General features: G+C 48.2%; 56 protein-coding genes and 5 pseudogenes (2 of these 61 cut by a window edge). 33 read left to right on the plus strand and 28 right to left on the minus strand.

All coding sequences use genetic code 11. The features are described 5' to 3' along the window. Positions 1 to 1,059, plus strand: the 3' portion of a protein-coding gene (pssA, locus tag AR383_RS12965; protein ID WP_055733512.1) for a CDP-diacylglycerol--serine O-phosphatidyltransferase. It extends 291 nt beyond the left edge of the window; 1,059 of the gene's 1,350 nt are visible here — the last part of the coding sequence; its start codon lies beyond the left edge, outside the window; the stop codon is at positions 1,057 to 1,059. Positions 1,060 to 1,121: 62 nt separating this feature from the next. Here the strand turns inward: pssA and AR383_RS12970 are convergent, their stop codons facing one another. Continuing rightward, positions 1,122 to 2,612, minus strand: coding sequence for a CoA-acylating methylmalonate-semialdehyde dehydrogenase (locus AR383_RS12970; protein WP_055733513.1), 1,491 nt, complete (start codon positions 2,610 to 2,612; stop codon positions 1,122 to 1,124). A gap of 16 nt (positions 2,613 to 2,628) precedes the next feature. Further along, positions 2,629 to 3,972, minus strand: a complete 1,344-nt coding sequence (aptA, locus tag AR383_RS12975) for an omega-aminotransferase AptA (RefSeq protein WP_055733514.1) — start codon at positions 3,970 to 3,972, stop codon at positions 2,629 to 2,631. Positions 3,973 to 4,076: 104 nt separating this feature from the next. Between aptA and AR383_RS12980 the strand changes: the two genes are divergently transcribed. Continuing rightward, positions 4,077 to 4,994 (plus strand): LysR family transcriptional regulator, encoded by a 918-nt coding sequence (locus AR383_RS12980; RefSeq protein ID WP_083481597.1) that lies wholly within the window; start codon positions 4,077 to 4,079, stop codon positions 4,992 to 4,994. Here AR383_RS12980 and AR383_RS12985 read toward each other — a convergent pair. Then, positions 4,987 to 5,643, minus strand: a complete 657-nt coding sequence (locus AR383_RS12985) for an alpha/beta hydrolase (protein ID WP_055733515.1) — start codon at positions 5,641 to 5,643, stop codon at positions 4,987 to 4,989. The two genes, AR383_RS12980 and AR383_RS12985, sit on opposite strands and share 8 nt — an antisense overlap. A gap of 91 nt (positions 5,644 to 5,734) precedes the next feature. On the opposite strand from AR383_RS12985, the gene AR383_RS12990 reads away from it, so the two are divergent. After that, complete coding sequence (locus AR383_RS12990) at positions 5,735 to 6,136, plus strand: SMI1/KNR4 family protein (protein WP_055733516.1); 402 nt, start codon at positions 5,735 to 5,737, stop codon at positions 6,134 to 6,136. Between the two features lie 4 nt (positions 6,137 to 6,140). Further along, positions 6,141 to 6,452 (plus strand): MGMT family protein, encoded by a 312-nt coding sequence (locus tag AR383_RS12995; RefSeq protein ID WP_055733517.1) that lies wholly within the window; start codon positions 6,141 to 6,143, stop codon positions 6,450 to 6,452. A gap of 3 nt (positions 6,453 to 6,455) precedes the next feature. On the opposite strand, the gene AR383_RS13000 is transcribed toward AR383_RS12995, so the two are convergent. Together AR383_RS13000 and AR383_RS13005 are read right to left on the minus strand one after the other, a co-directional pair. Next, complete coding sequence (locus AR383_RS13000) at positions 6,456 to 6,782, minus strand: hypothetical protein (protein WP_055733518.1); 327 nt, start codon at positions 6,780 to 6,782, stop codon at positions 6,456 to 6,458. Continuing rightward, positions 6,742 to 7,439 (minus strand): annotated as a pseudogene (locus AR383_RS13005) (AAA family ATPase). The gene AR383_RS13000 and the pseudogene AR383_RS13005 overlap by 41 nt, the downstream one beginning before the upstream one ends. A 337-nt stretch (positions 7,440 to 7,776) precedes the next feature. Here AR383_RS13005 and AR383_RS13010 point away from each other — a divergent pair. From AR383_RS13010 to AR383_RS22470, 3 genes are all read left to right on the plus strand, one after another. Beyond that, positions 7,777 to 8,634, plus strand: a complete 858-nt coding sequence (locus AR383_RS13010; RefSeq protein WP_055733519.1) for a Tim44 domain-containing protein — start codon at positions 7,777 to 7,779, stop codon at positions 8,632 to 8,634. After that, positions 8,635 to 8,940, plus strand: a complete 306-nt coding sequence (locus AR383_RS13015) for a GIY-YIG nuclease family protein (RefSeq protein WP_055733520.1) — start codon at positions 8,635 to 8,637, stop codon at positions 8,938 to 8,940. A gap of 65 nt (positions 8,941 to 9,005) precedes the next feature. Beyond that, entirely contained in the window at positions 9,006 to 9,137 is a 132-nt protein-coding gene (locus tag AR383_RS22470) for a GIY-YIG nuclease family protein (RefSeq protein ID WP_257720923.1), read from the plus strand. Positions 9,138 to 9,141: 4 nt separating this feature from the next. On the opposite strand, the gene AR383_RS13020 is transcribed toward AR383_RS22470, so the two are convergent. Next, entirely contained in the window at positions 9,142 to 9,954 is an 813-nt protein-coding gene (locus tag AR383_RS13020; protein ID WP_055733521.1) for a substrate-binding periplasmic protein, read from the minus strand. A gap of 92 nt (positions 9,955 to 10,046) precedes the next feature. Then, a complete protein-coding gene (locus AR383_RS13025) occupies positions 10,047 to 10,919 on the minus strand; it encodes a DMT family transporter (protein ID WP_055733522.1) in 873 nt (290 codons plus the stop codon). 112 nt (positions 10,920 to 11,031) lie between these two features. Between AR383_RS13025 and AR383_RS13030 the strand changes: the two genes are divergently transcribed. Then, on the plus strand, positions 11,032 to 11,934 hold the full coding sequence (locus AR383_RS13030) for a LysR substrate-binding domain-containing protein (RefSeq protein WP_055733523.1): 903 nt from the start codon (positions 11,032 to 11,034) through the stop codon (positions 11,932 to 11,934). Here the strand turns inward: AR383_RS13030 and AR383_RS13035 are convergent. Both AR383_RS13035 and AR383_RS22690 read right to left on the minus strand, forming a co-directional pair. Continuing rightward, entirely contained in the window at positions 11,921 to 12,349 is a 429-nt protein-coding gene (locus AR383_RS13035; protein WP_055733524.1) for a hypothetical protein, read from the minus strand. The genes AR383_RS13030 and AR383_RS13035 overlap by 14 nt on opposite strands. Before the next feature lie 6 nt (positions 12,350 to 12,355). After that, positions 12,356 to 12,481, minus strand: a pseudogene (locus AR383_RS22690) (helix-turn-helix domain-containing protein); the annotation flags it as partial. A 333-nt stretch (positions 12,482 to 12,814) separates the two neighbouring features. Between AR383_RS22690 and AR383_RS13040 the strand changes: the two are divergent. The 4 genes and pseudogenes from AR383_RS13040 to AR383_RS22695 form a co-directional block, all read left to right on the plus strand. Then, complete coding sequence (locus AR383_RS13040) at positions 12,815 to 13,273, plus strand: TAT leader-containing periplasmic protein (RefSeq protein ID WP_157051735.1); 459 nt, start codon at positions 12,815 to 12,817, stop codon at positions 13,271 to 13,273. Further along, a complete protein-coding gene (locus AR383_RS13045; protein ID WP_055733526.1) occupies positions 13,260 to 14,846 on the plus strand; it encodes a GMC family oxidoreductase in 1,587 nt (528 codons plus the stop codon). Before AR383_RS13040 ends, AR383_RS13045 begins: the two co-directional genes overlap by 14 nt. Before the next feature lie 61 nt (positions 14,847 to 14,907). After that, entirely contained in the window at positions 14,908 to 15,327 is a 420-nt protein-coding gene (locus AR383_RS13050; RefSeq protein WP_055733527.1) for a secondary thiamine-phosphate synthase enzyme YjbQ, read from the plus strand. 62 nt (positions 15,328 to 15,389) lie between these two features. After that, positions 15,390 to 15,620, plus strand: a pseudogene (locus tag AR383_RS22695) (DUF3301 domain-containing protein); the annotation flags it as partial. Between the two features lie 87 nt (positions 15,621 to 15,707). On the opposite strand, the gene AR383_RS13055 reads toward AR383_RS22695, so the two are convergent. The 8 genes from AR383_RS13055 to AR383_RS13090 form a co-directional block, all read right to left on the minus strand. After that, positions 15,708 to 16,421, minus strand: coding sequence for a sulfite exporter TauE/SafE family protein (locus tag AR383_RS13055; protein WP_157051737.1), 714 nt, complete (start codon positions 16,419 to 16,421; stop codon positions 15,708 to 15,710). A 34-nt stretch (positions 16,422 to 16,455) separates the two neighbouring features. Next, positions 16,456 to 17,475 (minus strand): oxidoreductase, encoded by a 1,020-nt coding sequence (locus AR383_RS13060; RefSeq protein WP_055733529.1) that lies wholly within the window; start codon positions 17,473 to 17,475, stop codon positions 16,456 to 16,458. Positions 17,476 to 17,494: 19 nt separating this feature from the next. Further along, complete coding sequence (locus AR383_RS13065) at positions 17,495 to 18,325, minus strand: hypothetical protein (RefSeq protein ID WP_055733530.1); 831 nt, start codon at positions 18,323 to 18,325, stop codon at positions 17,495 to 17,497. Between the two features lie 173 nt (positions 18,326 to 18,498). Then, complete coding sequence (locus tag AR383_RS13070; RefSeq protein ID WP_055733531.1) at positions 18,499 to 20,595, minus strand: substrate-binding domain-containing protein; 2,097 nt, start codon at positions 20,593 to 20,595, stop codon at positions 18,499 to 18,501. A gap of 143 nt (positions 20,596 to 20,738) precedes the next feature. After that, on the minus strand, positions 20,739 to 21,764 hold the full coding sequence (locus AR383_RS13075; protein WP_055733532.1) for a GGDEF domain-containing protein: 1,026 nt from the start codon (positions 21,762 to 21,764) through the stop codon (positions 20,739 to 20,741). Between the two features lie 121 nt (positions 21,765 to 21,885). Then, a complete protein-coding gene (locus AR383_RS13080; RefSeq protein ID WP_055733533.1) occupies positions 21,886 to 22,176 on the minus strand; it encodes a hypothetical protein in 291 nt (96 codons plus the stop codon). Between the two features lie 187 nt (positions 22,177 to 22,363). After that, positions 22,364 to 23,473, minus strand: a complete 1,110-nt coding sequence (asd, locus tag AR383_RS13085; RefSeq protein WP_055733534.1) for an aspartate-semialdehyde dehydrogenase — start codon at positions 23,471 to 23,473, stop codon at positions 22,364 to 22,366. Positions 23,474 to 23,634: 161 nt separating this feature from the next. After that, positions 23,635 to 23,982 (minus strand): hypothetical protein, encoded by a 348-nt coding sequence (locus tag AR383_RS13090; protein WP_055733535.1) that lies wholly within the window; start codon positions 23,980 to 23,982, stop codon positions 23,635 to 23,637. A gap of 357 nt (positions 23,983 to 24,339) precedes the next feature. Between AR383_RS13090 and AR383_RS13095 the strand changes: the two genes are divergently transcribed. From AR383_RS13095 to AR383_RS13110, 4 genes and pseudogenes are all read left to right on the plus strand, one after another. After that, complete coding sequence (locus AR383_RS13095) at positions 24,340 to 25,191, plus strand: HAMP domain-containing protein (protein WP_055733536.1); 852 nt, start codon at positions 24,340 to 24,342, stop codon at positions 25,189 to 25,191. Beyond that, the gene (locus AR383_RS13100; RefSeq protein WP_055733537.1) at positions 25,134 to 25,775 is read left to right on the plus strand and encodes a sensor histidine kinase; all 642 of its coding nucleotides are present in this window, start codon (positions 25,134 to 25,136) and stop codon (positions 25,773 to 25,775) included. Before AR383_RS13095 ends, AR383_RS13100 begins: the two co-directional genes overlap by 58 nt. Continuing rightward, positions 25,765 to 26,286, plus strand: a complete 522-nt coding sequence (locus AR383_RS13105) for a DUF5320 domain-containing protein (protein WP_055733538.1) — start codon at positions 25,765 to 25,767, stop codon at positions 26,284 to 26,286. The genes AR383_RS13100 and AR383_RS13105 overlap by 11 nt, the downstream gene beginning before the upstream one ends. Next, positions 26,273 to 27,633, plus strand: a pseudogene (locus tag AR383_RS13110) (sigma 54-interacting transcriptional regulator). The gene AR383_RS13105 and the pseudogene AR383_RS13110 overlap by 14 nt, the downstream one beginning before the upstream one ends. On the opposite strand, the pseudogene AR383_RS13115 reads toward AR383_RS13110, so the two are convergent. The 3 genes and pseudogenes from AR383_RS13115 to AR383_RS13125 all read right to left on the minus strand — a co-directional run bounded on the left by AR383_RS13115 (position 27,630) and on the right by AR383_RS13125 (position 30,068). Further along, positions 27,630 to 28,845, minus strand: a pseudogene (locus AR383_RS13115) (dicarboxylate/amino acid:cation symporter). The pseudogenes AR383_RS13110 and AR383_RS13115 sit on opposite strands and share 4 nt — an antisense overlap. 349 nt (positions 28,846 to 29,194) lie before the next feature. Next, positions 29,195 to 29,701 carry a hypothetical protein gene (locus tag AR383_RS13120; protein WP_055733539.1) on the minus strand — a complete coding sequence of 169 codons (507 nt, stop codon included), beginning with the start codon at positions 29,699 to 29,701 and terminating at the stop codon, positions 29,195 to 29,197. A gap of 70 nt (positions 29,702 to 29,771) precedes the next feature. Continuing rightward, positions 29,772 to 30,068, minus strand: a complete 297-nt coding sequence (locus tag AR383_RS13125; protein ID WP_055733540.1) for a hypothetical protein — start codon at positions 30,066 to 30,068, stop codon at positions 29,772 to 29,774. Positions 30,069 to 30,530: 462 nt separating this feature from the next. Here AR383_RS13125 and efpL point away from each other — a divergent pair, with 462 nt between their 5' ends. The 3 genes from efpL to AR383_RS13140 all read left to right on the plus strand — a co-directional run bounded on the left by efpL (position 30,531) and on the right by AR383_RS13140 (position 33,492). After that, entirely contained in the window at positions 30,531 to 31,103 is a 573-nt protein-coding gene (efpL, locus tag AR383_RS13130; RefSeq protein WP_055733541.1) for an elongation factor P-like protein EfpL, read from the plus strand. Positions 31,104 to 31,348: 245 nt separating this feature from the next. After that, positions 31,349 to 32,011: a hypothetical protein gene (locus AR383_RS13135; RefSeq protein WP_055733542.1), complete on the plus strand. Its 663-nt coding sequence runs from the start codon at positions 31,349 to 31,351 to the stop codon at positions 32,009 to 32,011. A 185-nt stretch (positions 32,012 to 32,196) separates the two neighbouring features. Beyond that, positions 32,197 to 33,492, plus strand: a complete 1,296-nt coding sequence (locus AR383_RS13140; RefSeq protein WP_055733543.1) for an HD-GYP domain-containing protein — start codon at positions 32,197 to 32,199, stop codon at positions 33,490 to 33,492. A 70-nt stretch (positions 33,493 to 33,562) separates the two neighbouring features. Here AR383_RS13140 and AR383_RS13145 read toward each other — a convergent pair whose 3' ends face one another. The 7 genes from AR383_RS13145 to AR383_RS13175 all read right to left on the minus strand — a co-directional run bounded on the left by AR383_RS13145 (position 33,563) and on the right by AR383_RS13175 (position 42,868). Continuing rightward, positions 33,563 to 35,449 carry a propionyl-CoA synthetase gene (locus tag AR383_RS13145; protein ID WP_157051738.1) on the minus strand — a complete coding sequence of 629 codons (1,887 nt, stop codon included), beginning with the start codon at positions 35,447 to 35,449 and terminating at the stop codon, positions 33,563 to 33,565. Positions 35,450 to 35,529: 80 nt separating this feature from the next. Further along, entirely contained in the window at positions 35,530 to 36,708 is a 1,179-nt protein-coding gene (gene prpF / locus AR383_RS13150; RefSeq protein ID WP_055733545.1) for a 2-methylaconitate cis-trans isomerase PrpF, read from the minus strand. A gap of 10 nt (positions 36,709 to 36,718) precedes the next feature. Next, entirely contained in the window at positions 36,719 to 39,313 is a 2,595-nt protein-coding gene (acnD, locus tag AR383_RS13155; protein WP_055733546.1) for a Fe/S-dependent 2-methylisocitrate dehydratase AcnD, read from the minus strand. Between the two features lie 59 nt (positions 39,314 to 39,372). Further along, complete coding sequence (gene prpC / locus AR383_RS13160; RefSeq protein ID WP_055733547.1) at positions 39,373 to 40,500, minus strand: bifunctional 2-methylcitrate synthase/citrate synthase; 1,128 nt, start codon at positions 40,498 to 40,500, stop codon at positions 39,373 to 39,375. A gap of 130 nt (positions 40,501 to 40,630) precedes the next feature. Beyond that, complete coding sequence (gene prpB, locus AR383_RS13165; protein ID WP_055733548.1) at positions 40,631 to 41,512, minus strand: methylisocitrate lyase; 882 nt, start codon at positions 41,510 to 41,512, stop codon at positions 40,631 to 40,633. Then, entirely contained in the window at positions 41,509 to 42,255 is a 747-nt protein-coding gene (locus AR383_RS13170; RefSeq protein WP_055735046.1) for a GntR family transcriptional regulator, read from the minus strand. The genes prpB and AR383_RS13170 overlap by 4 nt, the downstream gene beginning before the upstream one ends. Before the next feature lie 178 nt (positions 42,256 to 42,433). Further along, positions 42,434 to 42,868 carry a hypothetical protein gene (locus AR383_RS13175; protein ID WP_055733549.1) on the minus strand — a complete coding sequence of 145 codons (435 nt, stop codon included), beginning with the start codon at positions 42,866 to 42,868 and terminating at the stop codon, positions 42,434 to 42,436. A 420-nt stretch (positions 42,869 to 43,288) separates the two neighbouring features. Here AR383_RS13175 and AR383_RS13180 point away from each other — a divergent pair, with 420 nt between their 5' ends. The 12 genes from AR383_RS13180 to AR383_RS13235 all read left to right on the plus strand — a co-directional run bounded on the left by AR383_RS13180 (position 43,289) and on the right by AR383_RS13235 (position 54,979). Next, positions 43,289 to 43,561, plus strand: a complete 273-nt coding sequence (locus AR383_RS13180) for a hypothetical protein (RefSeq protein ID WP_055733550.1) — start codon at positions 43,289 to 43,291, stop codon at positions 43,559 to 43,561. Positions 43,562 to 43,698: 137 nt separating this feature from the next. Beyond that, positions 43,699 to 44,451 (plus strand): bifunctional demethylmenaquinone methyltransferase/2-methoxy-6-polyprenyl-1,4-benzoquinol methylase UbiE, encoded by a 753-nt coding sequence (ubiE, locus tag AR383_RS13185; RefSeq protein WP_055733551.1) that lies wholly within the window; start codon positions 43,699 to 43,701, stop codon positions 44,449 to 44,451. A 9-nt stretch (positions 44,452 to 44,460) separates the two neighbouring features. Next, positions 44,461 to 45,060, plus strand: coding sequence for a ubiquinone biosynthesis accessory factor UbiJ (locus AR383_RS13190; protein ID WP_055733552.1), 600 nt, complete (start codon positions 44,461 to 44,463; stop codon positions 45,058 to 45,060). Then, a complete protein-coding gene (gene ubiB, locus AR383_RS13195) occupies positions 45,057 to 46,685 on the plus strand; it encodes a ubiquinone biosynthesis regulatory protein kinase UbiB (protein WP_055733553.1) in 1,629 nt (542 codons plus the stop codon). Before AR383_RS13190 ends, ubiB begins: the two co-directional genes overlap by 4 nt. 44 nt (positions 46,686 to 46,729) lie before the next feature. Further along, the gene (tatA, locus tag AR383_RS13200; protein ID WP_055733554.1) at positions 46,730 to 46,972 is read left to right on the plus strand and encodes a Sec-independent protein translocase subunit TatA; all 243 of its coding nucleotides are present in this window, start codon (positions 46,730 to 46,732) and stop codon (positions 46,970 to 46,972) included. A gap of 2 nt (positions 46,973 to 46,974) precedes the next feature. Then, on the plus strand, positions 46,975 to 47,352 hold the full coding sequence (tatB, locus tag AR383_RS13205) for a Sec-independent protein translocase protein TatB (RefSeq protein WP_055733555.1): 378 nt from the start codon (positions 46,975 to 46,977) through the stop codon (positions 47,350 to 47,352). Continuing rightward, complete coding sequence (gene tatC / locus AR383_RS13210; protein WP_055733556.1) at positions 47,349 to 48,101, plus strand: twin-arginine translocase subunit TatC; 753 nt, start codon at positions 47,349 to 47,351, stop codon at positions 48,099 to 48,101. Before tatB ends, tatC begins: the two co-directional genes overlap by 4 nt. Positions 48,102 to 48,108: 7 nt before the next feature. Then, a complete protein-coding gene (locus AR383_RS13215) occupies positions 48,109 to 48,897 on the plus strand; it encodes a TatD family hydrolase (protein ID WP_055733557.1) in 789 nt (262 codons plus the stop codon). Positions 48,898 to 49,059: 162 nt separating this feature from the next. Beyond that, positions 49,060 to 49,977, plus strand: a complete 918-nt coding sequence (locus tag AR383_RS13220; protein ID WP_055733558.1) for a hypothetical protein — start codon at positions 49,060 to 49,062, stop codon at positions 49,975 to 49,977. Next, positions 49,974 to 51,917, plus strand: a complete 1,944-nt coding sequence (locus tag AR383_RS13225) for a methyl-accepting chemotaxis protein (RefSeq protein ID WP_055733559.1) — start codon at positions 49,974 to 49,976, stop codon at positions 51,915 to 51,917. The genes AR383_RS13220 and AR383_RS13225 overlap by 4 nt, the downstream gene beginning before the upstream one ends. A gap of 314 nt (positions 51,918 to 52,231) precedes the next feature. After that, the gene (locus AR383_RS13230; RefSeq protein WP_055733560.1) at positions 52,232 to 54,469 is read left to right on the plus strand and encodes an alkaline phosphatase; all 2,238 of its coding nucleotides are present in this window, start codon (positions 52,232 to 52,234) and stop codon (positions 54,467 to 54,469) included. Positions 54,470 to 54,505: 36 nt separating this feature from the next. Next, positions 54,506 to 54,979 carry a DUF3299 domain-containing protein gene (locus tag AR383_RS13235; RefSeq protein WP_055733561.1) on the plus strand — a complete coding sequence of 158 codons (474 nt, stop codon included), beginning with the start codon at positions 54,506 to 54,508 and terminating at the stop codon, positions 54,977 to 54,979. A 53-nt stretch (positions 54,980 to 55,032) separates the two neighbouring features. Here AR383_RS13235 and AR383_RS13240 read toward each other — a convergent pair whose 3' ends face one another. Next, a complete protein-coding gene (locus AR383_RS13240) occupies positions 55,033 to 55,254 on the minus strand; it encodes a hypothetical protein (protein WP_055733562.1) in 222 nt (73 codons plus the stop codon). A 232-nt stretch (positions 55,255 to 55,486) separates the two neighbouring features. Between AR383_RS13240 and AR383_RS13245 the strand changes: the two genes are divergently transcribed. Both AR383_RS13245 and AR383_RS13250 read left to right on the plus strand, forming a co-directional pair. Continuing rightward, positions 55,487 to 55,975 carry a hypothetical protein gene (locus tag AR383_RS13245; RefSeq protein ID WP_055733563.1) on the plus strand — a complete coding sequence of 163 codons (489 nt, stop codon included), beginning with the start codon at positions 55,487 to 55,489 and terminating at the stop codon, positions 55,973 to 55,975. A gap of 180 nt (positions 55,976 to 56,155) precedes the next feature. Next, positions 56,156 to 56,560: the 5' portion of a DUF4823 domain-containing protein gene (locus AR383_RS13250; protein ID WP_055733564.1), read on the plus strand. 120 nt of this gene lie beyond the right edge of the window; 405 of the gene's 525 nt are visible here — the first part of the coding sequence; the start codon lies at positions 56,156 to 56,158; the stop codon falls past the right edge of the window.

Raw genomic sequence — 56,560 nt, forward strand, 5'->3', positions numbered from 1 at the left:
TCTGCTAAGGGTAATGCTGCAATGTATCAACACTACCAGCGGTTGTTTCCTGATTTGATAACGATATCGGGTGTGCCAGTAAGCAACCGCGAGTTATTTGGTGTGCTGCATTTAAAGGGCAGCATTATTGATGACACCGTAGTTTACAGCGGTGCCAGCCTTAACGATGTGTACCTTGCACAAGGCCAACGTTATCGCTTTGACCGTTACCTACTACTAAGCCACTCTCGCCTTGCCGATACGCTGGTGAATTATTTGGATCAGCAATTATTGGCAAGCAATGCTGTAAGCAGCCTTTCTTCGGACAGACCTGCTAACACCAAAGCACTGAAAGCCGCGATACGTGGTTTACGCGCGGGTTTACAGCGAGAGCAATATCGTTATCATCCACAATCCTTAGGACCGCAACAGTTAGCGGTTACACCTATGCTCGGCTTAGGGTCTCGACGCAATTTATTAAATAACACGATTCGCCGCCTAATTGCTCATGCTCAGCAACATATCATTCTTTGTACCCCTTATTTCAATCCTCCTCGCTCTTTGAAAAGAGAGTTAAGCAAGGCTTTGAGGCGAGGGGTAAAGGTCAATTTAATCGTTGGCGATAAAACTGCGAGTGATTTTTATCGACAACCGCAGCAAGCGTTTAAGGCCATCCATGCCTTGCCCTATTTATACGAGATGAATTTGCGTCAGTTTATTCAGCGTAAACAGCGCTATATCGACCGAGGTTTACTAACGATAGAGCTATGGTCTGATGTGGACAATAGCTTCCACGTTAAGGGCTTATGGGTGGACCAGCGCTACAATCTATTAACCGGTAATAACTTTAATCCGCGGGCTTGGCGCCTAGATTTAGAGAACGGCTTGTTATTGGATGACCCAGCAGGTTTGATGGCGCAGCAGAACCAGCAAGAACTGGAAAATATACTGTCTCATACTACAAGGATTACTAGTGCGCAGGATTTAGAGAGCTTGAGTGCTTATCCGCAACCGGTGCAGCGCCTACTGAAGCGGATTTCACGGTTGCGAGCCGACCGCTTATTAAAACAACTTCTTTAAGTTAAGAGTGAATCTAGCCGTAACTCAGCTTTACCGAGTTACGGCTTGTTCGTTGTGTTGCTTTAGCTAGGGAAGGAGAAGTTCACCCCTTCACGAACTGAAGATGAAGGCCAACGTTGAGTAATGGTTTTACGTTTGGTGTAAAAGCGTACCGCATCTGGTCCATAAGCATGTAAATCACCAAACAGTGAGCGTTTCCAACCACCAAAGCTGTGATAAGCCACGGGTACTGGTAGTGGAACGTTAATTCCTACCATGCCCACTAAGATATGGTCTGAGAAATAGCGAGCTGCTTCGCCGTCACGAGTATAAATACAAGTACCATTGCCGTATTCATGATCGTTAATCAACTGCATGGCTTGTTCCATGGTTTCGACTCTCACCACACATAATACAGGGCCAAAAATCTCTTCTTGGTAGGCCTTCATTGCTGGTGTTACTTGGTCGATCAAGGTTCCACCCACATAGAAGCCATTGGGATAACCCGCTACATCGGGTTGGCGTCCATCAACGACAACCGTGGCGCCATCTTGCTCGGCGCTGCCGATATACATTTCTACTTTGTCGCGTTGCTCTGCGGTAATTAGTGGGCCAAAGTCGTTGGCTGGATCGTTATAGGCTCCTACTTTTAAGCTTTGCATGGCCGAACTAAGACCGGCGACGAGTTTGTTTGCGACTTCGTCACCCACTGCAACTGCCACAGAAAGCGCCATACAGCGTTCGCCAGAAGAACCAAAGGCTGCACCGAGTAAAGAGTTAACAGCATTATCTAAGTCAGCATCGGGCATAACGATGGCGTGGTTTTTGGCGCCGCCAAGTGCTTGGCAACGTTTGCCGTTGGCGGTGGCGGTGCTGTAAATGTATTCGGCTATGGGCGTTGAGCCCACAAAACTGACTGCGGCGACTCGAGGATCGGTTAGTAGGGTGTCTACGGCTTCCTTATCACCGTTAACCACGTTAAATACACCAGCAGGAAGGCCGGCTTGATGTAACAACTCGGCGATGAACATAGTAACCGAGGGATCACGTTCCGAAGGCTTAAGCACGAAGGTATCGCCGCAAACTAGCGCCATTGGGAACATCCACATCGGAACCATCATCGGAAAGTTAAATGGGGTAATTCCAGCTACCACGCCGAGGGCTTGAAATTCACTCCATGAGTCAATCCCTGGACCTACATTACGTGAATGTTCGCCTTTAAGAAGTTCTGGCGCGCCGCAAGCATACTCAACACACTCAATGCCACGGGTTAATTCGCCTTTAGCATCGGCAGCGGTTTTACCGTGCTCCATACCTACTAGTTCGCAAATTTTGTCGGCATGTTCTTCTAGTAGGGTTTTATAGCGGTACATCACTTGAGCGCGTTTGGCGACAGGAGTATTACGCCATGCGGGAAACGCTGCCTGCGCACAAGCGATGGCTTGCTCTACGGTTGCCTTGGGTGCCAGTGCCACTTGTCTGGCGACTTCACCGGTAGAAGGGTTGTATACATCTTGCAGTCGTGTGTGTTCGGTAGTGGTTTCGCCGTTAATTAGGTGACCAATGATAGACATGAATAATTCCTCGTAATTAAGCTTGCTGAGTTAAGTTTTGAATGGTGTCGCCTAGGGCGTTGAATAAACTGTCAATTTCTTCTTTTGTTACGGTAAAGGGCGGAGCGATTTGAATGGTATCGCCGCCATAACGAACATAAAAACCTTGTTGCCACATGGCTTGGGCAATTTGATAGGGGCGTAGGCCCGGTTCATTTGGTGCATGGGCAATGCTTAAGCCTACCGCCAGCCCCATGTTGCGTACATCATTTACCAGTTCCAAAGAACCCAGCTGATGGGCGGCATGCTCAAGTACTGGTGCCATCTCACGAACTCGTTCGAAGCTATTCTCTTGGCTGAGCAAGTCTAGAGAAGCAAGACCTGCGGCACAGGCAATGGGGTGAGCCGAATAAGTATAGCCATGAGGGATTTCCAACATGTAGTCGGGACCGCCTTGCTCCATAAACAGATCGTAAATTTCTTGCTTACAAGCTACCGCACCCATGGGAACCACCCCGTTGGTTAATTGCTTGGCCATGTTGAGCATGTCGGGAGTCACGCCCAGCGCTTCTGCACCAGTTTTGTAACCTAGGCGGCCGAAGGCACAAATCACTTCATCAAAAATCAGTAGAATGTCATGTTGGTCGCAAATCTCGCGTAGCCGCTGTAGGTAGCCCACTGGTGGCGGAATTACCCCAGCGCTACCAGACATCGGTTCAACAATCACTGCGGCGATGGTGGATGCGTCATGAATAGCGATTTGATCGAGTAGGTCGTTGGCCAGTTCGGCGCCGCTTTGTGGCTGCCCTTTGCAGTATTGATTCTCTGGCAACATGGTGTGGCGTAGGTGGCCAACATCCACACTACTACCAAATAGCGCGCGGTTGGGGGCGATGCCACCTACGGCTAGGCCGCCGTAGTTCACGCCGTGGTAGCCTTTGCCACGGCCAATCAGTTTGGTTTTTCCTGCTTGACCCTTTTTACGCCAGTAGGCGCGGGCAATTTTTAATGAGGTATCTGCTGATTCCGAACCTGAACCAGTGAAGAAAATGCGGTTTAAGCCTTCTGGCATAAACTCGGTGATTTTTTCTGCTAGTTTAAAAGAACCTGGGTGGCCAAACTGAAATGCTGGAGAGTAATCAAGCTGGCTAGCCTGCTTGCTAATGGCGTCTACTATTTCTTGGCGGCCATGGCCGAGACCACAAGTCCATAAGCCGGATAAGCCATCAAATATTTTTCGGCCATCGGCATCGAAATAATAATTACCCTGAGCATGGGTGATGATGCGCGGGTCGCGTTTAAATTGTCTATTTCCTGTATAAGCCATCCAGTGGCTGTCTAGTTGCCGTTGGGTAAGCCCCATTTGCTGCAATGTTGCCATTTGCTTCTCCTAGCAAAGCGATTCCAAAGGCCTAGATTAGCGCTGGTTTTAAAGTGCATAAATGTGTATCTTTGAATTCAAAGTTTCATAAAGGTGAAACATTAATGAAAAAGATCCTCGGCCAATTAAGTGATGTCGACCTGCGTTTGCTTAAGGTGTTTCGGGTGGTGGCTGAATGTGGTGGGATTTCTGCAGCAGAGGTAGAGCTTAATATTGGTCGCTCAACGATTAGCCGCCATATTAAAGATTTAGAAATTCGTTTGGGAGTGACGCTGTGTCAGCGAGGCCGTGCCGGTTTTGTTTTAAGCTCGGAAGGCCAACATGTCTATCAGTCGAGTTTGCGACTGATGGGTGCTTTGGATGAGTTTCGTGCTGACGTACAAAGTTTGCACCGTGAAATGAGTGGTAACTTAGCGATTGCCTTGTTCGATAAAACGGTAACCAACCAACAAGCTAAAATTTCTCAGGCCTTACAGCTGTTTGATCAGCGCGCCCCCAAGGTCAGCTTAGATTTATATGTTGAGACCTTATCGGTCATAGAAAGTGGGGTAATTGAAGGTCGCTTTCATTTAGGCGTGGTTCCAGGACAAAGGCAATCGGCGAGTTTGCTCTATCAGCCTCTATTTAATGAAAAAATGGCTCTGTATTGCGGCTACCATCATCCATTATTTAAGCGCGCCGACATTACCATTAGCGCCGAAGAGATTGTGGCCCAAAAGTATGCCGGTTTAGGTCACCATTCGCCCAATATGGATACGTCGCAGCAAAAAGGCTTTGTGCGCCATGCAACCGCTTACGATCAAGAGGCGATTGCTACCTTATTGCTATCTGGCGCTTATTTGGCTTTTCTACCGGAGCACTATGCGCGCAGTTTTGTGGAACATGGGCTGATTCGACCTATTGGGGGAGAAGAGTTTAGTTACCTTTGTCCGTTCTTGGCGGTGACGCGTGCCTCTCCCAAACCCTCGCGCATTTTAGCGTGTTTTCTGGATTGTTTAGTCGAGGCCCACCAAGTTAACTAAGGTGTTGATTGAGCCATAGACTGAGCGCTTTAATCTGACTCAAGCTAATGGTATGAGCCATAGCGAAGCTTTCAAACTCGGGGTGATAGCCCAAGGCCTTCAGTTGTTCAGCCGCTTGTTGGCCTAAGCTTGGGGCCACCACGTCATCTTGCTGGCCGTGTTGGATTAATATAGGGGTATTGAGTTGCCAAGGTTGCTTAGGAAGGCTTTGCGGCAGCAAGTAGGTCGACATACACACTAAGCCGCCTAGCGGCTTAGTGGTGTTAAGGGCGCAATGGTAAGCGACTGCGCCACCTTGGGAGAAACCCATCAGAACGATGTTTTCGCTGGCGATGCCTTGAGCCATTTGCTGCTCCACTAGTTGCGAGACTTGCGCGCTCACTTCGTTTAAGTGTTGTAAGTTGATTTGTCGTTGTGGAGAAAAGGCCAGAATGTCGTACCAAGCAGGCATGAAATAGCCGGCGTTGGCAGTGACCGAGCGCTCTGGCGCCGAGGGAAAAATAAAGCGTACTGCAGCATGTTGATTTAGCTTGAGTTGTTTGGCTAAGGGCAATAAATCTTCCGCTCCTGCACCTAAGCCATGCAAGCAAATAATACAATAGCGAGCAGGGCTTTCGGGTTCTACGCAGATTGCGCTAAGTGCCGACATGGATAATCCTTTACTGAATGAGTGTCTTCTAGTTAAGCTGTGCCACCAAATGGCTAACAGCATTGTAGGACAATGTTGCGGAGAGACAAGCATGCAAGAGTTAATTGATGAAATCAGGGCGGCAGATCAGTCGGGTAACTATCCGAGCGAGTTGCCAACAGAGAGCCAACTTGTTGAAGTTGAAGAAATTATTTTAATCCCCATGCCTAGTGATTTACGCGCCTTTCAGCTCACCGTGAGTAATGTTACCTATGGTAGCTTAGAGCCGGTAACGATTAGCGACCCTTATCTGCATACCTATTTACCAGACGTGGCTGCTACAGCTTGGAACATGGGTTTGCCCCGAGAATTTATTCCTATTTGCCAAAATGGCGACAGTTTCTATTTTATTAGCCAAGAAGGTGAAGTGGGTTATTGGCAGGGCCAAGAAGAGCTCGTGCCTGAGTGGGATAGCATTTGGGACTGGGCCATGGAAGTATGGATGCAAAGCTAGCCTTATGACTCAGGCTGACTATTTAGCCAAGTTTTGGATGGTGATCGCACACATTCCGAAGGGGAAGGTAGCGACCTATGGTGATGTTGCCGCCATGGCCGGTTACCCACGGATGGCTCGGGCTGTAGGGCGCTGCTTAAAAAATTTGCCGGAAGACAGTAATTTGCCTTGGCACCGAGTGCTTAATGCCAAGGGCATGTTATCGTTTCCTCAGGATTCCGCTAAGTATCGCCAGCAACGGCAATTACTGGAAGCTGAAGGCGTATTATTTCAGCAGCATAAAATTGCTCTGGCCCGCCATCGCTGGCGGGGCTAAGCGCTATTTTAGGTACTTGTCTAGCAAATCACGTTGTTGGTTTGCTGCTAAATCGTTGAGGTAGTGGGTTAAACTACGTACCAACAAGGATTTAGATAGGCCGGTTTGCTGCTTTATTTGCTCCAGCTCGTTAATCACTTGCTGGTTCAAGCTAAACGTGGCGTTTTTGGCTTTTTCAGTTTGGGCTTGGCGACTTTGTTTTAACGGAAGCTGCACCACATTTTGGTAGCCATTGGCATACAACTCAGCTTGCTCGATAAAGCTATCCACATCGCATAATGGCTTGGGTTTAGAAGCCTGAGGCTTTTTCTTGAGATCGTGTAATGCCATGATCTGCCGCTCCTTGCTCACATACGATAAATTCTTCAGCAATATTACGAATTTCTTGAGCCGCTTTTCCATCGGGTTCTAGCTCTAACACGGTGTAGCCGCGTTCTTCACTGTCATCATAGATATTACGGTTGAAGGTAATCGCATTGAGTACCGATAGTCCATAAGTCGTGCAGACCTCTTTGGCTTCATCAATACGTTTATATTGGCTGGGTAGCGAGGGGCATTGGGTTAGCACTACTGCTTCTTTTAGATGAAAGTTTACCGCTTTACAGGTATTCACCAACTCTTCTAAATGCGGCAGTGTTTTCATGTCACGGCGCTTGGGGCGTAAGGGAATTAACGCATGGGTGGCCACCGCCATGGTTGAACGCAAGGCTTTGCTATCTTGCCCGCCACAGTCAACCACCACGAAATCGAAGCGGTTTTGTAGGCTGAGCAGGTCATTACGAATATTACCGTAAAGCTGCACACAATTGATGGGGGGAGTTCTTCTTGTTCGTTACGGGCTTGCACCCAACCAGAGCTGGTACGCTGGGGATCGCAATCCACCAACAAGACTTCAGTATTAAAATGTTGTTTTAAATACACCGCAAGGTTTTGCGCTAAGCAGCTTTTTCCACTGCCTCCTTTTTCACCACCAACGAGAAGTATCATGGCTAGGTCCTTTTTCTGGTCTTTATAGTAAGCATTTGTCTATATCAACGGTTTTATTTTTTTATGTTGACCTGATGAGCTTAGGTTAAAACTTGTTCAAGGCAATAGTGGTAATTGATAGTTGTCATTTTAATGTTGTTAATGTATTGATATTTAAAGCAATGATGGTTTTTCAATAATTGGATTGGGTGTGTAATAAAATTTTTACATTTATTCTAATTATCAAGCAGTAAAGTGAACTTGGTTGAGTTCTTAAGCCCTAGCGAATTAGCTTGAACCTGCTGCTCAGCTCGGTACACTGCTTAACGCTGAATGAGACTCAAACAAGGTAGATTAAATGTTAAAAAAATTATTCAACATCATGGCTCTGGTGATGGCGGTGATTATTGTGACACCAGAAGTGGAAGCAAAACGCTTTGGTGGAGGTAAGTCTTGGGGAAAAAGCCAACCCACTTTTAAAAAGCAACCGAGCCAACAGTTGAATCAACAGCAAAGCCCAAATAGCGGAGCAACAAACACTGCTCGCCGTCCTAACATGATGGGAGGTTTATTGGGTGGCCTGTTGGCAGGTGGATTATTTGCAGCGCTATTAGGTGGCGGTGCTTTTGAAGGCCTGCAAATGATGGACATTTTGTTGTTTGCCTTGATTGCGTTTGTGGCGGTGCGCTTCTTACGGGGCTTAAACCAGCAAAAAGCGGCGGCAATGAATCATGCTTCGGCGACTGGCTACCCCGGTCCTCAGCAGCAGAATCAATGGCAGCAAGGCGGTTTTGCCAGTGCCAGCCAACTGGCTAGCGCAGAGCAGCAAGACATTCCTTTTAACCCTCCAGCGGGTTTCGATAGGGTTGCCTTTTTAGATGGCGCTCGTGGGCATTTCGATACCCTACAACGAGCTTGGAACGACAATAATTTAAGTTTGATGCAAGAATATTTGAGCATCGACCTCTATAACGCTTTGACTGAAGAGCGTCGCTCCTATGGCAGCCAAGAGATTAATAGCAAAGTCCTGTTTGTTGATGCTGAGTTGGTGCGCGCCGATCACTCTATGCTGAATGCGGAAGTCAGCGTGAAATTCACTGGCCGGATCCGCGATGAAGTGAGTGGAGAGGAGAGTGAGCTAAATGAAGTGTGGCACTTAGAGCGTCGTCTCGATCAAGATAATGCACCATGGCTTATCGTAGGCATTGAAGCCTAAATGACCAATACGCTTGCCGAAGTCACTGCCGTGAGAGGGTGGTTTGTTTATATTATTAGAACGCGGCATCAGCACCTGTATACAGGGGTAACTACTGATGTCGCTCGGCGTTTTAAAGAGCACCAAGACGGTGGGCTTAAGGGAGCTAAGGCTTTGCGCGGTAAGGGGCCTTTAGTGCTGGAGTTTCAGCAAGCTTTGGCCTCTAAGCGCCAAGCTATGCAGCTTGAGTACGCCATCAAACAGCTACCTAAAAATAAAAAAGAACGCTTGCTACAGGGGCATTTTGACTGGCGCAGTTTGTTGTAAGGTTTTAATGGGTTATTAAAGCCCAGCCTTGAAGGCCATAACGGGCTAGCAATAGGACTGGAGTAGTGCTGGAGTTTCAGCAAGCTTTGGCCTCTAAGCGCCAAGCCATGCAGCTTGAGTACGCCATCAAACAGCTACCTAAAGATAAAAAAGAACGCTTGCTGCAGGGGCATTTTGACTGGCGCAGTTTGTTGTAAGATTCTAGTGCCTTATTGGCGCCCAATCTTTAAGGCCATAGCGGGCTAACAGCGTGGCCAGTTGACCGCTGTTTCTCAATTCCACAATGCGGGTGCTTAAACGTTTAGCCAAGGTGTAACTGAGCGGTTTTGCTGGTGAGAAGGCAATGTAGATGGGGGATGCGCTAAATTCAGCGGCAAAGCGGATCTGCTGATTTTTGCTGTGCTGATGAGCATGGTAACTGGCCACGGTTTTGTCTTCTATGTAGGCGTCGATCTTCCCTTCCTGCAGTAGTTTATGCATCCGTTCTAAAGGTTGTTCGCTACGTATTACTACTAAATCTCGACTATGCTGTTGGGCTTTGATGTAGTCATCGAGTTCGGCGCTATAGGCATAGTCGGCTGCTACTGCAATGCGTAATTCGTGCAAGGATATTAAACCCTCATATTGCCAAGAATTATCTTGGCGCATTACCAATACCTGGCGAGCTAGACCCACAGCAACCTTTGGGTAAATAAAACCCGGAGCCTCTCCGGGGAGTGCGCCAATCACCCCATCATAAAGCCCCAGTTCGGCATTACGCAGTGCCCTAGACCAAGGTACTTCAATTAGTTTTACTTGATAGTCGGGAGCAAAGGCTAATTGCACTAGTTCAAGCACATAACCGGGTTGTTGGCTGAAGGTCGCGCAGTTATACGGGCACCAGCGGTCGGCCGCAAGCTTGAGTGTTTTAGCTTGGCTGGATATGGCCAACGCGCAGAGGCAGACGATGAAATAGAGATTTTGGAAAAAACGCTTAAACAAAATACATGGCATAAACTGACTTTGTTTAAGCATTACTAAAATCCCAGTTAAGCGCAAGGGGGGCTAGTATTTAACTGATTTTGCTAGCAAAGATTTAACTACAGCTCGCGGCGGTGGCTGGCCACTTAATTGCTGGTGCTGAGTTCGCTCTTTAGTGGCTTGCGTAGGCTGCGTTTGCCAATCAATACTAAAGGTAAAATAATCATTGCAGCTCCCAGCCAAGTGAGGGCATCGGGCATTTCACCAAAGCTAAACCAGCCGATCACCGCTGCGCCTATTAGCCCCGTGTATTCTGAGCTAGAGATGGTATTAGCATCGGCTGTTTTATAAGCAATCACTGAGCCGGCGTGCAGAAATAATATAAATAAGCTACTGCCGGCGGCTAAATAAAGTAGTTGCCAATTAATGCTTTGCAGCTGTGGTAAGGCCAATAAAAAAGTGGCGGGAACCACCATCATATTGGTCCAAAATAAGCTGGTGATCACCGACTCTTGCTGTGGAATGTACTTCACGGTTAAGTTGCTTAAGGCCAGAGTTAAAGCCGTACCCAGTGCAGCCAGAGCGCCCCAGTTAAATTCTGTCGGGCGAATAATCACCAGCACTCCGGCAAAGCCGATTATCGCCGCGACTAATTGAGTGCGATTGATACGCGACTTATGCAACCACATGCCAAGCGGTAGCATCATGATGGGCGCGGCATAAAACAGCGCGTTGGCAGTGGCCAGAGGCAGGGCGATTAAGGCCAATACCATACAAGCAGAGCCGAGTAACCAGAGATGGCCGCGCACTATATGCACCATTGGCTTTTTCGGTAGCTTCTGTTTGGTGAAGAGAAACAGCGGCAACAACATTAGCAAGGTGCTCAGTTGCCGATAGAGCAAAATCTCAAACAGCGAGGCCTGTTCTCCCGCCACTTTCATCAGGGCGTCGGATAATACAGCAATTTGATTGGCTACCACCAAAATCAAGATAGCAATAACAGTGGGGTTGTGACGCATATTGCCTCCATTGGTGGTTTGCTGACAGTGTAGAGCGCTTAGTGTAGAAGCTTGTTAAACATTAAAAAAATGATAATATTTTTCAATATATGAAAAATATTAATGTATTGTTATGCGAACTCTTCCTCCTCTTAATGCACTGATTGCCTTTGAAGCCGTGGCGCGTAACCAAAGTGTGGCAAAGGCTGGCGATGAGCTGGGTATTAGCCAAAGTGCGGTGAGCCACCGGCTGCGCTTATTGGAAGATTTTCTAGCCGAACCCTTGTTTGATAAGGTGGGGCGGCAGTTACAACTGAGTGATATTGGGCGTAGCTATTTTTCAGAGGTGGAGCGGATCCTCAACGAGCTGAGTCATTATACTCGGCAGGTTAAAGGCGAGCGACTCGATCAATTACGCTTAACCACCTATAGCTCCTTTGCTTTGAAACGCTTGGTGCCGATGTTGCCCAGTTTTCGCGCGCGCTATCCGGAAATCGATTTACGCTTGCAAATGATTACCGAAGAACCGGTATTGTCGAGCAAGAGTGGTGATTTGTTTATTTGTTTATCTAATACCGCGCCAGGTTATGCCAGCCATTTGCTGCATAAAGAGCGGCTATTGGCGGTGTGCTCTCCCAGCCTTTACCAAGAAATCGATCATCAAAACTGGCAGCAGGATATTAGCAACTTTCCTCTTTTATCTTGTGATTTAGAAGACGATGCCAAGCAGTCGGGTGGAGATTGGGCAGTTTGGTCGAAAAGTTTAGGCATTGCGCTGCCCGAGAACCAAACCTTTCATTGTTTTAGTCATCAGGTACTAGCCTTGGAGGCGGCAGAGACCAGTCAGGGTATCGCCTTGGTAAGTGACTTCATGGTGGAACAGGATATTCGTCAAGGTAAGCTGGTGGACTTACCGGTATCGGCCGTTTATACCGGTTATGATTTCTATCTTTGTTATAAGCAGGCTCGCAGTCGTGAAGCTGGCCTAAGCGCGGTGGTGGATTGGCTCAAGGAAACGGCGGCTAGTCCACAATAAGCTTCACCAACATCAGACTGAGGCTATCGACAAAGTTCAGTCGCAGAAGCGCAAACTCGTCATTTTTCATCACTTGCTGCATGGTGGCCGAAGGGTGGCTGGTATGCCAGCAGCCAATAACTGCTTGGTATAAAAACATCACTTTATTCAAGGCTTGCTGCGGGTTTAGCTGCGGTGACCAATGTAAAAATAGACTGCACAGCTGCTCGGCTATGGTTTTTAACTCGCGTTTAAATTGAGTAGCCTGTTCTAGATTATGCTGTTTCTCCAAGACCGTATGTAAGATGGCCGAGAGATAACAAAAGGTGGGCTGGGCTGCAATAGTCTCAGCCAATACTCTGGGCCTAAGCGCTTGTTTGGACAGTCGCTCGATGGCGCTTAATAGCTGTTGGGCTTCTTCGATATACAGTGCCATAAACAGGCTTTCTTTGTTGGTAAAGTAGCGATACAGGGCGGGTTTAGATAAACCTAGCTGTTGCGCCAGTTGGCTCAGTACGACCTTGTCGTAGCCATGTTCCTCAAGTGTTTGTTTAGCTGCATCAAGGATTTGCCGACGCCGAAGTTGTTTTTGTTGGGGCTCACTGCCCGCTTATTAATTGCTGTAGTCACGTTGCTTGTTACTCCCTTTGCTGTTTAAACCATAGCCAGAATCAATCTTAAAAGCCATTGTGATACAGTCCGGCAGAAGGGCTGATGAGTTCAAGCAAGGCCAAATGCAACTAAGTTACTCTTGGAAACTTGTGTTAAAGCTTATCAGGGGTTATACCCTTAGAGGGCTTTAATTAGGCTTAGTTGGGGGGGCATGGTGGCCTTAAAGCGACGACAGCTATTGAAATACGCGGCGCTTGTTAGCGCTTTTGCGGGGGGCGGAACTTGGCTAGTGGCCGATTTTCCTGTGACATTTGAGCCTGCCGAACAGTTGAAGCTAAAGGCTTCGGAACAGCAGATTTTCTGGTGGTTTATTCCCGCTTTCCTAGATGGTGTAATCGAGCCTCAAGATAGCCAAGCTAAACGCGCCTTACTGCAACGGATCGACCAAGCCTTTCAAAGTTTAAGCTCTGCTACTCAAGCCGAATTACGACAATTGCTTGAACTACTGGCTTCACGAGCTGGCTGGTTATTGTTAAGTGCTGGCCTCACGCCTCTGAGTGAGCTTAGCCTGCAACAACGCCTACTTTTGCTTGAGCAATGGCAGCAGCATTATTTGCAACTATTGCGTCAGGCTTATCAAGGTTTGCATGAAATCATCTATGCGGCCTGGTATGGCGACCCCACTACCTGGCCTGCTATCTCTTATCAACTGCCTGTCGCTGCCAAGGTGTTATTTGATGATCAGTGACCCGATAACGCAAGGCTTGGCCAGCGCTTGGCAGCATTTAGACGGTGCGCTGCAGCAAGACGCGCAACACTTAGAGTGCGATGTGCTTATTGTGGGCAGTGGTGCGGGCGGCGGTATGTGTGCACAGGTGCTGGCCGAAGCTGGTTTGGCGGTGATTTTGGTTGAGCAGGGACCGCTTAAGAGTAGCCAAGATTTTAAGCTGCAAGAGCGTTATGCCTATCCCGATCTCTACCAAGAGTCGGCGGCGCGAAAAACTAAGGATAAGGCAATTCGCATTTTCCAAGGGCGTTGTGTGGGTGGTTCCACTACGGTGAACTGGACAACCTCGCTGCGCACGCCTGAGCCCACCTTACAACATTGGCAGCAACATTGGGGTTTAAGTCCGCTCAGTGGAGCCGCTTTGGCTCCCTATTTTGCAAAAGCTGAACAGATGCTGAACATTCAGCCTTGGTTAAACCACAACCCCAACAATGCGCTGTTGGCTAAAGGCTGTGAAAAATTGAATTGGTCTTACCAAAGTATTCCGCGCAACGTAAAGCAGTGCTGGGATCTGGGTTACTGTGGCATGGGTTGTCCCACTAATGCGAAACAATCGATGCTGGTCACGGCCATACCTGCGGCTTTGAATGCTGGAGCACGAATATTAAGTCGCTTTAGTGTAGAGCGTTTACTGATTAAGCAGCAACAGTTGCAAGGCGCCAGTTTACAGGCCTTGGATGCTAAGCTTCGCCCTAGCGGAATCACCGTGACGGTGCGGGCGCGACAGGTGGTCTTGGCCGCTGGGGCGATAGGTTCTCCAGCGGTGTTGTTGCGCTCCAAGGTGCCCGATCCCTACCAGTTGGTGGGCAAGCGTACTTTTCTTCATCCCAGTGTGATGAGCGGAGCCTTATTTACGCAAACAGTGAATAGCCATCAGGGGGCGCCGCAATCGGTCTATTCCGATCATTTTGTTTGGCAAGATGGCGCTGAAGGTGAGTGCGGATATAAGATGGAAGTGCCGCCGGTCCATCCTATTTTGTTAGCCACTACACTCAGCGGCTTTGGTCATTTTCACCAACAGCTGATGGCGCGTTACCCACATCTTCAAGTTACCATTGCCTTATTACGGGATGGCTTTCATCCAGATAGCCCAGGTGGAACAGTGCAGCTGCGTGAGGATGGTAGTCCGGTGTTAGATTATCCCTTGCATGAGTTTATGTGGCGTGGCGCTCGACGGGCTTTGCTAAGCATGGCCGAATTGCAGTTTGCTGCGGGGGCTCGCCGAGTATTTCCCTTACACGAGCAAGCGCGCTTATATCGCTCGTGGTCAGAAGCCAAACAGGCCATTGCTAGTTTGCCGATGCAGGCGCTAGCCACGCGCCTAGCCTCGGCCCATGTTATGGGCGGCTGCGCGATGGGCGGTGATGAACGTAGCTCCTTGGTGGATCATCAAGGGCAATACCGTTGGTTGTCGGGTTTAACGGTAATAGACGGTTCGGTGTTTCCTACCAGCCTAGGAGCCAATCCCCAACTGACCATTTACGCCTTGGCCTTAAGAAATGCTGAGTTGTTGGTTAAACGTTTGCGAGGCTAGGCTTTACAAGCCTCGGTGGCCGCGCTTAGTCTAAAGGTAAATCAATAAAAGGCGAACCGACATGTGGTTACAACGAAGGCTGACACTATCAGCTAAAACCCGAGGCTTTCATTTGGTGACGGCCGAGTTGGTGGCGCAGTTACCCGAGTTGCATCAGATAAAGCAGGGTTTGTGTCATTTATTACTACAACATACCAGTGCCAGCTTAAGCTTAAACGAGAATGCCGATCCTAGTGTGCGCAGTGATTTAGAAGCCTACATTAATCGCTTAGTACCGGAAAATGCCGCTTATTTTGAGCATATTTATGAAGGGGCCGACGACATGCCGGCACATATTAAAGCCAGCTTATTGGGTTGCCAGCTCAGTCTACCGATCAGTAATGGCCAATTAGCCTTAGGTACTTGGCAGGGGATTTACCTCGGTGAACACCGAAACTATGGAGGAGAGCGCCATATACTAGCCAGCTTACATGGCGAATAGCCGCCTTGAGATTGGTATTCTCAGCCCCATATCTAAGCAATAGCCTAACTTAAGTGAGCAACATGGATTTACTGGCCATTTTTATTTTTTGTTTGATTGTGATGTTGTTCTGGCGACGGCGTAAGGATGCAGAGCGAGCTCAATACTTGATTAAGCAAAAATGCCAACAGTTAGATTTACAGTTACTCGACGTTAATTTTAAGCGCGAGAAGCCGCAAAAAATGGCGGGCTACTGGCGTTGGTGCCGTTTTTATCAATTTGAATTTTCCTCCACCGGCGATAGTCGCTATCAGGGCAGCTCATTATGGCGGGCAGCCAATATAAGTTTGAATTACCGGTTTACCGAGTGGCTGACGATTTGTTTGAAGGTTAGTGACGGTTTAGTGGACAAAGAAATAAGCCAAGATTGCGCTACCGCCAGAAAGCGCACACAGCGCCAGCGAAAAATGCCGCATCCATTGTTGCGGTATTTTTTTGCCATAACGCCGCGCCACCCAAGCGCCGAATAAGGCTGCGGGGATCAGCGGTAAGCTGACTTGTAGATGAGTCCAAGACATGTAACCAATAGGGATTTGTACCAGCAACGAGATAAGGCAGCTGGCGACAAAAAAGGCCGATAGGTTGGCGCGTAAATAGTGAGCCTGCTGATGCTGTAGCAGCAAGGCCATGGGCGGGCCACCGATGGAGCTGCTGGTTCCCATGAAACCTGATAGAAAACCGGCGATAGCCAGCCGTTTTGGGGTGGGGGCAATGCGTAAGGGAAACAAACTAATGGCCACGGCAATGAGTACCGATAGACCCAGCCAAAACGATAGGCTGGCTGGATCAGCCCAAAGCAGCAGCGCAGCCCCTGCTACTGAGCCGGGAATGCGCCCTAGAATGGCCGACTTTAAGCCCGCCAGCGAAATACTGGCACGATGTTCATAGGCGCTTAAGCCTGAGACAAACAGTGCCACAATAATCACCGGCCCTGGCACATAGAGGGGTGATAGCTGAAACAGCAGCGGCGCGGCAATGACCGCTAAGCCAAAACCAATGGTGTACTGTACCAAGGAGCCGATAAATATCAGCAGACAAGCGGCTAGTGTTAACAAGTGTGGCAGCCTTGCGTTAATGCTGTTTGCAAATTTATGGCACCGTAACGAGAGTTTGTTGCTGGTGGCTGTGCATCGCCAGCTCGATGATTTTAATCACCTCAGCAGCTTGGCTAGCCGTTACCGCTAAAGGCGTTCCATCGTTAACTGCCTTAACAAAGTTGTCGTAGAAGGCGAGGTAATTGCCCGGCTTCAGCGGCTTATGTAAGCTGGCCTGACTTGCCAGATGTATTTCGCTGCGATTACTGTCGGCACCAAAGGTGGCTGCCTTGGGAGATAAGCCAGCGTTGAGTTGTTGCTCTTGAGGATCTAAGCCCCATTTGGCATAGGAACCTTTGCTGCCGTGAATTTGAAAACGAGGCCCCGGCTCTATCACCAAAGAGCTACAGCACAGTTGTACTTTTTTGTCAGGATAAACCAGATGTAGGTCAAAGCAGTCTGGAGCCACTGCGCCCTTACGTTGGCTGGCTAGATAGGCCCAGAGCCGCTCGGGTTTGCCAAACAAACACAGGGCTTGATCGATGAGATGAGCGCCTAAATCATAGAGTACCCCGCCTCCTTGAGGATCCAGTTCTTTCCAGCGTTGCTTCACTTCCGGGCGATAACGGTGGAAATGGGCGCGGTAGCTATGCACCTCCCCTAAGCTTTGGCTGGCCAGTAATTGCTGAATGGTAAGAAAGTCGCTGTCCCAGCGGCGGTTATGAAATACGCTCAAACACTTACCGCTTTGTTCGGCAATGGCTTGTAGCTCCAGGCACTGCTCGCTAGTAACCGCCAGAGGTTTCTCTACCACTACGTGTTTACCCGCCAGTAAAGCCTGCTTGGCTTGTGCGGCATGCAGCGAATTGGGGCTGGCAATCACCACGATGTCGATGTCGGGGTGGGCAATTAGCTCATCGCTGCTTAAGCATAGCGCCTGCGGGTAGCTGTCGGCAATCTCCTGCTGGCGAGAGCTGGCAATGGCCAATAAATTGAGTTGAGGGTGGGCGCTAATTAGCGGGCCATGAAATACCCGGCCGGATAAACCAAATCCAATAATTCCAACGTTTAACATGCTCGCTCCTATCTGGGACTTAAGGCAAGGGGATGCGCGATAGCTTAATGCTATCAGGTTGCTGGCGCATGACAGAAAGTAGCCAAAGTTGCTGGCCATCGCTGGCGATGGCTTGAGCCGTGTCTGGTTGAGCCAAGGCTATCACCTGTTTGACCTTACCAGAAAGCGGGTCGATGTCTAACAAACTGCTATAACGAGGACTCAATACATACCAGTGGCCCTGATGTTGGGTCATACTGCCTAATTGGTATTGGGCCAATTGCTGTTGTTGCTCGCTGGCTACGCTGAGTTCAAAACTCTGTTGCTGCTGCGCGTCGCGATCGCCGCGATAACAACGTTTTAGCCCCTCGCGCTCACAGGTATAAAAGCGCTGAGTTTGTGGCTCCCACATTAGGCCTGCAGTTTTATGTAGCAAACCACCTTTTAGCCATTTGCGTTTATCTATATAGCGCCAATGTTGGCCTTGTTGTTCAAAGTACAGCAGCCGACCATCACTGGAAATGGCCACTAGGTGTTGGTCAACTAAAACCATGTCGGCAATATCGCCACTGGTAGGTAGGGCGGACAATTCGACTTTATCTAGCTTGGGGCTTAGGTAAGCCAGTTGCGCTGAGCCATTCACCAGCACGGTTTGTGGCGCTAAGGTGCCGACTAACCAATGTTGTTGTTCAGGCAGCCACAATAGACTCGCCGCATTACTAATGCCGTCGATTTGGGCGACCAATTGTGGCTGAACGGTATTGCTAGCCAGCGGGCTGGCTGGGTAATCACTACTTGGTGGGGGAAACAGTACCAGACCGAGCAAGGTCCCCAACATTAATAAGGCAATTAATCCTATAACTTTTAACATGTTTTACCTGTTTGATGGTGTGTGGTGCATGGTCTTCACTGAGTTGCTGTATAGCAGCTCGCGGTGCCACATCTTAACAAATTTACCAGCATACAGGGGGTAATATAGGTGCTCAATAGCCAGTCATATTGCTGAGTATTAGTGCATGACTATGCTGTTCGAGCTGAAGTTTTTCAGCATAAGTCGCTTAACGGAATGCTAATGGTAAAGCAAAAGCCTCGTTCTGGTTGAGTATTAATGTTGAGTTGCCAGCGTAGTTTTTGGGTGATTATGTTGTATACGATGTGCATGCCTAAGCCGCAGCCACCGCTGGTTCTGGCCGTTGTATAGAAGGGCTCAAAAATGTGATTGACTGTTTCTTGGCTAGCACCGTGGCCATCGTCACTGAAGCTGAGTTGGATTTCTTGAGCCAGCCTTTGCAGCTTGATGTCAATTCGGCCGACGCGTTTGCCCCCATCTAAACCATGAATCAGCGCATTAGTGAACAGGTTAGTGATAACTTGGGCAATCGCACCGGGAAAGGTAAATATGCGGATCTCAGGATCAAGTTCGGTATGCAAGGTGACTTTGCTGGTTTTAAGTTGATGCTGCAGGCTGCGTAGCACTTTGTTGATGTAGTCAGCTAGGTTGATTTCCCTCTGCTCTTCATAACTTTGGTCAACCGCGACTTGTTTGAAGCTGGTAATTAGTTCGGCCGCTCGTTGCGCGCTGTTGATGATAATGTCGGTGGTATTGGTGGCATCTTTTATAAATTGTTCAAAGCGCGCTTTGGTGAGCTTTTGCTGGTGCATTTGTTGGGTGAGCCATTCAACCTGTTCTTTCAAATGGCTGGCTGCCAGCAGGCTATTGCCTAATGGCGTATTAATTTCGTGGGCGACACCGCTCACTAAGCTGCCTAGCGCCGCCATCTTTTCACTCAGTTCTACTTGAGCTTGGTATTGCTTAGTTTCTTCTAATAAGCGCTGGTGGTCGATGATGTCGGCAATTTGCGGAGTGATGAATTCGATGAATTCGGCATGGGCACTTTCACTTAAGGCTAGCAAGTAGCCAAAATGCTGCTGTTCGGTTTTTAGCTCGGTCATAACCCAAAGGCCTTGATGGACTTTGTCACTGATGTCCTGATCAAAATGCGCCGGTAAGACTTGTGCGCATTTGTTTGGTTGCGACTGAGTAGAGGGTAACTGTTGGCTTAAGCAGGTTTGGCTTTGCCCTTGGGCGTTAAAGCTATCTTGATAAATATAAAGTTCAGGAATACCTAGTTCCGTAAGGGTGGGCTGAGCTTGCGCCAGTATATGGTGTAAATCGTGGCGCTGGTGGAATAAACGCGTTACCGCTAAGCGCTGAGCGTTACTGTCTCGTTGCTGAATCAACAAGCGCTGGCGTTCATCGTTATTATGTAACGGTACGTCGTAAACCGAAACGCCACTACTGGCACGCAAGATCGACATGGTTTCCAGTTGATATTGCGCTTCTAATTCCACACCATTGAGTAAATCGATGAGCAACTGTGCCGCTAGCGAACCAGTGCGTTGGGCCGGATAAATGGCGGTGGATAGACTGGGGCGGATAGCATCGGCATATTCAAAATCATCAAAGCCGGTGACTTTAACCTGCTGTGGAATAGCAATCTTTTGGCGTTCCAGCTCTTCTATCACTCCTTTGGCACTCAGATCGTTAACGCACATAATGGCATCGGGAAGACGCTGGTATTGCTCTAACCATTGGCGGCATAAATGTTTCGCAGAGGCGGTGGTCATATCACCGTATAAATGCTGTTGTGGCGGAAGGTTTAAGCCCTGTTGTTGCAGCGTATCGGCCAGCGCCCGATAACGTTGTTGCGAGTCAAAATTATTTTTAGGGCCATCGATGTAAAGAATATCTTTACAGCCAATGTCTAGGATGTGTTTGGCGAGTTGCTGCATTCCGCTGTAATTGTCTACAAATACCGAGGGTACGTTGTCTAAGATGCCGCCAACGTTAATTAAGGGCAGGTTGCCAATCACCTTTAATACTTGTTGCATTACATCGCTTGAAGTTTTGTAGCCCACGCCACCGCCATAGAGCAATACGCCATCAATATTGAGTTTTGGTAGCTGCTCGAGTAACCATAAGTCCTTAGATTTAAACAGTTCAGGCTCGGCTAAATAGCCAATAGGGATGAATAAACAGCTGAACAGCTTAGGATCTAAGCTGGTTTGCACGCCACGAATAATTTGTTGGTCGATGGTTTGCGATAAAGTAGGTAAAACAATCGCGATGCGTTTTTTCATGCCACTCTGGTCTAGATAATTTTAGATTTTACTTTAGCAAGTGATGAGAGCTTTGCTGTGATTAGCTTAAGAATATAGTTAATCGTTACGATTTACCTTGGGAAATGTGAAGGCGAAGTCTTTGTTAATACTTCGCCTTAAGCCTAGTTTACTATTGGCATTACTCGGTTTCGACCTAAGCGTTTGGCTTCGTATAGTTGTTTATCGGCGGCTTCAATCAGGGCTATAGATTGGCTGACCGGGTTGTATTCGGCGATGCCAAAGGAGCAGGTGATATTGTCGATGGTTTGCTGGGAGCGGCGATCTTTTATACTGAGTTTTTCGACTGCTCGGCGAATCGACTCTGCTAGGTGTCTGGCTGTGCGCAAATTTGATTTTGGACAAATAATCGCAAACTCTTCACCGCCCACTCGGTAAGCGCGAATGCCATCTCGGCAGCTTTCATTGAGTCGCTTAGCCACAATTTTTAATACCTGATCGCCCAGCAAATGCCCGTAGTTATCGTTAAATACTTTAAAGTGGTCGATGTCACCCAGAATCAGGCATAAGCCCTGCGGTTGGCTATCCAAGAGAGCTTTAAAGTCGGCCTCAAAAGCGCGACGGTTGAGGATGCCAGTTAAAGCATCGAATAGCGCGTCTTTGGCGGTTTCTTTCAATTGGCTTTTAAGGTTTTCTATTTCTGCCTTGGCTTTATCGAGTTGGGCGTGGAAGAAATCGGTGTTTTGGCGAATACTCGCTGCATCATCAATTAAGCTTCTGACTACGCCCATGACTTGATCGAAAGGCATGCCATCTTCTTCGATACGGTGAAGCCTAGCGAAGTTGTTTTCGATGCTGCTTTGGAAGGCGCTGGCATTGGAGCCGGTATCAAACATGGTTTGTGACAGTTCGGTGGCCATGGCTTCTAGGCATAACCGGGTATCTTCAATGTCTAGCTCGTTCTGTTTGGCAATGTGGTTTCGATAGAGCTGTTCACTGCTAGTGCTAGGTACGGTGTTATATTGATTAATCACTTCATCGATGGCGGCAGTGAGTTCTGGATTTTGGTCATCGACATAGAGGTACCACAAGGCATAATTATTAGGCGTAGCAGGGATCTGATGCTTCATCATCAGTGGCACAGCCTTTTTCAGGTTCAGGGTAGCTCTCTTAAATTCTTTGTCGCTCATAAAGCATCCATTTGTTACTTCTGACTAAGGCATCCATGCAGTGTTGGCTCAGTCAGTGGCAAACGTTTTATTCAAGGCTCCTAGGCTTGGGAGCCGTGTTGTTGTTTGCAATTATATTGATTTATTGTGGGCACAAATAGACATGGGCACTTAGCATTTCCGGCTCTGCAGTAGTTAATTGGGTCAGTTTTACTGCATTGCCATGCATGGCGATAACTCTGTCGTTGAGTGATTGTCGGTATTGTTGATTATTTAAACTACCTGAGTCGGCGTTGAATACTCCTAGAATTGCGCAATCAACCACATCTTGAGCATTTTGTGTGATCATAAGTTCTTGCTGTTGCTCAGGAGATGAATTAGAACAAGCGGCTAAAGCCATAAAGGTACTACTTACAATGAGTTTTTTTATCATCACTAAATCCTAACAATGCAAATACGCGAAGTTTTTCTTATCAATAGCTTAGTCAATTTTGCTGACTGGGGAAAACAATTTACCGCTTATTTTAATCTGACTTGGCTTAGCGCAATTTTACTGAACAGCGACTTGGTTTCGCTCAATAAAAAGCCCAGTCATGGGACTGGGCTGGTAACTCGAATGGCTATTTTTCTATTAAAATCCGTAGCATTCTGCGTAGCGGCTCGGCGGCTCCCCACAATAGTTGGTCGCCAACGGTGAAGGCCGAGATGTATTCCGGCCCCATACTCAACTTACGAATACGTCCCACTGGCACACTCAAGGTTCCAGTAACTTTAGTTGGGCTTAATTCTTGAGTTGATAGCTCACGGTCGTTAGGGATAACTTTCACCCAATCGTTGTGCGCCGCTAAAATGGCTTCAATTTCTGCCACAGGTATGTCTTTTTTCAACTTAATGGTCAGTGCTTGGCTATGGCAGCGCATGGCGCCAATGCGTACACAAATACCATCGATAGGCGTTTGGCTATCGCTAGTGCCTAAAATCTTGTTCGCTTCGACTTGCGCCTTCCACTCTTCTTTACTTTGGCCGCTGGCAAGTGGCACATCAATCCATGGGATTAGGCTGCCTGCTAGTGGTACGCCAAATTGATCAGTGGGAAAGTCTTGGCTACGCATTTTTTCTGCGACTTTTCTATCGATATCGAGAATCGCTGAAGCGGGGTCTGCTAATTCGCTAGCTACTTCATCACGAATTTCGCCCATTTGGCTGATTAGCTCACGCATATTACGTGCCCCTGCACCCGAGGCCGCTTGGTAAGTCATTGGGCTGACCCATTCTATAAGGTCTTTTTCAAATAAGCCGCCAATCGCCATCAGTAACAGAGAAACCGTACAGTTTCCGCCAACATAGGTTTTAACACCGTCAGCTAAGGCTTGATCAATGACATGGCGATTTACAGGATCGAGTACAATAACGGCATCATCTTCCATACGTAGAGATGATGCGGCATCGATCCAGTAGCCATCCCAACCGCTAGCGCGCAGCTTAGGGTAGACTTCTTTGGTGTAATCACCACCCTGACAGGTGATGATGGTGTCCATGGCTTTTAGGCTGTCGATATCGAAGGCATCTTGAAGAATGGTTTCGCCGGTGCCTACGTCTGGGCCAGCAATACCAACTTGTGATGTGCTAAAAAAAACGGGATTAATGTGGGCAAAATCGCTCTCATCGCGCATACGCTGCATTAACACGGAACCCACCATGCCGCGCCAACCAACCAAACCTACTTTCATGGTCTGTTTACATCCTTTATTTTATGATCTTGTGTTTGCTCTCTGGTTAAACAAGCTGTATTAACCAAGACTTGAGGGTAACATTGGCTAGCCAATAACACTAGCGCTTCAACAGAAAATCGGATGTTTTTTGAACGTGTCGTGCTGGCGATTGCCGCCGATTAACGGCTATTGCTTTGAGGAAAATTGACCACCTTCGGTGCTTGTCGCTGTTCGTCGCCAATTGGAATGCGGCGAGTGCGTCGTTGCCCCTGTGAATAGCGGTCATAGCAGGCTTCGGATATGCCCATTTCCTGACAAAATTCGACAAAAGTGGCGAAGTCTTTAGCACTAAAGGTTTTGTCGGCGCGGCTGAGTTGACTATCGATGTAAGCTTGGCTGCCGTTAAAACTAATGTTGGCGCAGGCATCGTAGGGTTGCCCGTACTCGCTCACTCTAATAGCCCGCACCAACTTTATCTCAAAGATCCAGTCTCCAATTCTTAAACAGCGCTGTTCAAATTGTTCCATTTTTTGCTTCCTTAGCAGAGGGGAGAAGAAGAAATGCTTATATTGGTTGTTGCAGTAAGAACCGATAGCACAAATTGAGCCAGTTATTTAAGTGATATAAATCATCACCTTAGAAGCGGTAGCTTAAAAAACGGAGCTGGAGCTGTCGGTTTTTGGCGACAGTTGTGTTGCGAGTAAGGGGCTGGGCGCTGTGGATTTTAGTTGCTTGAATTAACTTGGTTTATTAATCAATAGGTTAACTGTAAGTCTTAGCTTATTTGTTGCTGTCGCTTAGTGGCGACAGTGGGATTTTTGTCCACTTCTGGCATTATAGGCGCCAGTTTGCTTGACTCTACAGCCTTAATCTAGAGGTGTTTTTTGATCAATTTCCGTGCCTTAGCCTCCATTCGGCGCTTAAGTTTTTGGGCCTTGGCCACCCTTGGTTTGCCCTTATTAAGCAGCTTGTTGCTGGCGTCATATTATTTGCAGCAGGTCTCTACTCAAGGTCAGCAAACGGCATTTATGTCTGCTCAGGTGGCATCGGCCAGTAAGCGTTTAGATGATGCTTTGTTGGACTTAGAGCGCAGTGCCCGTCAATTTCGCGTATTGGCCGATGAAAGTCGTTTACAGCTTTATCAAAGCCAACGGCAGCGAGTACAGCAAACCTTGGTGGAGTATCAACAGCATACTCAAGACTCAAGTTTGCTAACAATTTTAGAGCACTTACAACAACAGTTGCAGCAATTAACGTTGCAGATGGCCGAGCCAGATAACCTACATCGAACCGAGCTTGACCAGCTGTTTATTGGTTTTGCTGAACTGAGTGAGCAATTTGATTTAGCCAGCCAAGCTTTAATTGAACGGCTGGCAGCAGATTTACAAGAGACCAGTAAGCGAGCCCAACAACGTCTATTGTTAAGCATGTTGAGCCTGCCTTTTGCACTGGCGGCGGCGGTCTTGTTGGTGTTTTTTGTGACTCGCCCTTTGCAGCAATTGCGGCCGCAAATCGCCCGTTTAAAATCCGGTGAATTTGATCAGGCTATTCAAGTCAGTGGCGCTAGCGAGGTGATGGCAATTGCCGACGCCCTCGATGACATGCGTTTGCGTCTGCTGAGTTTAGAACAGCAAAAGACCACTTTTATTCGTCATATTTCGCATGAACTTAAAACCCCTTGGCAGCTATTCGCGAAGGCAACGAGTTACTTTATGACAATAGCGCAGGACCGTTAAATGCGCAGCAGCAGGAAATTACCGAAATTCTGCGGGAAAGCAGCTTGCGCCTGCAGCAATTAATAGAAGCGCTGTTGGATTTTAACCTGTTGCTAGATATGCCCGGCGAGCAGAGCCATCGTTCAGTTGAGTTGCCCGCGCTGGTGGAGAAAGTGCTGGCGAATCATCGCTTAAGTTTGTCCAGCCAGGATTTAAGTTATCACTTAGACTTCAAGCAAGCTGCTGTTATGGCTAACCAAGAACAGTTACGGGTGATTATCGACAACTTGTTATCAAATGCGATTAAGTTCTCACCTTCCGATGGCGTGATTAGCTTGGGCTCCTTTGACGAACAAGGCTCGGTCAGCCTGTATATCGACGATCAAGGTGAAGGCATTAGTGAAGAATTACAACAACGGATTTTTCAACCCTTTGTGCAGGGGCAGGTGGCGAAAGATCCTCGGTTAAAAGGCAGTGGTTTAGGTTTAACTATTGCCAAGGAATTGGTTGAACGCCAACATGCGAGCTTACGTTACCAGCGTTTAGCTGAGGGCAGTCGGTTTATAGTGGAAGGATTAAAAGGAGGCCAGCTCGATGAAAGTTAAATCACGGTTTTGTCTGCTACTTGCGGTAAGTCTGTTGCTAAGTGCTTGTGCTTGGGATCCCGCTAATCGCTCGGCAGTGCCAGTGAGTGATGTTCAACATATTACAATGGGAGAGTTTGATCCCGCTGCTTATTACTTAAATTTAGCCAGCCAAAGTGAAGAGCATATTTTTAACGAATTAGAGCTGTTACTACTGGATCCTGAACTGGGCTATAACAGTATTAAACTTGGCTTGATATATGCCTATAAAAAATCACCGGTGAAAAACCCACATCGAGCACATCGTTTGTTAAGCAAAGCGCTAGCTTCAGAGCAAGCTTACCCGCAACGAGGCATGTTAGTGGCGCTAAACGACCAACTGTATGATGGTTTACGCTGGCAACATCGATATGAGGCTCAACAGTCTAATAAACAGCAACAAGAGAGTCTGCTAAAGCAACAAATTGCCGCATTAAGAATGCAGCTAGATGAACTAACCCGAATAGAGCAACAGTTAAATGAACGAAATTAATCACGCTGGCGGAAACATTTTGGTGGTCGATGATGACCCCAGCCTATTGCGCCTTATCAGTTTACGTTTGCAGTCGGCTGGCTATCAGGTGCAAGCGGTGGCCAGTGCCAAACAAGCCTTAGCCGAACTAGAGAGTTACCCTGCTCAGTTAGTGATTAGTGACGTGCGTATGGATGGCATGGACGGTTTGGCCTTGTTTGGCGCGATTAAACAGCTTTATCCCAGTCTGCCAGTGATGCTGTTAACCGCTCATGGCAATATTCCTGATGCGATAGCGGCTACCCAACAAGGGGTATTTGGTTACTTAACCAAGCCTTTCGACAGTCAGGAATTGCTAGCAAAGGTGGCTGAAGCCTTGCGTTTACAGCCTTCGCTGCACGAAGTTAGCAGTGAGCAAGGTCAGCCCGCATGGCGGCGTGAAATTATTAGTCGCAGTCCGGTGATGGAAGTGTTGTTGAAACAGGTGCAGCAGGTGGCACCGAGCGACGTGAATATTATGATTCAGGGGGAAAGCGGTTCGGGGAAAGAGTTATTAGCCAAGGCGATTCATCATGCTAGTCCGCGTCATCAAGGACCTTTTGTTGCGGTAAACTGTGCCGCGGTTCCTGAGGGCTATTTGAATCGGAGTTATTTGGTCACGCCAAGGGCGCCTTTAGTGGCGCAGCGCAGGCGCACCAAGGTTTGTTTCAGGCGGCCAATGGTGGCACCCTATTTTTGGATGAAATCGCCGATACGCCCTTGAGTGTGCAGGTGAAGTTATTGCGCGCCTTGCAAGAACGAGAGGTACGCCCTGTTGGTTCAACTAAGAATATTGCCGTTGATGTGCGGATCGTTTCGGCCAGCCATCAAGACTTGTATCAAGCGGTGCAACAGCAGCAATTTCGTGAAGATTTGTATTATCGCTTGAATGTGGTGGAGCTTGCCTTACCACCTTTGGTGAAGCGCCGCGAAGATATTCCTCTACTAGTTCATCATTTCAGCCAACAAATTGCTGAGCGCCAAGGCGTGCCCTTAAAAACCTATTCCCCGGAAGCGATGTCGGCCTTAGTGGCGGCGCGTTGGCCGGGTAATGTTCGCCAGTTAATGAATGTAGTAGAGCAAACCAATGCGCTGTCTACGGGGCCTTTGATTCCCGCACAATTGGTGCAGCAAGCCTTGCGGGAGAAAGCCGAATTAGTCAGTTTTTCTCAGGCGCGTGATGAATTTGAGCGGGGCTATTTAGCGCGCTTGTTGCGCCTGACTCAGGGTAATGTGAGTCAGGCTGCGCGCTTGGCGATGCGTAATCGCACGGAGTTTTACAAGTTACTGGAGCGCCATCATTTGCGCCCCGAGTCCTTCCGTGGTTAAAGGTGCTTCTGGTTGAAGCGGTCTACAATCACGGCGCAGGCTGCATCGCCAGTAATATTTAACGAGGTGCGGATCATATCGAAGATACGGTCCAGAGCGAACAACAGTGGTAGTCCCTCAATCGGGATCCCTGCCGCCAATAACACCGCTACAACCAAGAAAGAGGGCCAGGTACACCTGCTTGGCCAATCGCACCAAGGGTCGCGGTAAAGATGATCGCCGCATAGGCCGTTAAGCTTAAATCCACTTGAAATAGCTGGGCAAAAAACATCGCTACTAGGCCATAGTAAATGGCGTTACCACTCATATTGATGGTGGCGCCCAAAGGCAGCACGAAGGCGGTAGTGGCTTTGGATATCTTTAACTCTTCTTCAACCACTTCCATGGTGACTGGCAAGGTAGCCATTGAGGAAGCGGTTGATAGCGCCACCGCCTGCGGTTTCTTCATCTTGCTGATAAATGTTCTGACCGACATCTTAGAGAATAGCTTGATGCTTAAGGGTAGAAGACGAAGCCAAAAATCAGAATGCTTGCGACATACACAGCAAATAGCTTGGTGACCAGCGTTAACATGGTAAAACCGAAGGTACCTACAGAGTCAGCCATTAAACCAAATACCCCTATCGGTGCAATCAGCATGACAACATTAATCATCCAGATAAAGGCCTGAATGATGGTGTCTAAGCCATCCATAATCGGCGCACTTTTTTCCTTGGGCTGTTTAGATAAGGCGATACCTAAGAACAAACAAAATACCATGATTTGCAGAATATTGGCGTCCATTAGGGAGGCAAACACATTCTCTGGAATCATGCCGATGATGGTATCCATGACTCCGGGAACTTCACCTTTGTCTGAATATTCGTTAGAAAACAAGTGACTGGCGTGGCTAAGGTCTAAGGCGTGACCGGGTTGAAAAATCCAACCCATAACTAAGGCTAGCGCCACTGCCAGTGCTGAGCTGAGCATAAAAAACGCGAAGGTTGATATACCGATTTTGCCCGCTTCTGGGCTATTGCCTAAATTGGCCGCTCCGGCAATGATCGACACCCCAATCAAGGGAATCACCAACATTTTGATTAGGTGAATAAAGATGGTGCCTAATGGAGCAAAGATGGCAGCTTGCTCACCCATGAGCGCGCCTACTAGTGCGCCAATGACCATAGCAATGACGACTTGTACGCCAATATTTTTATACAGTGCTGGTTTCATCAAGTTTTCCGTTTGAATAGTATGATTGAAATCGTAGTGGTCGCGAATTGTACTGTATATAGATTATTAGTTAATGCTTAGTTCTAATAAATTTGATTTAGGTGGTGTTTATTTCTGTTAATCCTGCCTAAGGCAAACGTCATACACTATGAAGTACTGGGTGTAGTGGTTTTAGGGTAAATACTCAGACTTGAATGGCCAGTAATACTATGGGGAGACCGTTTGCTGTGTCTGACTCTTGGTGATGTGGCTTAACTCGTGTGCTTGGCGAAGCGTAATCGTAGCAAGTTGAATCGATTAGGCCTTAGTACTGGACAATAGTGCCAGTGTTAGCTGGCACCATATGGCTTTAGCTTTGTGTTAGGGCTAACTCACGGCAGTGGGTGATGTAGTCAAGGGTTTCGCTAAGATTTTCAGGAAAGCGCATTTCTAGCTCAGATTCAATGAGTTGGGGTTGGTGTTGGTCGATGGCTATGCAGTAGTGCTGGTCGCCATCTTCGGCATAAATGGTGGTGGTGTACAAAAAGTTCTCTTGTTCATCATAGAGGTCGAAGGTATTGCTGTTGTCATAACTGACTCGAAACACCGCATATTGGTGAGCGGGTTGGCCTTCTTCATCTAGTGGTACTTCTCCATCCGCTCGCTGATTAAGAGTGATATCAACGCGCTCGAAACCATTGGCGATAAGTAGTCGCTTAAAATTGACTAGCTCATCGGCTGCTGCCGAGTCGGGGAAAGACGTCTGGGTAGGATAAAAGCTAAGAAAGACCTGGTTTTCAGCTTGATAGTCTTCGTTATCGTCACAGCCAATTAAAGTTAGGCTTAGCAAGGACAAGGGAATAATTTTTTGTAGCATGTTTTCCTCGTTATTGTGGTTCACCTCCGTTGTGAAAAGTCCCATTTTTATAGTTTGTTAGGGTGTATTCTTATTGATTGAGTGCTCGACAGGCAGCAACCAATTGATGGGCTTGGTGTTTGTTGTGCGCCGTTGTTACCGGTAAATCCACCAGCATATTAAATTTAGTTAGAGGCTCACTAGGCAAACAGAGGTGTTTCTGGCTGAGCTCGGAATATAAAGTGGTGCTATAGAGAAACTCGCCACTTTCGGAATACAGCTCGAGATCGAGGCTATCGGTAAACTCAATTAAAAAGGTGCTGTGTTGGCCGACACTTTGGCCATTCAGCGTGGGTGGTTTACCGTCGGCGCGCTGGTTGATTTCCACGCTTTCTGTGCTTGAGAGTTGCTTGGCTCGAAAGAAACGTTTTTGGCTAATTGTTGTGCTTTTATCGGTGAACAGAGGAAAGCTATCTGTGGGGGGTAGAAAGTAATAGAGACTTGACTAGGCGGCTGTTGATCGTCAATCGAGCAGGCCCACAATAACAGCGATAATAGCGTAACAGCAGCAATACGCAGGGAAAACATCAATACTCCTAAGTTGGTAAATTGGCTAAGCTTCCTGTTAGCTGAGATCATCCCTGAATAGATGAGCGAGTTTTTTACAGAAACCTGCAGGATGACGCAAGCGAAACTTGGACGCTGTGTTTAACTATCTCTATTTATTTTGATTTTTGCGAAGTTTATTGCATAAAGTCGCGTTGTTTGGCGTTTCGCTAAAGGCGCAATAGTTGCCTAAAATTTTTTACATGATATTTTCAGAGCAGATCTTATTGAAGGATGTTAAATCATGCCAAAGGCAAGTGAAATTAAGAAAAATGCCGCTATTGAACATAACGGTAAGGTGTACTTTGTAAAAGATATCGCCAAGCTTACTCCTAGTGGGCGAGCGGGTGCCAGTTTGTATAGAATGCGTTTATATGACGTGGCGACAGGTGCTAAAGCCGACGAGAGCTTTAAGGCCGATGAAATGATTAATTTGGCCGATGTAGGTCGTCATCAGGTGATGTTCTCTTACGTTGATGGTGAAGAATATGTGTTTATGGATGCAGAGGACTACACGCCTTACAACTTGCATCAAGACACCATTGCAGAGGAGCTGCCTTTCATCACTGAAGAGACCTCAGGCATGCAGGTGGTCACCGTTAGCGGCGCACCAGTGGCGGTTGAACTACCCGCTAGTGTTGAATTGTTGATTGTGGAAACCGACCCGTCAATTAAGGGCGCTTCTGCCAGCGCACGCACGAAACCGGCGATTTTAAGCACCGGTTTGACGGTACAGGTGCCGGAATACATCGCCAGTGGTGAAAAAATTAAAGTCAGCACTGCTGAGAAGAAGTTTATGAGCCGGGCTGAAAAGTAGTCGCATTCAAGCTTAGCTCCTTATTAAGCAGCCCATGGGCTGCTTTTTTAATGGTTTATACAGCTGAGGTGCAGGTTTAAGCTTGTTGCGAACAACCTTTATTTACTGTTTTGTCAGTATTTTTTACAGCTAGCCTTTGTGTTCCATACTGTTATGTTGTTAATTTATTGATTTAAAAGAGTAAATTTATTTTGGATTGATTTTTGCTAAATGCTCGCCGAACGAATCTAAACAAGGACAAGTAAGTGAGTTATAAATTTAATTTTTTCAAAGCCTTAATGTTAGTTTTAGTGCTTTCCCCTTGGGGAGCCAAAGCGGGCATCATTGTTGATAAAAGTTTTGACCCCAGCAACATCGTCATTGGCACCTATATCGATAATAGCAATGGTAGTGCCGATTTATTCGATGATTTTTCACTAAACAGTGATACCACTATTACCGATATCACCTTTTGGGGTGGTTATTGGTCGAGCGGTACCATTCCTAGCGGCGAAGCCCTGCGTATGCGCATCGAGCAGGCCAATGGCCCAGCTCGTGGCGCGACGGTGCTAGACACGGTATTTGATTTCACTCGTAGCAATACAGGCTTTACCCACAATAACAATGGAAGCAGTGATATTTGGGCCTTTGCTGCCAGCGATTTAAACATCGATTTGGCCGCCGGCGATTATTGGTTGAGCTTCTATATGGCTAGCAGCGCCTCGCAAACCAGCTTTATCTGGCAGCGCTCTGTCTCGAGTGCGCCGATTGGCGTTTATAGTACTAGCTCAGACTATATCTCTGACTATGGTGATTATGCCTTTGTACTTGAATCCAATGTTCAAGCTGCCCAAGTCAGTGAGACCGCTAGTTTTATGATTTTCTTACTCGCCTGTAGTGGCTTACTGTGGCGTCGAAAATTTTCTTAGTAGCAGTCTAGAGAAACTAATCTAAGGCAACCCCATAGGCTGCTTTTTTTGGGGTTTTTGCAAGCTTCCTTACTGTTAGATTTGTCACATTTAACGATTTACTTCTACAATTAACTTAGTTTTTACTAAAATTTGTCGCTGAAGGATCAAGTTGTGGCGATAGTAAGTCATGCTAGGAGGCCCTTATGGGACAGTCTGCGGCACTAAATGTTGATTTACGGCAAATGGTTATCGCCATTGAAACAGCGGTATCCTTAGTGGGGATGAATGATACCAATCATGGTAAACGGGTTGGCTATATCGCCAGCCAAATTGGTCACCAACTTGGCTTCAGTGATGTTGATTTGCAATACGCTTTCGATTTAGGGCTGCTGCATGACTGTGGTGTATCCACCGAGCAGATGCACTCAAGCTTAGTGAATCATTTTGACTGGGAAGAGGCGCACATTCACTGCAATATTGGTTATCAACTGCTTAAACCCTTTGAACCTCTCGCTAAATTTGCCACTCCAATTCTTTACCATCACACCGCTTGGAGTGATTTACTGAACGTTAATATCAGCCCCTACGATGCGCGCATGGCCAATTTAATCTACTTGGCCGATAGGATTGATGTGCTTGCCGCAGGCCACTATGAAACCGATATATTGATAGCCAAGCATGAAGTGGTTCGCTCCATTACCGGTTATTCTGGTAGCTATTTTGATCCTGAGTTAGTACAGGCTTTTCAATTGGTTGAGCGCTCGGAAGCCTTTTGGATTGCTTTGGAGAATCGTCATATCAGTCGTTATGCGTGGGACATGGGCAGAGTCGCGAGCAACCATCCGCTGAGTTGGCCTCAGGTGAAGCAACTGTCGATGATTATGTCTTATATCGTTGACCAGAAAAGTCCATTTACCGCTCAGCATTCGTTACGCGTGGCTGAATTAGCGAAATTTATTGCTGAGTGTTATGGCCTGTCTTCTGAGCAATGTGACAAGGTGGAAATTGCTGGTTTATTGCATGATTTAGGCAAACTGCATACTCCCGACAACATTCTAGAAAAGGCTGGGCCACTGAATGATGTGGAACGGGCCATCATGAATCAGCATAGTTACGAGACCTACGAAATACTGCGTCATATTGATGGCTTGGGTGAGGTGGCGCGCTGGGCTGCTTATCATCACGAGGGCATCAATGGTGCGGGTTATCCCTTCCACCCAGATAAAAGCGAGCTTTGCCTAGAGGCGCGGATTATCGCGGTGGCTGATATTTTTCAGGCTTTGGTGCAAAAGCGCCCCTATCGAGAGGGCATGAAGAAAGAGGCCGTTCTTAGCATTTTGAGTGAGTTGGCCGAGTCCGGCAAGTTAGATAATGAGGTGGTGAAGCTGGTCACTCGGCGCGCCGCAGACTGTTATCAATATGCCTTGGGAGAATCTGCAGAAAGCGCTCAAGCCTATTTGGAAGGCTTGGTGCATCAGTTTAAAGCTAAACAGCAGTAAACTAGTTTAGGCCAATAAAAAAGCAGCTTTAGAGCTGCTTTTTTGATTTAACTTACTGTAGTTTAAGGCTTTAAATCATGGTTCGACCTTGACGCATTAACTCTTCAATTTCGCTTAAGCTGGCCGGATCATCGATGGTGGAAGGAATTGCATAGTCTTCTCCATCGGCTAGTTGGCGCAGGGTGCGGCGAAGAATTTTTCCTGAGCGAGTTTTTGGCAGGCGTTGCACGATAATTGCCTGAGTAAAACAGGCTATCGCGCCAATCTCGTTGCGCACTTTTTGGATCAATTCCTTGGAGATTTCCTGTTCGCTTTGCTGCACACCATCCTTTAATACCACTAAGCCAAAGGGCACTTGGCCTTTTAGTTCATCATGGCTGCCGATCACCGCGCACTCTGCTACCGCAGGGTGGGCGCCCACTACTTCTTCCATTTCGCCTGTAGATAAGCGATGCCCGGCAACGTTAATTACATCGTCGATGCGTCCCATAACAAACAGATAACCGTCTTGGTCGATGTAGCCGCCATCCCCCGAGACATAATAACCAGGGAACTGTTTTAAGTAGGCCGATTCAAAGCGGGCTTGGTCACCCCATACCGTGGGTAAGCAACCCGGAGGCAGTGGCAGCTTGATGGCAATATAACCTTGTTGCATCGGCTCGCAGGGCTCGCCCATCTCATCCAAAATACTCACTTGGAAACCCGGTAAGGGCTTGCTGGCACTACCGGGTTTCACCGGCATGCGTTCTAAACCTATCGGGTTGCCGGCAATCGCCCAGCCGGTTTCGGTTTGCCACCAGTGATCGGTCACTGGTTTGTCGGTTTTATTGATGGTCCACTCCAGAGTGGGTGGGTCGAGACGTTCACCGGCCATGAAGATATCGCGCAGTTGGCTAAGGTCGTAGTCTTTAATGAGTGCGCCATCGGGATCTTCCTTTTTAATCGCCCGAAAGGCGGTCGGTGCGGCGAATAAGACCTTCACCTTGTGCTCGCTGGCCACTCGCCAAAATGCGCCCGCATCGGGAGTGCGCACCGGCTTGCCTTCATACAAGATGGTGGTGCAACCGTAAATTAGCGGGGCATAGACTATGTAAGAATGGCCCACTACCCAGCCCACATCGGAGGCGGCCCAAAATACTTCGCCGGGCTGCATGTTATAAACGGTTTGCATCGAGTAATGCATCGCTACGGCGTGACCACCGTTATCTCGTACCACTCCTTTGGGTTTGCCAGTGGTGCCAGAGGTATACAAAATATACAGTGGGTCGGTGGCATCTACCGGTACACAGTCGTGTGGTTCGGCTTGTTGCTGAAGGCTTTGCCAGTTGAGATACTGTTGATTAAAACCCACCGCTTGCTGGGGGCGCTGCCAAACGATCACCGGCGTGTTCATCTGGGTACTTTGCTCTAAGGCGAGGGTAACCATGGGTAAGTAGTTGATTACTTTGCTGCCTTCTAAGCCGCAACTGGCGGTGAGTATCACCTTGGGCTGGGCATCGTTGATGCGCACCGCTAATTCTTGCGCGGCAAAACCACCAAATACCACCGAGTGGATTGCACCGAGTCTGGCACAAGCGAGCATGGCGATGGCCGCTTGAGGAATCATCGGCATGTATAATACTACTCGGTCGCCTTTGCTGACGCCTTGCTCAGCCAGCATGCCTGCGGTTTTGGCGACTTCATCCCGCAATTGATTAAAGCTGAAGTGTTGCTGTTGATTGGCTACTGGCGAGTCGTAAATTAACGCGGTTTGCTCGCCGCGACCATTTTCGCAATGGAAATCTAGCGCTAGGTAGGCGGTGTTTAAACTGCCGCCCTTAAACCAGCGGTAGTTACCATGTTGATCTTGGCTTAGCGCCTGTTGCGGTGGGCTATACCAGGCCAGCTTTTGAGCTTGTTCTAACCAAAATTGTTCGGGCTGTTGTTGGGCAAATTGTGCTTGTTGCTGATAACTCATAATTCCTCCTCGTCCCTAAGCGACACACTACCTGGCAAGGGGCGGTTATATTGGTTGGGTTAGTTCAATGGCCGCTCAACTTAGAAGCTGTCACTGGGTACGCGCACCCAACCCTCCATTAAGATCCTGGCGCTGCGACTCATACTCACCTTGTCGACTTGCCAACGATTGTTTTGCTTACGCGCCTGAGCGCCTACTTTGAGGCTGCCCGAGGGGTGACCAAAGCGTACGCTTTCGCGCTCGCCGCCGCCTGCTACCTGATTCACCAAGGTGCCGGGAATGGCTGCCGCGGTGGCGATGGCCACTGCAGCGGTGCCCATCATGGCGTGGTGTAGCTGACCCATGGATAGAGCGCGAACACACAGGTCGTTGTCGATGGCTTTAATCGCTTTACCGCTAGAGCTGAGGTAGTCTTGGGAGCGCGCGACAAAAGCCACTTTGGGCGTATGTTGGCGCTGCGCCGCCTGCTCTAGTTGCTCAATTAGCCCCATTTTTAAGGCGCCATAGGCGCGAATCTTTTCAAATTTGGCCAGCGCTTGTGGGTCGTTGTTGATATCTTCCTGTAGCTCGGTGCCGCGGTAACCGAGCTCTGCCGCATCGAGGAAGATGGTGGGAATACCGGCGTTAATCATGCTAGCGGTAAAACTGCCCAGCTCTGGTACGTCCAGTTGCTCAAGCACTTGTCCAGTGGGGAATAGCGCACCGTCGCCATCGGCCGGGTCGACAAATTCAATCTGCACTTCGGCGGCGGGAAAGGTCACGCCGTCTAGCTCAAAGTCGCCACATTCTTGTACTTCGCCATCCACTATTGGCACATGGGCGATAATGGTTTTTTTAATATTGGCTTGCCAAATACGCACACTAGCAAAGCCATTGTGCGGAATTCTAGCCGGACCCACCAAGCCGCTGTATATGGCGAAGGCGCCCACGGCAGCGGTTAGGTTGCCGCAATTACCACTCCAGTCGACAAAGGCCTTATCAATAGCCACTTGGCCAAATAAATAGTCGACGTCGTGTCCACTCTGTTGGCTTTTGGCAAGGATGACGGTTTTACTGGTGCTAGAGCTGGCGCCACCCATGCCATCAATTTGTTTGGCATAAGGGTCAGGACTGCCCACGACTCGCAGTAGCAGCTTATCGCGTGCTTCACCGGGCTGCTGAGCGGCGCTGGGCAGATCTTCTAGCTTGAAGAACACCCCCTTGCTGGTACCGCCACGCATATAACAGGCCGGAACGCGGATTTGTTTTACTGGCTTCATCTGCGGCTCCTTAAGCTGGCTGCTGATTTTCGAGAAAATCTTGAGCAAAGCGCTGTAGTACGCCACCGGCTTGGTAAACCGAGACTTCTTCGGCGGTATCCAAGCGACAAATCACCGGTAAGTCGATACGTTCGCCGTTGGCACGAGTGATCACCAGTGTGAGGCGTTCGCCGGGGGCGGGTGTGCCAATCACGTCGTAACATTCACTGCCATCAATTTGGTAACAGTGACGAGTTTTGCCTTCGGTGAATTGCAGCGGCAATACCCCCATGCCCACTAGGTTGGTGCGGTGAATGCGCTCAAAGCCTTCAGCCACGATCACTTCAACCCCCGCCAAGCGGACACCTTTGGCCGCCCAGTCGCGTGACGAGCCTTGGCCGTAGTCGGCACCGGCAATAATTATCAGTGGCTGTTGGCGCTGCATGTAGCACTCAATGGCTTCCCACATCCGCATTACTGTGCCTTCGGGCTCTAAGCGGGTGAGTGAGCCTTGTTTCACTTGGCCGTTTTCCAGCACCATTTCGTTAAACAGTTTGGGATTGGCAAAGGTAGCGCGTTGCGCGGTTAAGTGATCACCACGGTGGGTGGCATAGGAGTTAAAGTCTTCTTCGGGTAGCCCCATCTTGGCTAGGTAGGCACCGGCGGCGCTGTCTAGCATAATCGCATTGGAGGGCGATAGATGGTCGGTGGTAATGTTGTCGCCCAACACCGCCAAAGGTCGCATACCTTGTAAGCTGCGTTGTCCTGCTAGCGCCCCTTCCCAGTATGGCGGGCGGCGAATATAGGTGCTTTGCGGGCGCCACTCATACAGCGGTGAACTGCTGCTACCGTAATCCACCTTAATATCAAACATCGGCTCATAGACTTGCTTGAAGTGTTCGGGTTTTACACTTTGTTCGAGTACCGCATCGATCTCTTCATCGCTAGGCCAAATGTCTTTTAGAGTAATTGGCTGGCCTTGGCTATCGTGGCCAAGTGCATCTTTCTCGATGTCGAAGCGAATGGTGCCGGCAATCGCGTAGGCTACCACCAGTGGTGGAGAGGCCAAGAAGGCTTGTTTGGCATAGGGATGAATGCGCCCGTCGAAGTTACGGTTACCGGACAACACCGCCGTTGCATATAAGTCGCGGTCGATAATCTCTTGTTGAATTTTAGGGTCTAAAGCCCCGCTCATACCATTACAGGTGGTACAGGCAAAAGCCACGATACCAAAACCTAACTGCTCTAACTCGGGTAATAGCTGGGCTTCTTCTAGGTACAGTTGTACCGCCTTAGAGCCCGGAGCCAAAGAGGTTTTCACCCAGGGTTTGCGACTTAAGCCCAGTTTGTTGGCGTTGCGTGCCAGTAAACCGGCGGCAATCACGTTGCGTGGGTTAGAGGTATTGGTACAGCTGGTAATGGCGGCAATAATACAGGCACCATCCGGCATTAATCCTTCTTGCGTGGGAACTGGCGCGGCAATGCCTTGGCTGGCTAGTTCGCTAGTGGCCACGCGGCGATGCGGATTGGATGGCCCAGCTATGTTACGACCCACCGTAGATAAATCGAAGTGCAGCACGCGCTCATATTGCGCTTCGCTGAGTTGGTCAGCCCATAAACCGGTGGTTTTGGCGTAGTTTTCCACCAGTGCCACTTGTTCGGCATCGCGGCCGGTCAGTTTAAGGTAGTCGATGGTGTTATCATCGATGTAGAACATCGCCGCGGTAGCACCAAATTCCGGCGTCATATTAGAAATGGTAGCGCGGTCACCTAGGGTGAGCTGAGCGGCACCTTCACCATAAAATTCTAGGTAGCTAGAGACCACTCGCTGCTCGCGTAAAAACTCGGTTAGGGCTAACACGATGTCGGTGGCGGTAATGCCACTTTGGCGTTGTCCGCTCAGCTCTACGCCAATAATATCTGGCAGGCGCATATAGGAGGCGCGCCCTAACATTACGTTTTCGGCTTCTAAACCACCTACGCCCACGGCGATTACGCCCAGCGCATCCACATGGGGAGTATGGCTGTCGGTGCCCACTAAGGTATCGGGAAAGGCCACACCGTCACGCGCTTGAATCACTGGCGACATTTTCTCCAGGTTGATTTGGTGCATGATGCCGTTGCCAGGGGGAATAACATCAACGTTTTCAAAGGCGGTTTTACACCAGTTGATAAAGTGAAAGCGGTCGTCGTTACGGCGGTCTTCAATGGCGCGGTTTTTGGCAAAGGCATCTTTTTCATAACCGGCGTGTTCCACCGCTAAGGAATGGTCAACAATCAACTGAGTGGGTACCACCGGGTTCACCTTGGCCGGATCGCCGCCTTTTTCGGCAATGGCATCACGTAGACCCGCCAAATCTACCAGAGCCGTTTGTCCCAAAATATCGTGGCACACCACGCGTGCTGGGTACCAAGGGAAGTCTAAGTCGCGTTTGCGTTGAATGATTTGACTCAGAGCGGCAGTGAGCTGCTCTGGTGGGCAGCGCCGTACTAGGTTTTCGGCCAGTACTCGCGAAGTATAGGGCAGGCCTGCGTAGGCGCCGGCTTGGATGTCTTCAATCGCTGCGCGGGTATCAAAATAGTCTAAGAGGCTATTAGCTAAAGGTTTGCGGTAATCGGTATTCATAAGCGTTTCCACAGCTAAGGGAACAATTCAGTGGAGCTCTAGCTCCACTGACCGGGCGACTAAGCGCGTTGGGCTAAGGGCACGTAAGCACGAGGCTCGCTGCCAGTATAGTCTGCGCTAGGACGAATAATGCGGTTATTGGCCCGCTGCTCCATAATATGAGCGGCCCAACCACTGACCCGCGAGCAAACAAAAATCGGGGTAAACAGTGGGGTGGGTATGCCCATGAAATGATAGGCGCTAGCATGGAAGAAATCGGCGTTACAGAACAGTTCTTTCTCGCGCCACATCACTTCTTCCACTCGCTCTGAGACCGCAAACAGGTGCTGGTCGCCGCTGGCTTCGCTGAGTTTCTTCGACCAGGCCTTGATTAAGGCATTACGTGGATCGCTGGTACGATAGATGGCATGGCCAAAGCCCATGATTTTATCTTTGCGGGCCAGCATGCCCATGATTTCCTGCTCAGCTTGTTCTGGGCTGGTCCAGTTTTTAATCATCGCCATGGCGGCTTCGTTGGCTCCGCCATGCAAGGGGCCGCGCAGTGCACCAATTGCGCCAGCTACCGCAGAGTGAATGTCGGATAAGGTTGAGGCAATCACCCGGCCGGTAAAGGTTGAGGCGTTAAACTCATGCTCAGCGTAGAGAATTAATGAACATTGCATCACCTGCTCGTGTAAAGGATCGGGTGCTTTGCCGTGCAGTAACTGTAAGAAGTGTCCGGCAATGGATTTAGCCGAACTTTGAGTAGAAATACGCTCGCCGGTTTGGCTGAAGCGATACCAGTAACAGATAATCCCAGGCAGTGCCGCCAGTAGGCGGTCGGTATGATGCTGTTGCTGGTCAAAACTGGCTTCAGTTTCTAGGTTGCCTAGCATTGATACACCAGTGCGCATTACATCCATGGGGTGCGCGTCGGCGGGGATCAGTTCCAGTACTTTCTTGAGTGAGTCTGGTAGTTCACGCAGGTTGTGTAAAGTGTCGTGATAAGCGGCTAATTGCTCGCGATTGGGGAGTTCACCGTTGAATAACAGGTAAGCCACTTCTTCGAAGCTGGCATGTTCGGCCAATTCGCTAATATCGTAACCACAATAAGTGAGACCTGAGCCGCTTTGGCCCACGGTGCATAATTTGGTTTCGCCTGCACTTTGTCCGCGTAAGCCTGCGCCTCCTAAAGCTTTTTGTACCATGATGTTCTCCTTTCATTCATTGCTTGGTTTAACCAGCAAGGCGCATAAAGCGCCATATATTGGCTGGCTAATGGGGCTGGGCGGCTAAGTCTTCGCCTGCTCGCTAAGCCCATTCACGTAGTTGTTGGGTTTATTTTTTGCTAAACAGTTGGTCGAGCTTTTGCTCATAGTCGTGGTAACCCAAGTAATCGTAGAGCTGAGCACGGGTTTGCATGCTGTCTACCACTTCTCGCTGGTGGCCATGCTCACGTAGGCTGCGGTAAACATTGACCGCGGCTTGGTTCATGGCGCGAAAGGCCGATAGCGGGTAGAGCACCATGTCTACGCCTACGCCAGCTAACTCTTCACCACTAAATAAGGGGGTTTGGCCAAATTCAGTAATGTTGGCCAAGATCGGTACTTTTACCGCTTCGGCAAACTGTTGATACTGTTCTAAGGTCAACATGGCTTCGGGGAAAATCATGTCGGCACCGGCTTCTACGTATTGGCAAGCACGTTCGATGGCACCGCCCATGCCTTCAATTTGCAGCGCATCAGTACGTGCCATGACCACAAATTCAGGATCCACTCGCGCATCTACCGCGGCCTTGATGCGATCGACCATTTCATCGCTGGACACAATCGCTTTGTTGGGACGGTGACCGCAGCGTTTTTGGGCCACTTGGTCTTCCATGTGCACCGCGGCGGCATCGGCGCGGATCATTTCTTTTACGGTGCGGGCAATGTTAAAGGCGCCGCCAAAACCTACATCAATATCTACCAATAGCGGTAGGTCGCAGGCTGCGGTGATGCGACGTACGTCTTCTAGCACGTCGTTCATGGTGGTAATACCCAAGTCGGGTAAGCCATATGAGGCATTGGCGATACCTCCACCGGAAAGATAAATGGCTTGATGGCCTTCGCGTTTGGCCATCATTGCGCAATAGGGGTTGATGGTGCCAACAATCTGTAATGGATGCTGCGTTTTCACGGCTTGACGAAAGCGCGCGCCGGGTGAGACTGGTGTGCTCATGGCTTTACTCCTTGGGGTTGTCTGGTAGAAGCATTGGCTTCTAAGCTTTGGTCGGGAAAGGTTTGCTGGTGTTGTTGTTCAATGGCTTTGCGAGCACGAGCAATGTGGCGGCGCATCAGTAACTCGGCCAGTTCACCATCGCGGTCGGCCAAGGCTTGCCAAATCGCCCAGTGCTCTTGCAAGGCGCGTTCGGGCCGAGAAACCTGTTTACTGGCTTGATAGCGGTACATCCGTAGCAGGTGGTAGAGCTCGTCGCAGAGCAAGTTCACCAAATACTGATTATTACTGCCTTTGATGATCAAGTAGTGAAAGTCAAAATCGCCGTGTTGTTCGAAGTAGGCTTTGCCCTGATGTTGCTGCAAATACTGCTGGTGATGTTCCAGTAGGTTTTTCAACTCGCTGAGTTGTTGACTGCTAAGCTGACTGGCAGCTAAGCGGCAGGCCATGCCTTCTAGGGCTTCGCGCACCGAGTAAATGTCGATCAGTTGCTGCGGATTGAGTTGCACCACTCGAGCGCCGACATGGGGAACGCGCTCTACTAAGCCCATGCCTTGTAGCTTGAGGATGGCTTCGCGCAGCGGGCCACGACTTACGCCATAGTGTCGAGCCAGTTCTGGCTCCGATATTTTTTTGCCTTGGGCTATCTGGCCACTAACGATGGCTTCAATCAGGGTATCGCTGAGGTTTTGCGATAACAGATTCTGCTTGTCGCTGGTGCCATTTAAAGTCGCTGCTTGAGACATTGCAATTACACGTTGGTTACTAAATTGTTGCAGAGTGTAGATCGAATGTTGCGCTGCGATCAAATTATTGTCGACAATTTGTGCTAATACTTTAGTTTAATCGCCATTAAAACGTGATTTTAGGCAGGTTTTGTTTACAGGGACCGGCTTGAGTGAAGGATTGTCGACAATCTATTCGTTAGTTGGTGTTTAGTTGCTGAGCGATGCTTACTGGTAAGGCAATTTGCCAGTCTGCCAGCTGCTGGTGGCAGGCCGCAATATTGTTTACTTGGGCAAACTTACAGTGATGTGGTACTAGACCGGTATGAACTCGTTGTACTAAGAATTGTAAAATTCCAGATTGTTCAACAAGATAAATGCAGTGGCTGAGCTTATGTTGTAGCGACCAGTTGATTTGCTCGCGCATGATCGGATAGCTTTCTGGGGTCATCAGCTGCCAGCGACGAAAATCAAAAATGGCAGACCATGGCTGTTGTTTGAACTGATTAACTACGTTGGTGAGCTGTTGGCTATATTGCTGGGTGGTAACGGTATTCCAGCTGTCGTAAAGCCGAGCATAAACAAAGTCGTCTTCACTGAAAATTTGGTAGCTGCCGTGGCCGCCTGAATTCATACCTGACCTCTCTGATACTGTACAACATGAAGCAAAGCAGGCCTACCGAGTGAGCCTAATTACTAACCAAGGCATATTAAACTAAGATACTTATCTTGCTGGTCTAACCAAGAGTGTTTTTAGTGTGAACATTTGCTTGTGATTTAGTCAATAGCAGGTTAGCTTATAACTTCAATTACTTACTGCTTAGAACGAGGCCGGCAATGAATAAATATCATTATTTAGCATCATGCTCGCTTCGATCTATGTCTATGCTGGTGCGCGCCTGTTTTTTCAAACATCGCATGTCTAGCATGGGACGCTGCAGTTAAGGATTGATCTTTTCATTCATTATCCGAGCTGCGAAGTGTCGCAGTGAAGGATTGTTCTAAGCCGTTTTCCCCTCTGTGTCACTTCGCTCTCTATCAAGGAGAACGAGACATGATGTCATTTAAAATTCGTCTATTAAGTTTAACTATCGGGCTACTGGTTCGTTATCAACAGCATCTAGAAACCCAACGTTGGCTTAAACAACAACGCCAGCAATCTTGGCAAATAACGGGAATTAGTGCCCATATTGCGAGAGATATTGGTGTTGATTCTGATGGCCGTATTCGTGCCAAGCTGGATGAGGTGGTAGTCGATACACCAAGCCATGAGCAACACCGTAGAGCATGGAAAAATCCCGCTCCGGGTTTGACCGCCGATACGTGAATTAAGCGCCCTACGGGGCGCTTTTCAATTTAAGCCGCTGATTTGTTAAAAATCATTGGCTAGATCTAGTGCAAACCTTGGAGCATTCTCTCAGCTACAGTACACTAGCGGCAGTTCGCATAATGTAGGAAGCAAAGATGAGCGTTGAGCAAGACACCACCCATTTTGGTTATAAGACAGTAAACCGTGACGAAAAGGTGGGTTTAGTGGCAGAAGTATTTCATTCTGTTGCCGGTAAATATGACCTAATGAATGACCTGATGTCAGGTGGTATTCATCGCTTGTGGAAACGCTTTACCATTGATTGCAGTGGGGTTCGTCCGGGACAAAAAGTCTTAGACCTGGCCGGTGGTACCGGTGATTTAACCGCTAAGTTTTCCCGTATAGTGGGTCCCACGGGCGAAGTGGTATTGGCCGATATTAACGACTCCATGCTTAAAATGGGTCGGGGCAAGCTGCGCGACAAGGGCATTGTTGGTAATGTGCGTTATGTGCAAGCCAACGCTGAGGCGCTGCCATTTCCTGATGATACCTTTGACGCTATTACCATTAGCTTTGGCCTGCGTAATGTGACCGATAAAGATGCCGCATTGCGTTCTATGTATCGAGTGCTTAAACCTGGTGGGCGCTTGCTGGTATTGGAATTTTCTAAGCCAGAAACCAAAGCTTTGAGCAAGGTTTACGATGCTTACTCTTTCCATTTATTGCCTAAAATGGGCAAATTGATTGCTAACGATGCCGATAGCTATCAATACTTAGCTGAATCTATTCGCATGCACCCTGATCAAGAAACCTTAAAAGAGATGATGCAACAAGCGGGCTTTGAAGGGGTGGAATACTACAACTTAACTGGCGGCGTGGTAGCACTGCATCGCGGTTATAAGTTTTAAGAGGCCCTTATGCCGCTATCATCTTTGTTCTCTGCTGGCGTAGAAGCGCTTAGCAATCAACTGCTCAATTTGGACGAGGGCAGCACTCAGCGCCGCAGCCAATTAGCCGGTAAGGTGCTGGCGATTACCATTCAACCTCTGCCTTGCTGCTATTTTGTGGTGAGCGAGCAACAACTTGATGTATTGAACAAGTATGAAGGCGAGCCAGACTGCCGCTTAAGCTTGAATTTATTGACCTTGGCCGAGCTTAAGCAGGCCGATCGTATTCCCAGCCTGATTAAGCAAGACAAGCTGCAGCTAGAAGGCGATATTAAATTGGCGCAGCAGTTTGCCGATTTGTTTTTGCAATTAGAGCCAGATTTAGAAGAAAAACTGTCGCAGCGAATTGGCGATGTGGCGGCTTATCAACTGTTGTCAAAGAGTCGCATGTTGGCTGAAGCCCTAAGCAAGGTCTTTGCCCAAGCACCAGTGAAATTGACCGAATTGGCTAACGAAGAATGGAAGTTATCCGTGGGTCAAGTGGAATACCAAAGTTGGCAGCGTCAGGTACAAAAACTCGCGGCCGACTGTGAACAGTTAGCTCGTCGTATTGAGGGCTTGAGTAAATGACCCCCAAAGAGTTTGCTCGATTCAGGCAGATTAACCGCACCCTATGCCGTTATGGCATAGACCAACTGCTACCTAAACGTTTATGGCCGTGGCCTTTACGGTTGTTACGCTCGCTGGTTTTTTGGTGGCGCAACCAGCATAAAGATGACTCTGCTGGTGCCAGAATACGTTTTGCCATGGAAGAGCTAGGGCCGGTATTTATTAAATTCGGTCAGATGATGTCTACCCGCCGGGATTTGCTGCCGCCAGAAATTGCCGATGAGCTAGCGTTGTTGCAAGATCAGGTATCGCCCTTTAGTGGTGAGCTGGCCAAGCAACAAATTGAACTCGCCTTAGAGCAGCCGGTGGAAAGCCTATTTGATAACTTTGACATGCAGCCCTTGGCTTCGGCTTCCATCGCTCAGGTGCATACCGCGCGTTTGAAGGAGAATGGCCAAGAGGTGGTATTAAAGGTAATTCGACCGGGCATTGAGCAGACCATTTTGTCTGACATTGCTTTGATGCAGCGTTTAGCTGGCTGGTTTGCTCGCTTCTTTAGTGACGGCCGTCGCTTGCGTCCTCGCGAAGTGGTAGAAGAATACCGCAAAACCATTGTTGATGAATTGGATTTGGCGCGAGAGGCTTCCAATGCGATTCAGTTACGACGCAATTTCTTGAATGCCAAAGAGCTTTACATTCCAGAAGTCTATAGCGATTTATGTCGTAAAAACCTGTTAGTTATGGAGCGCATCTACGGTATTCCGGTAGCCAATATCGACGAGCTAACGGCGCAGAATACCAATATGAAATTATTGGCGGAGCGTGGCGTAGAGGTGTTTTTTACTCAGGTCTTTCGCGATAGCTTTTTCCATGCCGACATGCATCCGGGCAATATCTTTGTTTCGCGTGAACACCCTGAAGATCCACAGTATATTGGCATCGATTGCGGCATCGTCGGCACTCTAAACAAAGAAGATCAGCGTTATTTGGCAGAAAACTTTCTCGCCTTTTTTAATCGCGATTATCATAAAGTGGCCCAGCTCCATATCGACAGTGGTTGGGTGCCCGCCGATACCAAAGTGGAAGAATTTGAAGCAGCCATTCGTACCGTGTGTGAGCCAATTTTTGCCAAACCGCTGTCGGAGATTTCCTTTGGCCATGTATTGTTGAATTTATTTAACACTGCTCGACGCTTCAACATGGAAGTGCAGCCACAACTTGTGTTGCTACAAAAAACGCTATTGTATGTTGAAGGCTTGGGTCGACAGCTTTACCCTGAGCTAGATTTATGGGCCACTGCAAAACCATTCCTTGAACGTTGGATGCGCAAGCAAGTGGGGCCAGAGGCAGTATTTAAAGCCTTGAAAGAAAAAGCGCCTTACTGGTTAGAAACGCTGCCGCATTTGCCTGAGTTGGTTTATGATAATTTGCAGTTGGCTAAGCAACAACAACTTAAGTTTCAGAAATTTACGGCCCAATATTTGCTGCAACAGAAACAACGCCAGCGCAGTTTACTGTTAGCACTGGGGGCGGGGTCGAGTTTAATTTCTGCAGCTTTATTGTATCCCAGCCTTCCACTGGTGGCTTTGGCTTTGGCCTTGAGCAGCGTAGCCATTGGTTTGACTAGCTGGTGGCAACTAAAATAGTAGTGTGGGTTAAGTGACCCTCTAAATGGAAAAAGGAAAAACACATGGGTGGAATTAGTATTTGGCAACTGTTGATCGTTGCGGTCATTGTGGTGCTGTTATTTGGCACTAAGAAGTTGCGTAATATTGGCGGTGACTTAGGCTCTGCGGTGAAGGGTTTTAAAAATGCCATGAGTGATGATGAAAACAAAACTAAAGATTCATCTAGCCCTGAGCAACTCAGCCAAAACAAACAACAGAGCGAAGACGCTAAAGAAAGCAGCAAAAGCAAAGACCAACAAGGCTAAGCATGTTTGATATCGGTTTTTGGGAGCTCATTTTAATCTCGGTAATGGGCCTAGTGGTACTGGGGCCAGAGCGCTTGCCGGGTGCGATTCGCAGCGTCATGGCAGTGGTCAGAAAAGTGAAAAGCTCGGTATCATCGGTTACCGATGAGCTAAAGCAAGAGCTTGAGCTTGATGAGCTTCATCGCAACCTAAAAAAGGCCGAACAGCAGGGTTTGGAATCGTTGAATGGCGATTTAAAAGACTCGTTTGAGACTTTAAAAGCGCGTGCTGATTCGGTTAATCGCCCTTATTCTGACAAGCCATCAGTCAGTGATGCGCCGGCATCTGATGAAGTTGATAGCAACCCTAAAACCCGCCAAGAAGAAAAAGATAAGTCATGAGTGAAGACGCTAACGCCAGCGCGCAGCCGCTAATTGAACATTTAGTTGAGTTGCGTAATCGCCTGTTACGCAGTGTATTGGCCTGCTTGCTGATTTTTCTGGGTTTGGTGTACTTTGCCAACGACATCTATTCGGCTTTAGCAGAGCCCTTGCTAAGTGTATTACCTGAAAATGCCAGCATGATTGCCACCGACGTAGCGGCACCGTTTTTTACCCCAATTAAATTAACCCTAGTGGCATCAATCTTTTTAGCCATGCCTTACTTGTTGGCACAAGCTTGGGGCTTTATTGCACCAGGTTTGTATCAACATGAGCGTAAATTACTCATTCCACTAGTGTTTGGCTCTGGGGTTTTGTTTTACGCCGGGGTGGCTTTTGCCTATTTTGTGGTATTTCCACTGGCCTTTGCCTTCTTTACCGCAGTTGCGCCGGAAGGGGTCACCATAGCCACCGATATCTCTAATTATTTGGATTTTGTGCTGAAGCTGTTTTTTGCCTTTGGCCTGGCCTTTGAGATCCCGATTGCCACAGTCTTGCTCTGCTGGTCCGGGGCGACTTCAGCCCAACAATTGCGGGCTAAACGCCCTTATGTAATTGTTGGGGCCTTTGTGGTGGGCATGTTGCTCACTCCTCCTGATGTGATTTCACAAACTCTGCTAGCCCTGCCAATGTGGTTGCTGTTTGAGGTAGGACTGTTTTTTGCGCGCTTTTATGTAAGCAAAGACGACCAACAAAGCAGCGAAGCTTAAGCGCCCTATGTTTGATATCGCTCTTAACCTGACCAGCTCGCAGTTTGATAAAGACCGTGAGCAGGTGTTGCAACGTGCCCAAGAGGCTGGGGTGAACGGCATGTTGCTGCTCGCCAGTGACTTAGCCGAGAGTCAACATGTGTGTGACTTAGCCGCCCAGTGGCCCCAGCTTTGTTACGCTACCGCTGGAGTGCATCCTCACGATGCTAAATCTGTTTCCGTAGATGATATTAGCCAGCTAAAACCCTTGTTAGCCCAAACGCAAGTGGTGGCAGTGGGGGAATGTGGCTTAGATTTTAATCGTGACTTCTCTCCACGGCCGCAGCAGCTGGCGATTTTTGAAGCTCAGCTGGCCTTAGCTGCCGAATTGAATATGCCGGTGGTGATGCACGAGCGCGATGCGCATCAGGCCTTCATCGACATAGTGAAACGTTGGCGCGACCAGCTACCCGGTGCGGTGCTGCACTGTTTTACCAGTGACCAACAAGCCCTGAAAGCCTGCCTTGATTTGGATTTATACATCGGCATTACTGGCTGGGTGTGTGACGAGCGCCGTGGCCTAGACTTACAGCAGCGGGTTCGTGAAATCCCTTCCCAGCGGCTGCTGTTAGAAACTGATGCTCCCTATCTTTTACCGCGCGATCTGCGGCCTAAACCCAAAAGTCGGCGTAACGAACCCTGTTATTTAGGGCATATTTACCAGCGTGTCGCCGAGTTACGTCAGCAGCCTTTAACAGACTTAACTCGGCAAGTAGCCGACAACGCAGCCCGTTTATTTCAACTCCCCTCTTATTAATCGAGACTTATTCTACTCTTTTGACATTTTGCGCAATTTTACGGCGTGGTTTTTGCTTGGCGTTATTCTGAAAAGCTTTCTATGCTTGGTAGATAATACTAAGTCAGCCCAGTTGAAGCATATAACAAGGGTTAAAACCCTATTCAAGGATTAGAATTAACTGTGAACACGCAAGCCTTAACTAAATCTTTCGCCACTATGATGGTATTGCTGATGCTGCTGTTTAGCACTGGTAGCTGGGCGGCGATAGTCAACAATAACCACCTTTACCAAACCAGCCAAGAGATTCAGCAACAACTACAAGCGATTCGCCAGCACCAGCAACAAGCAACTTTAACGCTGCAAGCTCCAATTTTTGCTGACAAGCTAGCCATTCATTTAGTTTTTAAGGCTCAACAACTAAACCAGTTGGCTGCCAATTTACAAACACAACATGGCATACAGCCTAGTGAGGTGGCTAACATTCCCTACCGAGTCATGCGCCCGCGTAATGTTATGCCTTATTTGCAGCAGTTATCACAGCAGCTGGCTTCAGTGGCGCAAGGCTTAGGTATCAATCAGCCTGTGCAGGCGGAATTACCTTTAGGAAAGTCGGTGAATGACGTGTATCAGCAGTTGGTGGTGATAGAGCTGTTGCTAGAAGGGCTACTGGAGCGCGAGGATCAACAGGTGTTAGCCAGAAACCTACAGCAGATTGAACAAGATTTATTGCTAGTGAGTAAGGCTAGCCAACGACCACTGCAGTTTCATGCGGTCACCGGCATTACAGGGCGTGAGATGAGTGATGTCAACATCATGCTGTTTCAAAGCCTGCATCTATTTCAACGTTTGTTGCGCCAGTTAGAGGTTGAACCCAGTGATCCGGGCAGGCTACCAGTGGGGGACTCCAGTTCGTATCAAGTGGTGGATTCAAGTGTCACTTTAAAAGCTGAACTGCATCGGCTTAAAACCAAATTGCAATTAGAGCAAGATAGCCAAGTAGACGGCGGGCTACAGTTTAGTGATGCCAATCAAGCCTATGCTGAGGCGCTAAAACTGCGTAACGGTTTGCTCATGATCTTAGGGGAGCCAGCCTTATGATGGATAAACTTAGCTTAAGCCAAAAAATCGCCTTAATTCCGCTGGGCATAGTGCTATTGCTGGCTGCTATGTTGTGGCGAGGGCAGCACTCGTTAAGCTCTGTAGAGCAACAAACAGCCGATTTTTCAGAAACTATCGAACCGCGAGCCCGCTTGGCGGGGGCGCTGTCGGTAAATGCGCTACAGCGTTTGGTGGTGCAAGCACAATACCGACAAACTGAAGAGCCGCAATTGTTAGAAAACTATCGTCAATTGGCTGAACAGGCCAAACAATTCAATAGTAGTTCTCATTTAAGGTATTTCGAGAACGCCCAGCAAATCAGTGACAATAGCCAAGCCCTCGATCAACATTTTATTGATGACTTAGTACCGAGTTTAGCCGAGTTAAGCCGTTTAGAAAGTGCCGTTTTGGGCCAATATGTGCCACAAATTTTAGCGAAAAGTGCCGATATTCATGCCACGCTTGATCTGGCCAATGCGGGCAGTTTACCGGCATTAACGGTGAGTTTAGCTAATCATGTGCAGGCCGCTTCTTTAGCGCTGATGCGCCATCTAAAACGTGCCGAACCCCGCAGTAAGGACCAATTTTACTTACAACTGTTTGGTGCACAAAATGACCTACTTGATCTACAAACAGGCTTAAATCGTGAGTTTCACCAAGTGTGGATTAGTCAAGTCGCCGAGCAGCTTGAACTGTTTACCCAAGCCGCGAGTCGCCTATTTGAATTGCTGCAACAGCAACAGGGGCTGATGAATGACTTGCTCGAACCCGCCGCTGAACAGGTGGTGACGGCGGCCACCTCTAGCCAGCAAAACCAGTGGCAGGTATTAAGCTCTTCCAGTCGAGAGATTAATCAACACTTGCAGAATACCGCTTGGACAAACCTAGCTTTTGGCCTTTCCATTGTTGTTATTGCCTTGTTGATGAGCTGGGTGATCACCCGTTTAATTCGTCAGCCGGTGGTGACCATGGTGCAAGCGATGCAGGCGATAGCGCAAGGAGACGGTGATTTAACCCAGCGCTTAAGTGTTAAGGGCAAGGACGAGATAGCTCAGTTGGCGTTGGCCTTTAATCAATTTATCGACTTGTTGCAGTCCACCGTTAGCAGCATTAACCAGAATGTGGAACGGCTGAGCTTTGCTGCGCAGCAGTTGAATGATTTAGCCCAAGACTCACAGCAACAGGTTGGAGAGCAGCAACATGCAGTGGCCGTGGTAAGTGAGCATGTGGGGCAGCTTGCTCAAGGCTTTAGCAGTGTGGCCGAGCATGTTCGCACCGCTGACCAGTCTGCGGGGGCTATTGATCAGGCCTCTTTACAGGGGCGGCAGTTAACCCAAGCGGCTACCTCACAGATCGAGCATTTGGTGACTCAGGTGGATGGCGCCTCGGAAGACATGCGAGAGTTAGCGCAAAACAGCCAAGAAGCCAGCAAAATTTTGGATGTGATTAACAGCATTGCCGAGCAAACCAATTTATTAGCCTTGAATGCAGCTATTGAGGCAGCGCGAGCCGGCGAGCATGGCCGAGGTTTTGCGGTGGTAGCCGATGAGGTGCGTAATTTAGCCAAGAAAACCCAAGATTCCACCGAGCAAATCGAGCAAATGATGGCGGATTTAGTGAGTGGTGCAGAGAAAACAGAAGCGCAAATGCAACAAGGCAAGCAGCAGGCCAGTGCCAGTTTTGAGCTAATGTCTGAAATGCAGCAGTCGGTTCAGCAAACCCATCACTTGGTGAGTAATATTACTCAGTTATTGGATGATGTGAGCAGTGCTTGCGATACTCAGCTAAGTACTTCAGATACGGTGGTTGTCGAAATGAAAGGCATTGAGTCGGCGGCGCAACGTAGTTTACAAGGCACCGAGCACACCGCCGAACAAGCCCACAAAGTGGGAGAGTTGAGCCGCCTAATTCAGGCCAGCATAGCCAATTTCAAGGTATAAACTCACTCTAAGCCGCTAGCCGTTTGTACGTTGGCGGCTTAAGTAAGGCGAAGTTAGTGAGTTTTTTCAATTTATGTCGTTTTTATTTCCTGCTTATTGAAATGGTTTTCGCTTTTTAAAGAAAAGCCTTTCTTCAAACTAACTTAGTTAATAGTTTCGGTTTTTGATTTTTATTTGATTTCTGTTGGGTTTTTATTGGTTTTTTCTGATTTTTTGCCGACATTGAGCTTCATATTTGTTTCATAAATAGCCGCTAGCTTTCCCGCCAATACTATCTAGATCCGCCGTTCATTTATTTATATTGAGGAAAGATAATGCAATTAGGGAAAGTATTTAAAGTTGCCGCCGGTGTGACAATTGTTGCAGCCGTTGCGGGCTGTTCCGACGATACCGAGTATGTTTATGTTGAGCCGCCTGCCATTGCCGACAGCATTGATTTAGGTCCTTTTAAATGTACTGAGGAAGAGTTGGCGGAAAATGCCAGCAAAGATTGTCGTTTGTACATTAAGGGTTCTATGAATAGTTGGTCTTCGCGCCCAGAGGCACAACTTCACTATCAGGGTGAGGGCCAATACATTGCCTTGTTTAGCATGCAACCCGGCGAGTATTCATTCAAAATTGCTGATCCAGATTGGAGTAATGAACGTGATTTGGCGATAGGTGAAGAGGCCAACCCACAAGTTGAATTCGATGTGGCCATGGCTTTGCAGCGTAAGTACGACGACTTCGGCAACCAAAACATGGACATTAGCGTAAGCGGTGATGAAGACCAAGTATTCCGCTTTACTCTCGATGCCTCTGAGGGGATTAATACCCCAAGCTTGTTGATTGAAAATATCTCTGCCAGTGATGTAGATAATTTAACTCAGCCAATGTATTTAGTCGGTACTTTTAACGACTGGAGTGCCGATGCCAGCAGCCAATTTGAGTATGTAGGCGCGGGTAACTACCAGCTTCAAGTTAACTTTGCTGACGCAGGTACCATTAGCTTCAACCTTCAACAAGGCAGTAATGAGCCACTAGTGTATGGCTCCTTAGACAATCAACCGATTAGTCTTAGCGAAGGCCAATCGTCTTTAACTACCTTCCCTGGTGGCAAAATGTCGGCGCAAGTTGAAGCGGGCAGCTATGTGTTTTCCTTATCTACCTTGGGTGATGGTCAGTTAGCGGTACCGCTCACCTTGGCTAAGGTGCGCGCGGTAGCAGGGCACGATACCATTACCGCCCCTAATGTTGCGACTAGCCTTACCGCCGATGGCAGTTCATTTGCCGAGTCTTACGATTGGCAAACCGAAGGTAGCATGGGCATTAGCTTAGTTGATGATACTACTCAAACCCCAGCTGATGTTCGCCAATTGGCGAGCGCCGATGCCACTGGTCGTTACACCGTGAATCTCACCACCAACCAAGGCATGGCCACCGAAGCTAGCGATAGCCAAGAAGTGGATGTGATAGACCTTGTGCCCGCGCAAAACATCGTGATGATGATTGGCGATGGTATGGGTTACGGTCAGTTAGATATTACTCGCGCTTACCAAGGCGAAGCCTTGTTCTTGGAATCGGGCAAGCATCGCGGCCAAATTAAAACCGCCAGTGCCGACACTTTGGGTTATGAAAACTTAGCCGAATTAGGCATGAACTATTATACCGATTCAGCCGCGGCGGCGACTGCTATGTCGACTGGTCGCAAAGCGATTTCTGGCACCATTGCTCAGGCTCGCCCAGGCGATGGCTCTGATCTACAAACCATTTTGGAATATGCTCAGGCGCAAGGCAAATCGGTAGGTGTGGTTGCTACGTCGCACTGTGTGCATGCCACCCCTGCGGCTTTTGCTTCGCATGGCCCTAATCGTAATGACTTTGTGACTCTTGCTCAAAGTATGTTTGGTGATGTAAAACCCAACGTGGCCTTATGCGGTAGCAAGCAGGTGGATGGAGTCGACGTGGTTAGCCAGCAAGCCGCATTAGGTGGTTATACGGTAGTGACAACTAAAACCGATATGATCCCCGCTGTGGCGGCGCTACCTGCTACCGACCCTAATGCAGAAATTTTGTTTGCTGGGGTATTTGGTGAGAATGAAATTCCTTACGTATTGCCGTTAGATGGACAAAAGAGCTACGCCGAGCAAGATATTCCGCAGTTGAATGAAATGGCGCAAGTAGCTATCGAAATCTTGTCGAAAAACCCCAATGGTTTTGTATTGATGGTGGAAGGCTCGCAAATCGACTTCGCTGGCCATATCAACGATGAAGAGCGTTTGATTCACGAAACTATCGAGTTTGATCAAACCGTGCAACAAGTGGCGAACTGGGCCGAACTACGCAGCGATAGCATGGTGATTGTAACCGCAGACCACGAAACCGGTGGCTTGAAACTGGAGAAAACCAACGGAGTTGGCGTGGTGCCAGAAGTAAGCTGGAAGTGGGGCAGCCATACTAACGCTGATGTGCCGATTGCCTCTTGGGGTCTCAACTCTCAAGCCTTTGTTGGCCGCACCGTAGACAATACTGCGATTTACAATGTGATGCGTGGCGCGCTAGACGCCGAGTAAGTAAGGAGCCCCGGCCAAGCCGGGGCTTAATTTAAAATGAATAAATTTATCTGTTTCATCCTTGTCTTGTTGCTTAGTCCTGTGGCCTTCGCCAGCGTGAATCCTTGGCAGTCATTAATCCCAGAAAATGAACGTGGTCAAAGTGCCCAGCCTTTGAGTCACCAAGTGCAATTAGATGAGCGAGCCCCCCAGCTTAAAAGCGGTGGTTTTGTAATGGCGCTAGATGGCCAAGCGATGCGCATGCCCGGCTTTGTGGTGGCCTTAGAAGGCGATTCCGAGAAAATCACCGAGTTTTTGTTGGTCCCCTACTTTGGTGCTTGTTTGCACATGCCACCACCGCCACCCAACCAGATTATTCATGTCTCTTATCCCAAGGGCATTAGTCATGTAGAACCCTGGCAAGTAGTATGGATTAGCGGCGAAATGCAGGTAAAAGCGAGCGAAGTTGAAGGTATCATGGCGGGTTATGCTATGGACTTAGATAGCGATGTTGAGCTGTATGTGCCTTAAACTAGGCTCTCTAATGTCGTAAGGGGTGTTAGCTTCGTTTTTATCAATTAGTTTTATATTGAGTTGTTAGTGGTGATTTTGCCCTGGGGCAACGCCATAAGCTTTAAATCGTAAAAGCTTTCGCCTGCGGCGACGTCATTTTTCTTTTGCGAGAAAAGAAAAACGAAGCAAAAAGAAAGCTCGCCCTGCATTATCTTCATCCTGCGCGACTTGTTTCCAAGCGCGCCTGCGCAACTCGCTACGCTCAAACAGTGCTCGGCTTCTTCGCTTGTCAACGGCGTTGCTCGGCGATAATGAAGGTATCTAAAAGCGTAATTTTAGCTACCCGGAGTATAAAACCTGTTCTCGATTTGTTTATTGTCAATAAGCGCTGTGAAGCATCGGTTTTTGCTGGTAACTTATTGTCATAATTAAATAATATTACTCGGCATAATTTTCACCTAGGAGAGTTGGCAGGGGTTTAATAATAAGTCCGGGTAAAAAGCTGTTATGTTTCCAGGGGACTAAATGGATATCGAAGTGTTTAAAATTGTAGCCCCTCTAGTTGTTAGTTTTTTTGGGGCAGCATATGGTGCTCACCTCACTTTGTCTCGATCTAAGAAAGAAAAAATTTGGGATGAAAAGAGGGAACTCTACAGTAGAGTTATTATAGCTTTGGAAGATATATCGTATTGGGCTGAGCAAGTTCGTTCTGAGTATTGTTGTGAACATACTAGTCGCCCAGACTCTAATTTCGATGAGTCTATGAGAGACATCCAAAAATTAACAGCTTCAGGTAGGTTGGTAATGAAAGATGAGTTTTATAACCTTCTAGTCTCTGTCAATAACGCCCTGAGAGAAGAAAGTTTCAAAGCACATGAAGTCGCTCAAGAAGCATTTGATAACTCACAGTCAGATCACTTGTTTAGGCATGCTGTAAGGGTTCGTGAAATTACAGAAGAGCATTTGCCTCAGTTAATAGAGGCAGCAAAGCGGGAACTACCAAAACGAACATAACAAACGTTTCAAGACTGATTCGCAACGCTCGGCCGTTTTAGCTTAATTTAGCTTATGTGTTTAAGGTGGAACAATTGAGTATTGTGGTTGCGTTGCTCATCACTTATGCGGGCGTTGGTATGCCCTACAAGTCTAGGTTTTCACTGTCATTTTTGGTGAATGTTAGTAAGAGGAAATAAAATGAAAAAACAAATACTCTTGTTGTCTGCTTTTTTATCAGTAATCGTTGGCTGTGCTGATTCTCATTCATTGAATGTAACTAAGACAGATAGCAATGTTCAGTTGAGCCCTAGTAATGCAGTATATATAGCATTATCGCAAGATGGGCAGTATGGAAGTCATTATTACGAAGGTTCTGGGCAAATGGTTAGCCAAACCATTAAAGGTGAACTTGTCGCAACGCTAAATAACGTTGTTATTGCTAAAACACCAGAAGACTACAACACTGCTTTGAACTTTGCGTCTTCACGCAAATTTGATTATTTGGTGTACCCAACAATTTTGCACTGGGAAGATAGAGCTACAGAGTGGTCTGCAAAGGCTGATAAGGTAAAAGTTAAAATGGTTGTTGTGGACGTAAAATCT

The organism is Agarivorans gilvus (assembly GCF_001420915.1).
GTDB lineage: Bacteria > Pseudomonadota > Gammaproteobacteria > Enterobacterales > Celerinatantimonadaceae > Agarivorans > Agarivorans gilvus.

Excerpts from the sequence above, each read along its gene's own strand:
- acnD (WP_055733546.1), bottom strand. The coding sequence starts at position 39,313 with ATGAATACCGATTACCGCAAACCTTTAGCTAATAGCCTCTTAGACTAT.
- asd (WP_055733534.1), bottom strand. The coding sequence starts at position 23,473 with ATGAAAGTAGGTTTGGTTGGTTGGCGCGGCATGGTGGGTTCCGTGTTA.
- AR383_RS13030 (WP_055733523.1), top strand. The coding sequence starts at position 11,032 with ATGCGAACTCTTCCTCCTCTTAATGCACTGATTGCCTTTGAAGCCGTG.
- aptA (WP_055733514.1), bottom strand. The coding sequence starts at position 3,972 with ATGGCAACATTGCAGCAAATGGGGCTTACCCAACGGCAACTAGACAGC.
- AR383_RS13015 (WP_055733520.1), top strand. The coding sequence starts at position 8,635 with ATGACCAATACGCTTGCCGAAGTCACTGCCGTGAGAGGGTGGTTTGTT.
- AR383_RS13075 (WP_055733532.1), bottom strand. The coding sequence starts at position 21,764 with ATGAGCGACAAAGAATTTAAGAGAGCTACCCTGAACCTGAAAAAGGCT.
- AR383_RS12990 (WP_055733516.1), top strand. The coding sequence starts at position 5,735 with ATGCAAGAGTTAATTGATGAAATCAGGGCGGCAGATCAGTCGGGTAAC.
- AR383_RS13145 (WP_157051738.1), bottom strand. The coding sequence starts at position 35,449 with ATGAGTTATCAGCAACAAGCACAATTTGCCCAACAACAGCCCGAACAA.
- AR383_RS13230 (WP_055733560.1), top strand. The coding sequence starts at position 52,232 with ATGCAATTAGGGAAAGTATTTAAAGTTGCCGCCGGTGTGACAATTGTT.
- AR383_RS13065 (WP_055733530.1), bottom strand. The coding sequence starts at position 18,325 with ATGTTAAAAGTTATAGGATTAATTGCCTTATTAATGTTGGGGACCTTG.
- AR383_RS13025 (WP_055733522.1), bottom strand. The coding sequence starts at position 10,919 with ATGCGTCACAACCCCACTGTTATTGCTATCTTGATTTTGGTGGTAGCC.
- ubiB (WP_055733553.1), top strand. The coding sequence starts at position 45,057 with ATGACCCCCAAAGAGTTTGCTCGATTCAGGCAGATTAACCGCACCCTA.
- AR383_RS13105 (WP_055733538.1), top strand. The coding sequence starts at position 25,765 with ATGAAAGTTAAATCACGGTTTTGTCTGCTACTTGCGGTAAGTCTGTTG.
- AR383_RS13060 (WP_055733529.1), bottom strand. The coding sequence starts at position 17,475 with ATGTTAAACGTTGGAATTATTGGATTTGGTTTATCCGGCCGGGTATTT.
- AR383_RS13120 (WP_055733539.1), bottom strand. The coding sequence starts at position 29,701 with ATGCTACAAAAAATTATTCCCTTGTCCTTGCTAAGCCTAACTTTAATT.
- tatA (WP_055733554.1), top strand. The coding sequence starts at position 46,730 with ATGGGTGGAATTAGTATTTGGCAACTGTTGATCGTTGCGGTCATTGTG.
- AR383_RS13245 (WP_055733563.1), top strand. The coding sequence starts at position 55,487 with ATGGATATCGAAGTGTTTAAAATTGTAGCCCCTCTAGTTGTTAGTTTT.
- AR383_RS13020 (WP_055733521.1), bottom strand. The coding sequence starts at position 9,954 with ATGCTTAAACAAAGTCAGTTTATGCCATGTATTTTGTTTAAGCGTTTT.
- prpC (WP_055733547.1), bottom strand. The coding sequence starts at position 40,500 with ATGGTACAAAAAGCTTTAGGAGGCGCAGGCTTACGCGGACAAAGTGCA.
- tatC (WP_055733556.1), top strand. The coding sequence starts at position 47,349 with ATGAGTGAAGACGCTAACGCCAGCGCGCAGCCGCTAATTGAACATTTA.
- prpF (WP_055733545.1), bottom strand. The coding sequence starts at position 36,708 with ATGAAGCCAGTAAAACAAATCCGCGTTCCGGCCTGTTATATGCGTGGC.
- AR383_RS13070 (WP_055733531.1), bottom strand. The coding sequence starts at position 20,595 with ATGAAAAAACGCATCGCGATTGTTTTACCTACTTTATCGCAAACCATC.
- AR383_RS13000 (WP_055733518.1), bottom strand. The coding sequence starts at position 6,782 with ATGGCATTACACGATCTCAAGAAAAAGCCTCAGGCTTCTAAACCCAAG.
- AR383_RS13050 (WP_055733527.1), top strand. The coding sequence starts at position 14,908 with ATGTGGTTACAACGAAGGCTGACACTATCAGCTAAAACCCGAGGCTTT.
- AR383_RS13190 (WP_055733552.1), top strand. The coding sequence starts at position 44,461 with ATGCCGCTATCATCTTTGTTCTCTGCTGGCGTAGAAGCGCTTAGCAAT.
- AR383_RS12980 (WP_083481597.1), top strand. The coding sequence starts at position 4,077 with ATGAAAAAGATCCTCGGCCAATTAAGTGATGTCGACCTGCGTTTGCTT.
- AR383_RS12970 (WP_055733513.1), bottom strand. The coding sequence starts at position 2,612 with ATGTCTATCATTGGTCACCTAATTAACGGCGAAACCACTACCGAACAC.
- AR383_RS13215 (WP_055733557.1), top strand. The coding sequence starts at position 48,109 with ATGTTTGATATCGCTCTTAACCTGACCAGCTCGCAGTTTGATAAAGAC.
- AR383_RS13140 (WP_055733543.1), top strand. The coding sequence starts at position 32,197 with ATGGGACAGTCTGCGGCACTAAATGTTGATTTACGGCAAATGGTTATC.
- AR383_RS13010 (WP_055733519.1), top strand. The coding sequence starts at position 7,777 with ATGTTAAAAAAATTATTCAACATCATGGCTCTGGTGATGGCGGTGATT.
- AR383_RS13235 (WP_055733561.1), top strand. The coding sequence starts at position 54,506 with ATGAATAAATTTATCTGTTTCATCCTTGTCTTGTTGCTTAGTCCTGTG.
- AR383_RS13035 (WP_055733524.1), bottom strand. The coding sequence starts at position 12,349 with ATGGCACTGTATATCGAAGAAGCCCAACAGCTATTAAGCGCCATCGAG.
- AR383_RS12985 (WP_055733515.1), bottom strand. The coding sequence starts at position 5,643 with ATGTCGGCACTTAGCGCAATCTGCGTAGAACCCGAAAGCCCTGCTCGC.
- efpL (WP_055733541.1), top strand. The coding sequence starts at position 30,531 with ATGCCAAAGGCAAGTGAAATTAAGAAAAATGCCGCTATTGAACATAAC.
- AR383_RS13170 (WP_055735046.1), bottom strand. The coding sequence starts at position 42,255 with ATGTCTCAAGCAGCGACTTTAAATGGCACCAGCGACAAGCAGAATCTG.
- tatB (WP_055733555.1), top strand. The coding sequence starts at position 46,975 with ATGTTTGATATCGGTTTTTGGGAGCTCATTTTAATCTCGGTAATGGGC.
- ubiE (WP_055733551.1), top strand. The coding sequence starts at position 43,699 with ATGAGCGTTGAGCAAGACACCACCCATTTTGGTTATAAGACAGTAAAC.
- AR383_RS13225 (WP_055733559.1), top strand. The coding sequence starts at position 49,974 with ATGATGGATAAACTTAGCTTAAGCCAAAAAATCGCCTTAATTCCGCTG.
- AR383_RS13180 (WP_055733550.1), top strand. The coding sequence starts at position 43,289 with ATGATGTCATTTAAAATTCGTCTATTAAGTTTAACTATCGGGCTACTG.
- prpB (WP_055733548.1), bottom strand. The coding sequence starts at position 41,512 with ATGAGCACACCAGTCTCACCCGGCGCGCGCTTTCGTCAAGCCGTGAAA.
- AR383_RS13080 (WP_055733533.1), bottom strand. The coding sequence starts at position 22,176 with ATGATAAAAAAACTCATTGTAAGTAGTACCTTTATGGCTTTAGCCGCT.
- AR383_RS13175 (WP_055733549.1), bottom strand. The coding sequence starts at position 42,868 with ATGAATTCAGGCGGCCACGGCAGCTACCAAATTTTCAGTGAAGACGAC.
- AR383_RS13090 (WP_055733535.1), bottom strand. The coding sequence starts at position 23,982 with ATGGAACAATTTGAACAGCGCTGTTTAAGAATTGGAGACTGGATCTTT.
- AR383_RS12995 (WP_055733517.1), top strand. The coding sequence starts at position 6,141 with ATGACTCAGGCTGACTATTTAGCCAAGTTTTGGATGGTGATCGCACAC.